This window comes from Streptomyces sp. NPDC048370, from assembly GCF_043200825.1.
Lineage (GTDB): Bacteria > Actinomycetota > Actinomycetes > Streptomycetales > Streptomycetaceae > Streptomyces.
Genome location: NZ_JBICYI010000014.1, coordinates 171,723 through 218,482, shown reverse-complemented (window position 1 = coordinate 218,482; position 46,760 = coordinate 171,723). Strand labels below are relative to the sequence as shown.

The window sequence follows — 46,760 nt, the reverse complement described above, 5'->3', positions numbered from 1 at the left end:
CACGCCCACGTCCTCGCTCCGGTCCGTCACCCCACCAGCCTACGATCCCCGGGGGCGCCGGGCGCCCCCCCCCGCCCCCCCCCCCCCCCCCCCCCCCGCCCCGGGCGGGGGGGGGGGGGGGGGGGGGGGGGCCCCCCCCCCCCCCCCCCCCCCGGCCACCTTCGGTCGAAAGCCCGGCGGGAGCGTGAGGTAGAACAGACGAGTGACCCGCATCAACCCCGCCGGACCCCGGCGCCGCAACAACACCGCCCCTCCCCGCGAGGAGCTGCTCTCCGCCGCCATGGACACCATCGCCGAGCGCGGGCTCGACGGGCTGACCATGGCCGGGCTCGGGCGCGAGGTAGGGATGAGCAGCGGGCACCTGCTCTACTACTTCCGCACCAAGGACGAGCTGCTCCTGCAGACCCTGGAGTGGAGCGAGGGCCGCCTCGGCGCCGAGCGCAGCGCGCTGCTCTCCCGTCCCGGGAGCGCCCGCGAGCGCCTCGACGGCTACATCGACGTCTACGTCCCGGACGGGCCCCGCGACCCCCACTGGACCCTCTGGCTGGAGGTCTGGAACCGGTCCCAGAACGCCGACGACGACGCCCGCGCCCGCCAGGCCGCGATCGAGGGCGCCTGGCACCGAGACCTGGTCGCGCTGATCGCCGAAGGCGTCTCGCGCGGCGAGTTCCGCCCCGTCGACCCCGACCGGTACGCGACCCGGATGCGCGCCCTGCTCGACGGCTTCAGCGTCCATGTGGCGGTCGGCATCCCGGGCACGAGTCGCGAACAAGTCATCGCCCACGTCAGGGAGTTCGTTGCGGACGGCCTGCTGCTGCGACCGTGACGGCCGACTGCTGCGACCGTAACGGCCGGCTGCTCGGCCCGGGGTCGGCGGGGCCGGGGTCACTGCTGCTCGGCCGCCTCCAGCCGCTGCTGGAGCTTCTTCATGACGCCCGCCGCGCGCTCGGCGAGCCGGGCCGGGACGCCGTCCGGTCCCTCGTAGTCGATGACGGCGAGAGTGGTGGCGCCGGAGCGGCCCGTGTACACCACGTACGGGTAGTCCGTCGTCTTCCCGTCGGCGTCGGCGACCTGCTTGCCGTCCTCGGCGACGATCTCGTCGTACCCCGCCACCTCAGGGGCCGTGGCCTGTCGCACCCCGGCCCACCGCGTCTTGTCGCTGTGCTGCTCCGGGCAGCGCCGTGTGCCGTTCTCGATGTCGTCCAGGTAGGACTCGGCCGTCGCCGGGTCCGCGAACACCCGTACCTCCGTACTGCTGATGAGGCCACTCACGGGGTGCGTGACGGCGCGGCTGATCGCGGCCAGGGTGCCCGACCGGCTGCTCTGCGCGACTCCCTCGCAGGTGCTCCTCACCTCCCACTCGGACGCCGGATCGGTCTCGTACGGGTCCGCCCGTTTGTAGCCGGACCCCCAGTCCTCAGGGCGCAAGGCCACCGCGGCCGCGAGCCGGTGCGCCTCGGTGCGGGCGGCATCCTCGTTCACCGTGGCCGACGGGGACGAGGTCGCCCCCGACCCGCCGTCGTCCCCGCCCTGCAACATCGCGACCAGCGCCACCGCGAGGCCGAGGGCGACGACCACGCCTGCTCCGGCGATCACCAGCGTGCGGCGGCGTCGGCTGCCCGGGGGAGGGGGTTCGGGGCCGTCGGGGGGACCCGGCGGGATGCTTCCGCCGCCCGAACCGGGCGGGACGCTGCCGCCGCCCGAACCCGGGGGGATGCTGCCGCGGCCCGAGCCCGGGGGGATGTTTCCGCCGCCCGAACTCGGGCCGAGCGGCCCGGGAGGTGGTCCCGCCGGTGGGCCGGAGGGTGGGCCGGAAGGAGGGTGAGTGCTCATACAGGGACCCGTACCACCCGACCGCCGCCCGCATCCTGAGACCGCGATCCCGTCACCCGTACAGATGTGGCAGACTGCCCGCGTGCTCGCTACCACCATGATTATCGGCAGCAGCGCGCCGGTCCGCAGTGGCCACTGAACCGCGACTCCACCCCCGCGGCAGTGGACACCGTGCCCCAGACCCGCGCGCAGACCTCTCGCACCCGCGAGGGGTTTTTTCGTTTTCCGGCCCCACCATCGCCGGAAACGGACAGCGCGTGAGAATGGGGGCAAGTGGATCCAGACCTTCCGGAGCCACATCCGACAGGAGCCATCAGAGCCATGACCACGGAGACCGACGAGAGCTCGCGCCTCGACGACAGCTTCCATGTCTTCGACACGACGCTGCGCGACGGCGCGCAGCGTGAAGGCATCAACCTCACCGTCGCGGACAAGCTGACCATCGCGCGGCACCTCGACGACTTCGGCGTCGGCTTCATCGAGGGCGGCTGGCCCGGCGCCAACCCGCGTGACACGGAGTTCTTCGCCCGCGCGCAGCAGGAGATCACGTTCAAGAACGCGCAGCTCGTCGCGTTCGGCGCGACCCGTCGGGCCGGCGGCAGCGCCGCCGACGACCCGCAGGTCAAGGCGCTCCTCGACTCCGGTGCCCCCGTGATCACCCTGGTCGCCAAGTCGCACGACCGGCACGTCGAGCTCGCCCTGCGCACCACCCTGGACGAGAACCTGGAGATGGTCCGCGACACCGTCTCCTACCTCAGCTCCCAGGGTCGTCGCGTCTTCGTCGACTGCGAGCACTTCTTCGACGGGTACAAGGCCAACCCGCAGTACGCCAAGGACGTCGTCCGCGCCGCCTCCGAGGCCGGCGCCGACGTCGTGATCCTCTGCGACACCAACGGCGGCATGCTCCCCGCCCAGGTCCAGGCCGTCGTCGCCACCGTCATCGCCGACACCGGCGCCCGCCTCGGCATCCACGCCCAGGACGACACCGGCTGCGCCGTCGCCAACACCCTCGCCGCCGTCGACGCGGGCGCCACGCACGTCCAGTGCACCGCCAACGGCTACGGCGAGCGCGTCGGCAACGCCAACCTCTTCCCGGTGGTCGCCGCCCTGGAGCTCAAGTACGACAAGAGAGTGCTGCCGCAGGGCGCGCTCGCCGAGATGACCCGGATCTCGCACGCCATCGCCGAGGTCGTCAACCTCACGCCCTCCACCCACCAGCCGTACGTGGGTGTCTCGGCCTTCGCCCACAAGGCGGGGCTGCACGCCTCCGCGATCAAGGTCGACCCGGACCTCTACCAGCACATCGACCCCGAGCTCGTCGGCAACACCATGCGGATGCTGGTCTCCGACATGGCCGGCCGCGCCTCGATCGAGCTGAAGGGCAAGGAGCTCGGCGTCGACCTCGGCGGCGACCGCGCGCTGGTCGCGCGCGTCGTCGCGCGCGTCAAGGAGCGCGAGCTCCAGGGCTACACCTACGAGGCCGCCGACGCCTCCTTCGAGCTGCTGCTCCGCGAGGAGGTGGAGGGCAGGGCCCGCCGCTACTTCCGTACGGAGTCCTGGCGCGCGATCGTCGAGGACCGGCCCGACGGCACCCACGCCAACGAGGCGACCGTGAAGCTCTGGGCCAAGGGCGAGCGGATCGTGGCCACCGCCGAGGGCAACGGTCCCGTCAACGCCCTGGACCGGGCCATGCGGGTCGGTCTGGAGCGGATCTACCCGCAGCTCGCCAAGTTCGAGCTGGTGGACTACAAGGTCCGCATCCTGGAGGGCCGCCACGGCACGGAGTCCACGACCCGCGTCCTGATCACCACCAGCGACGGCAACGCCGAGTGGTCCACGGTCGGCGTCGGGGAGAACGTGATCGCCGCGTCCTGGCAGGCGCTGGAGGACGCGTTCACGTACGGGCTGCTGCGGGTGGGGATCGACCCCGCCGAATAGAGGCCGCCGAGGAGAGGCCGCCGAGGAGAGGCCGCCGAGGAGAGGCCGCCCGACGAGAAGCCGGCCGACGGGAAGCCGGGAGAGTCCTCGATGTCTCGTAACCACCCTTTCGGGGTAGTTTCGATGGTATGAGGACCAGGCCGTTCCACCTTCTGTCGGCCCTCGCCGGGCTGGCGCTGCTGCTGCTCCTGGTCCTGGCCCCCTCCGCGGGGGCCGGGACCACCGGGATTCCGGACGCGGGCGCGGCCCTGAAGCAGGGGCCGGTGTACGTCGATCCGGGCGCGCGTGACCAGCTCTCGACGGCCGAGGCGGATGCCCTCGCCCAGAAGATCAAGGACGCGGACAAGCCGCTCTTCATCGCCGTGCTGCCCGCGACCAGCGAGTACCCGCCCGAGAACCTGCTGCGCAATCTACGCACCCAGACCGGCGTGACAGGGCTGTACGGGGTCCGGCTCGGCGACGGGTTCGACGCGGCCGCCGACCGTACGGTGATGTCCGCGGACGCCGTGGACAACCTGATCACCTCGGTGCGCCAGCCCGGGGTCGACGCGGCCACCGAGCTGAACAACTTCGTCGACCAGGCCCTGCCGGGCCTCCGCGGGAACGCCCCGGCCTCCTGGGGTTCGGTCGGCGCGGACGACGGCGTCCCGGTGGGCGGTCTGATCACGCTCGGCGCGGTCGTCGCGGCCGGCGGCGCGGGCGCGTACGCGATCGTCCGCCGCAACCGGCTCCGCAAGGAGGCCGAGGAGCGCGAGGCGCTCGACAAGCTGCGGGTCGTCGTCGACGAGGACATCACGGCCTTCGGCGAGGAGCTCGAACGCCTCGACTTCCACCCCGCCGAGCCCGGCGCCGACGACGCGATGCGCGGGGACTACGAGCGCTCCCTCGACTCGTACGACAAGGCCAAGTCCCTGATGGGCTCGGCCAGGCACCCGCACGACGTCCGGGGCGTGACCGAGGCGCTGGAGGACGGCCGCTACTCGCTCGCCGTCCTTGCCGCGCGCCGCGAGGCCCGGCCGCTGCCCGAGCGCCGTCCGCCCTGCTTCTTCGACCCGCGCCACGGTCCTTCTCTGCAGGACAGGACCTGGACCCCGGCGGGCGGGGCCGCCCGCGAGGTCCCGGTGTGCGCCGCCGACGCCGCCCGCCTCGACGACGGGCAGGAGCCCCTGGCCCGTACGGTCGAGACCTACGACGGCCGCCGCCCGTACTGGGAGGCGGGACCGGCGTACGGCCCCTGGGCCGGCGGCTACTTCGGCGGCGGCCTGCTCCCCGGCCTCCTCGTCGGCACCATGCTCGGCTCGATGCTCGCCACCCCGGCCTACGCCGGTGAGTACGGCGGCGGGGACTTCCAGGGCGGCGACGTCTCCGGCGCGGACTTCAACTCCGGCGACTTCGGGTCGAGCGACTTCGGCGGCGGCGGTGGCGGCGGCTTCGGCGACTTCGGAGGCGGTGGAGGGGACTTCGGAGGCGGAGGGTTCTAGACACCCCGCGCTACGAGAGTCCCCTCACCCTCACGGTGCGATCTCGAACTGGGGTGGCTGGAGACCGGCGAGGCAGCTCGTGTCCGGCGCGTTCGGACGGTCGAAGAACGAGACGGTCATCGTCTGCGCGCACGTCGAGTCGGCGAAGACCACGTGGGCGACGTACGGGACCTCGACGGCGATGGAACGGCTCAGCGTGCGGGCGGCGTAGGGTCCGCTGCTGGGCGCGGTCTGGGAGTCGAACCCTCCGGACAGGACGAACGTCGGGATGTCGCTGCGGGTCACTTCCCGGATCGAGGGCGGTGCCGCGGGAATGTTCCAGGCCCTGCAGTCCGCGTGCATCCAGCTGAGCAGCGGTGCGTTGGCCAGCACCGAGCGGGGGAACGACGGGAACGCGCGCCGTCCGGCCCGGATCACGTCGGCCTCGCTCTCGAACGGTGTCCACTCGCTGCAGAAGACGCCGAAGACGAGTCCGTGAGAGACCCTCCCGATGGCCTGCGGGCTGAGCTTTCCGCCCGCGTACTGCTCGGCGATCCGCCGCGGGTTGCCGTGTGCCAGTTCGTCGATGGAACGGGGCACTCCGGCCGCGAGATGGCTGGCGAAGGTCAGCCAGTTCACCAGGAGACCGCCGTCCAGCGTGACCTTCACCGGCTCCGGGTGACCCGGAACCGTGACGTTGGTGGTGACCGGTCGGGCTTCGAGTTCGACCACGAGGCGCTCGAAGGTGGCCTTGAGGTTCGGATAGCGGGTGTTGCAGGCCAGCTGCTCCGCGCATGTCTCGAAGATGCTGTCGAAGCCTTCTCGTGCGGCCTTCCAGGTCACGGCCCCGCCTGCCAGGGACGGGGGCAGGACGCCGTCGATGCCCACCGACCGGATGCCCTTCGGGTGCAGGCGCATGTACTGGAGCGCCAGGTCGGTGCCGTAGGAGATGCCGAACACGTTCCACTGCCTGATGCCCAGTGCCTTGCGCAGGCCGTCGTAGTCGGCGGAACTCTCGGTGCCGTTGTAGGCGCTGAGGTCGGCCCCGCGCCTCACCAGCTGCTTGCGGCACTTCCGCGTCTCCTCGACGTGCAGGCGTCCGGTGGACGGCGCGCCGAAGACGAGATCGAGGGAGTTCGCGACGAACTTGTCGACGTTCGGGCAGGTGAGCTCCGGGTCGGCCGAGTAGGTCCCGCGCTGGGACATGAAGATCACGTCGCGGTCGCGGTTCAGGCCCCCGGAGACCGCCATCGGGATCTCGGAGACCGCGTCGTCGCCTGGCCCGCCGGCGAGCCACACGATCGGGTCGGGTGCCGGTCTGCTGGTGGCCGCGGGGATGATCGCGACCGCGAGGGTGATCTTCCGTCCCTTGCGGTGGGAGCGCTTCTCGGGGACGGTGAGCGTTCCGCAGCGGGCGCGCTCCAGATCGGGGATCGGATCCGCCGTCCGCGGGCAGGGGCCGGGCTCGAAGCGGGCGTCGCCCGCCGTCCGGGCGACCGTGCCGATCGGCGCTCTGTCGCCGGACTCGGCTCGGGCGGGCATCGCGGCCAGGCCGACGACGAGGGCACCGACCGTGGCTCCGGCCAGCGTGGCCGGGAACCGGCGCGACGCGCGCCGGTGTCGGGGTGGGCTGAGGGACATCATGCTTTCTCCGGTTCAGGGGTGATGGTGAACGGACCCGGTGCGAGTCCCGCCACGCACCCGGTGTCGGGAGAGGTCGGACGCGCGAGGAAGGAAGCCAGGACGCTCTGCGAACACGGCGACTGGGGGACCACGAAGTGGCCGATCCCGGGAATCTGCACGGCGGTCGAGCGGGGGAGCGTGCGGCCGGCGTACGGCCCCCAGCTCGCGCCCGTCTTCGCGTCGAACGTTCCGGAGATGATCAGCGTCGGCACCTTGCTGAAGGTGGTCACCCGCTGGATCGCGGTGCGGTCGGGGACGTTCCAGACGCGGCACAGGTCGTACTGGAAGGGCAGCTGCGGCGCATGGGCAAGGACGGTGTCCGGCCACCCGGGGAAGGCCCGGCGCCCCGCCTCCAGGACGTCGGACTTCGTGAAGCCCGGCGCCCACTCGGCGCACACCACCGAATGCGTCAGACCGTAGGCCTGGGGGACGGCGGGCGTCCCCGCGCCGGCGGCCTGTGCCTGCGCCAGGCGTTCCGGATTGCCTCGGGCGAGTTCGTCGAGCGCCGCGGGGACCACGGCGGCCGGCAGGGCGCCGCCGTTGGCGACCAGCAGGTTCACCAGCGCGCCCCCGTCGAGGACGACCTTCACCGGGCTGCCGCCCCCGGGCGGCTGCACCGTCGGCGTCAGGGGGTTCGCCTCAAGGCGCCGGACCTGCTCCGTGAGCGTGCGGGAGAGGTTCGGGTAGCGGCTCTTGCAGCTCGGCTGGGCCTCGCACGCCGCGAAGATCGTGTTGATCCCCTCCTGGGCACTGTCCCAGGCCCACGGCAGGCTCACGATCTGTGGCGGCACGACCGAGTCGATGGTCACCGTGCGGATCCCGTCGGGGTGCCGGCGCAGGTACGTGAGGGCCAGGTCGGTGCCGTAGGAGTAGCCGTAGACGTTCCACTTCTCGATGCCGAGCGCCTTGCGCAGGTCGGCGAAGTCGGCGGCGTTCTCGGTGGTGTTGTAGCTGCTCAGCCGCACTCCGTCGGCCGTCAGGCGGTCCCGGCACTCCTTCGCCGCTCGTACCAGGAGCCGTCCGGTCGAGGGCGCGTCGTAGGGCAGCCCGACGGCGCTCGCGTTGAACCGGTCGATCTCAGGGCAGGCGAGGTACGGCTCCGAGTAGGGTCCGCCGCGCTGGGTCATGACGATCAGGTCGCGATCCCGGTTCACGCCGGAATCGATCAGGAAGGGGATGGCCCCGATCGCGTCGCCGCCGGGACCCCCCTCCATGAACACCACCGGATCCTCGGCCGGTTTCGTCGACGTGGCCGGAATGATGGCGACGGCCAGCTTGATGATGGTCCGTCCACCGCGGTGTTGCCGGTTCTCGGGCACCTCCAGGACCCCGCACCGCCCGGGGATCTCTTCGGGCGCCTCCGGGCAGGGACCGGGCACGAACCGCGCCGGACCGCTGGGACGGGGTCCGGTGAGGGGTGGTGACTCGGCCGTGCTCGGCGTCGGAGCGACCGCGCCGAGGAATGCCAGACCGGCCGCGACGAGTGCCACTCCGGTGGGCGACCGCCGGGAGCGTCTCCGTGCGTAGGGGCGCCGGGCCCGCATCCGTACCGACCTGCCGCTCCCGCGAGCGAACGGCAGGCAGCCTGTTCTGATGCCCTGTTCGGCCATGTGATCCCGTCTCTCTGACGCCCCCTCCCGTCCCGACCGGGACGACGCCGTGTGGCTCCGCCCGCCGCCGCGTGATCGGGGCGGGCACTGCGTACGACAGCCTGGGCCTGCGCGGAGACGTCCACCACTGGTGGGGCGCCACTTGGGCGTGGGCATCACCAGGGCTCGCAGAGAGCCGGGGTCACACCAGGGGCTTCACCGACATCAGCAGGTGCTGGTGGACCCCGTCCGCGCGGTCCGTGATCAGGGCGCGCTGGCCCGGCCCGAGCAGATGGAAGCGGACCGAGTCGGTGCCGAAGGAGCCGAGCGCGTCCAGCAGATACCCCGGGTTGAACGCGACCGTCATCGCCTCCGTCCCCTCCAGGGCCGCCGGCAGCCGCTGGGACGCCACATCGTCCTCGTACCCGGCCTGAAGGTGGACGGCGTCCCCGGTGAAGGCGAGCTGGACCGGGCTGTCGCCCTCGGCGACTACCGCGACCCGCTTCACGGCCTCGACCAGCGGGGCCCGCCCGGTCACCGCGACGGCGTGCTCGCCGAGCGAGAACAGCTTGTCGTGGCGGGGGAGTCGGCCGTCCAGGAGCCGGGTCGTCGTCCGAGTGCCCTCGCTCTCGAAGCCGATCGAGCCGCCGTCCAGGGCGAGCCGGACCGGCCCTGCAGAGGTCAGCGAGCGCGCGATCTCGGTCAGCCGTCGCGCGGGTACGACGACGTCCGCCCCGTCGTCCGGAGCGCTCCCGTCCCCGCCCTCCGGCTTCCACTCCAGCGTCCGTACCGCGTAGCGGTACCGGTCGGTCGCGGCCAACGTCATCGTCGTGCCGTCCAGGGCGAGCCGTATCCCCGTCAGGACCGGCAGCGAGTCGTCCCGACCGGCCGCCACCGCCACCTGCCCGACCGCCGCCGCGAACGCCTCCGCGTCCACCACGCCGCGGAAGGCGGGCAGCCCCGGCTGCGCCGGATAGTCGTCCAACGGCAGCAGCGAGAGCCCGAACCGGGCGTCCCCGCCCGTCACCGAGAGCCGCGCCCCCTCGATCGCGCACTCCACCGTCCCCTTGGGCAGCACCTTGCAGATGTCGAGCAGCCGCCGTCCCAGCACCAGCGCCCGACCCTCCCGTGCCGTCTCCGCCTCGACCTCGATGCGCGCCGACGCCTCGTAGTCGAGCCCGGAGACCCGCAGCCGCCCGTCTCTCGCCTCCAGGAGCAGCCCACCGAGCACGGGCACGGGGGACCGCGCGGGGAGGACCCGGGCGGCCCAGCCCACGGCGTCGGTCAACTCGCTGCTGTCGATACGGAATTCCATGCCCCCGACGCTAACGTCCACCACTGACAACGCCCCCGGCTCCGCCGGAACGCCGAGCGCCCGCCCTCCGTCGGAACGGAGAGGCGGGCGCGCTCGTGTACGTGGGGGCCCGAGGGGCGCTGGGCGCCAGGGCCGCGGGGGCGGTCACCCCCGAGGGCTCAGGAGGCTCAGGCTCAGGCGGCGGCCTTGATCGCGGAGATGTCGAAGTTCAGCTTCACCTTGTCGCTGACCATCACACCACCGGTCTCCAGCGCCGCGTTCCACGTCAGGCCCCAGTCGGAGCGGAGGATCTCGGCCGAGCCCTCGAAGCCGACGCGCTCGTTGCCGTACGGGTCCGTGGCGGTGCCGTTGAACTCCAGGTCGATGGAGAGCGGCTTCGTCACGTCCTTGATCGTGAGGTCGCCGGTCACGCGGTACTTGTCCCCGCCCAGCTGCTCCGCCTGCGTCGAGCGGAAGGTCATCAGCGGGAACTGCTCGGCGTCGAAGAAGTCGCCGCTGCGCAGGTGGCCGTCACGGTCGCCGATGCCGGTGTCGATCGAGGCGATCTTGACGTCGATCGAGGCGGAGGAGGCGCCCGGGTTCGAGCCGTCCAGGTTCAGCGAGCCCTCGTGCTCGGCGAAGGAGCCGCGCACGTTGGTGACCATCGCGTGACGGACGGTGAAGCCGATGCTGCTGTGCGCCGGGTCGATCGTGTACTGGCCGGTCAGCGCGGCCAGCGCGGGGTCGACGGGGAGGGTGGCGACAGCGGTGGCGGTGTCGGTGTTCTTGCGGCCGAAGATGCCCATGACGTGCTCCTTGGGGGGACGGAGTTCCAGTTCGTTGAACCTTCAACGAGAACGACCATAGCCCTATTCCGTTCAACATTCAACATCTCTGCTCGATGTCCACCCGCTTGGACTAACCGGAGGGGGTTCTTGGACTGCCGGAGCCCCCGGGCCGCGATCTCGTTGACGGTGCCGGTGGAGCAGGCCCAACTAGTGCCCATGCCCCTCCCCAAGTCGCGAAGAATCCGTGCCGCCTGCGCGCTCGCCGCCGCTTCGTCCGCCGTGTTCGCCCTGTCCGGACCTGCCCTCGCGCAGGAGGAGAGTGCGGCGGACGCCACGACCCTCATCCGCTCCGACCGGCTCTCCGTCGCCGTCGCCCAGGACTTCCCGCGCGTCCTCTCGTACACGGACCGCGCCACCGGCGCCCGCCTCCTCGGCAGTACGGCCCCGGTCACCGAGGTCGTCCTGAACGGCACCGCCCACGCCGTCCGCACCACCGGCGCCCCCGTCCTGACCGCCTCCTCCGCCGCGTACACCCTGGCGTTCCCGGACCTGCCCGGCGTCGAGATCGACGCCCGCCTCAGCGTCGGAGGCCGGGCCACCACCTTCCAGGTGACCGCCGTCCGCGACACCGAGGCCTTCCGCGTCGGCACGATCGACATACCCGGCCACGACCTGGTCTCCGTCGGCTCGTCGGACGCCGGCGCCGAGACCGCCTTCACCAAGCTCGACCCCGACTCCACCCGTACCGCCGACGTCTTCGCCGACATCACCGACGCGACCCCTGCGGAGGCGGCGCCCACGGGCGCGAGCTACGCCCTGGTCAACACCGGCTCCCTCGCCGCGGCCGTCGAGTCCAACTCCTCGTACGACAAGCCCTCGGGCCAGAGCGCCCGCGACGGCGCCCGCTTCTGGCACCAGGCCCGCAGGACCGGCACAGAGACCCGCGTCGGCGTCTGGTCGGGACAGTGGACCTACCGGGGCGCGGGCGCCCCCGCCCCCGAGAGTGGCGCGAACCTCCCCTGGGCCAAGGTCGTCGTCACCCCCGACGCCAACGGCGACGGGAAGACGGACTGGCAGGACGGCGCGCTCGCCTTCCCCGCCATCGGGATCAAGGCCCCGGGCAGCGACGGGACCCCGGACCGGGTGATCGCCCACATCCCCTTCAACTTCGCCTCCAACGCCACCCACCCCTTCCTGCGCACCCTCGACGACGTCAAGCGGATCTCCCTCGCCACCGATGGACTGGGCCAGTTCGCCCTGCTCAAGGGGTACGGCTCCGAGGGCCACGACTCCGCGCACCCCGACTACGGCGGCAACTACAACAAGCGCGCCGGCGGCCTCGCCGACCTCAACACCCTCCTCAAGGAGGGCAGGAAGTGGGGCGCGGGCTTCGGCGTCCACGTCAATGCCACCGAGTCGTACCCCGAGGCGAAGAACTTCAGCGAGACGCTCGTCGACAGGACCAAGCCCGGCTGGAACTGGCTCAACCAGAGCTACTACATCGACCAGCGCAGGGACATCAACAGCGGCGACCTCGCCCGCCGCTTCCAACAGCTCCGCGACGAGACCGACCCGAACCTTTCGATGCTCTACATCGACGTCTACTACACGCACGGCTGGATCGCCGACAAGACGATGCAGGCCGTGCGGGCGCAGGGCTGGAACGTCGCCACCGAGTGGTCGGAGAAGTTCGAGCGGGACTCGCTCTGGTCCCACTGGGCCAACGACCTGAACTACGGCGGCGCCACCAACAAGGGCCTCAACTCCCAGATCGTCCGCTTCATCCGCAACGGCGAGAAGGACGTCTGGAACAACCACCCGGTCCTCGGCCAGACCGCCCTGGAGGACTTCGAGGGCTGGACCGGCGAGACCGACTGGAACCACTTCTACGCCAACATCTGGCAGAAGAACCTGCCCGCCAAGTACCTCCAGCAGCAGAGGATCACCCGCTGGAACGGCAACGACCTCACCTTCACCGGAGGCGTGCGCGGCACCGTCGAGGACGGCCGCCGCACGTTCTACGAGGACGGCCGCAAGGTCCTCGACGGCGAGAACTACCTCCTGCCCTGGGACGGCGGGAAGAAGCTGTACCACTACAACAAGGCCGGCGGGAGGACGAGTTGGGCGGTGCCCCGGGGCGCCGGCTCGTACAGCGTGTACAAGCTCACCGACAACGGCCGCGTGAAGACCGGGACGGTACGGCCGAGCGGCGGCAGCGTCACCCTCGACGCCGTCGCAGGACAGCCCTACGTCCTCCACCCCGACCGCGCCCCCGAACCCCGCGACCCGCGCTGGGGCGAGGGCACCCCGGTCGACGACCCCGGCTTCAACGACGCGCGGCTCCGGGCCTGGTCGAAGAGCGGCGCGGTCGCCCGCGACACCGACGACCAGGGCCGTAACAGCGCCGCGCTCACCGGCTCCGCCGCCGCGTCCGTACGGCAGGCCCTCACCGGGCTCACCCCCGGCGCGCGCTACACCGCCTCCGCCCTGATCGAGGTCGAGCCGGGCAGGACCCGACCGACCACGCTCGCCGTCGGCGGGCGCTCGGTCACCGTGGAACGCTCGGCCGTCGAGGACCGGGTCGCCGCATCCGACTGGAACGGCACCCGCTTCCAGCGCGCCAAGGTCACCTTCACCGCGCCCCGCGGCGGCTCCACCACCCTCGGGATCCAGGCCGCGAGCGGCTCCACGGCCACCGTCCGGATCGACGACGTCCGGATCGTCGCGAACGACCCCGCCACCCGGGCCGGCGCGCTCGCGTACGAGGACTTCGAGGCCGTCGACCAGGGCTGGGGCCCCTTCCTCAAGGGCGACTCCGGAGGCACGACCGACCCCCGCACCCACATCGCCCAGCTCCACGCCCCGTACACCCGGTCCGGCTGGAACGGAAAGCTGATCGACGACGTCATCGGCGGCGCCGAGTCGCTGAAGTCCCACGACGAGAACAGCGGCCTGGTCTACCGCACCGCGCCCTGGACCGTCCCCATGAAGGACGGGCACAGCTACCGGATCGCGTACGACCACCAGTCCAGCCACGCGGGCGCCTACGAGTGGGTCACCGGCTACGACCGCACGGACGGGACCTCGGTGGAGACGCGCAGGACGCCCATAGGTCAGCAGCGGACCACCGGGCACTTCTCCGAGACCGTGACGGCGGGCTGCGGCGACACCTGGACCGGACTGCGCAAGCGCGCCGACGCCCCCGAAGGCGCCGACTTCGTCCTCGACGCCTTCACCGTCACCGACCTCGGCCCCGCACCCGAGAAGGCCGCCTGCGGCACGCTCGCGCTCGCCGCGCCCGAGACCCTGGAGCCGGGCCGCCCGCACCAGGTCACGGCCACCTTCGCCAACGACGAGACGAGCGCCGTCGCCGGTGCGTCGGCCGCGCTCGAACTGCCCGAGGGCTGGACCGCCGAGCCGGCCGCCCCCGTCGCGCTCGGTACGGTCGCGGCCGGTGCCAAGGCGACCGCCACCTGGCAGGTGACACCCCCGGTGGACGCCGCCTACCAGCCGTACGCCCTCGGCTCGACGCTCACGTACACCGTCGGGGGAGAGGCCCGGAAGCTGACCGCCACCACCACGGTCCGCACGCTGCCCCCGCCGCCCACCACCGACAGCTGGGCGAGCGACCTGGACTGGACCTCGGCCACCAACGGCTGGGGGCCGGTCGAACGCGACGGCTCCAACGGCGAGACGGGCACGGGCGACGGCTCCCCGCTCAGGATCGGGGGAGTGACGTACGAGAAGGGCCTGGGCACCCACGCCCCGGCCAAGGTCCGCTACTACCTGGGCGGGAAGTGCACCTCCTTCACCGCCGAGGTGGGCGTGGACGACGTCCAGACCTCCCGGGGCACGGTCAGGTTCAGCGTCCTCGCCGACGGTACGGAGAAGGTCGCCTCACCGGTCCTGAAGGCGACGGACCCGGCCTGGTCGCTCACCGCCGACGTCACCGGGGCCTCCTACGTCGAGCTGGTGGCCGGGGACGGCGGCGACGGCAACGGCAACGACCACGCGGACTGGGGGAACGCCCGCTTCCGCTGCGGCGGCTGATCCGCGGCCGCGAATCTCTGGCGAGCCGGTACGGTGGGGCGCCTGACGGCCACCGTACCGGCGAGCCTCGAGCCGCCCCGGGCTCCGGCCGCGGATCACGCCCGGTACCGCGGGAGCCACACATCGCTGCCAGGTGGCTATGTAGGGACCCAACAAAAGCAAGGGGCCTTCGGCTGTCGACTCGGTCCGGTGGGTACCTGGTTCTGTCCTACCCCACCAGGATTCGACGCGGGAGACTGTACGGAGTCAACGGCGGGATTTGCTTGGTCGACTTCGTAGGGTCGGTACATGACCGTTGTGGACCAGATCCCGAGCGAGCCGACCGACGCCCGAGGCCGTGTGGCCGAGCTGCACGCCCTGCGCGAGGAGGCCCGGCGCGGACCGAGCGACCGGGCGACCGAGGCGCAGCACGCCAAGGGCAAGCTCACCGCTCGTGAGCGCATCGAGCTGCTGCTCGACCCTGGTTCCTTCAACGAGGTCGAGCAGCTGCGCCGGCACCGCGCCACCGGCTTCGGCCTGGAGGCCAAGAAGCCGTACACCGACGGTGTCATCACCGGCTGGGGCACGGTCGAGGGCCGTACGGTCTTCGTCTACGCACACGACTTCCGGATCTTCGGCGGCGCCCTGGGCGAGGCCCACGCCACCAAGATCCACAAGATCATGGACATGGCGATCGCGGCCGGTGCGCCGCTGGTCTCCCTCAACGACGGCGCGGGCGCCCGTATCCAGGAGGGCGTCTCCGCGCTCGCCGGCTACGGCGGCATCTTCCAGCGCAACACCCGCGCCTCGGGCGTCATCCCGCAGATCTCGGTGATGCTCGGCCCGTGCGCCGGCGGCGCCGCCTACTCGCCCGCGCTCACGGACTTCGTCTTCATGGTCCGCGAGACCTCGCAGATGTTCATCACCGGACCGGACGTCGTCAAGGCGGTCACCGGCGAGGAGATCACCCAGAACGGCCTCGGCGGCGCGGACGTGCACGCCGAGACCAGCGGCGTCGCGCACTTCGCGTACGACGACGAGGAGACCTGCATCGCCGAGGTGCGCTACCTCCTGTCGATGCTGCCGCAGAACAACCGCGAGAACCCGCCGACCGTGGCCTCCGAGGACCCGGCGGACCGCCGCTCGGACGTCCTGCTCGACCTGGTCCCGGCCGACGGCAACCGTCCGTACGACATGCACAAGGTGATCGAGGAGCTCGTCGACGACGGCGACTACCTGGAGATCCACGAGCGCTGGGCCCGCAACATCATCTGCGCGCTGGCCCGTCTGGACGGTCAGGTCGTCGGCATCGTCGCCAACCAGCCGCAGTCGCTGGCCGGCGTCCTGGACATCGAGGCCTCGGAGAAGGCTGCCCGTTTCGTCCAGATGTGCGATGCTTTCAATATCCCGATCGTCACCCTTCTGGACGTACCCGGCTTCCTGCCGGGCGTCGACCAGGAGCACGGTGGAATCATCCGCCACGGCGCGAAGCTGCTGTACGCGTACTGCAACGCGACCGTGCCCCGGATCAGCCTGATCCTGCGCAAGGCGTACGGCGGCGCGTACATCGTGATGGACTCCCAGTCCATCGGCGCCGACCTCACGTACGCCTGGCCCACCAACGAGATCGCGGTGATGGGCGCCGAAGGTGCCGCCAACGTCATCTTCCGCAAGCAGATCGCGGAGGCCGAGGACTCGGACGCCATGCGGGCGCGCATGGTCAAGGAGTACAAGGCCGAGCTGATGCACCCGTACTACGCCGCGGAGCGCGGTCTGGTCGACGACGTGATCGACCCCGTGGAGACGCGGGAGGTCCTCATCCGCTCCCTCGCCATGCTCCGCACCAAGCACGCCGACCTGCCGTCCCGCAAGCACGGCAACCCGCCTCAGTAAGAGGAGCCCACAGAAGTGACCACGCCTGCCACAGCCAACCTTCTCCGCGTCGAGAAGGGCCACGCCGACCCCGAGGAGCTGGCCGCGATCACCGCCGTCCTCCTCGCCCGCGCCGCCGCCCAGCCCACGGACGACGCCACGTCAGGCCGCTCCACGGCCGGCTGGCGCCGCCTGGAGCGCCAGTCGGGCTTCCGCCCCTCCCACTCCTGGCAGGGCTGACCCCAGCGCCACCGAAGGCCCCCCGCACCCGCAAGGGAACGGGGGGCCTTCGCCATGCACGGGGTCCCGCGGGGCAGGTCCTGCCACGACGAAGGGCCCGCCGCACCGGATCGGTGCGGGCGGGCCCTTTCGTACGGCAGTCCGTCGGAGAGCTACCGCAGGCGTGCCATCAGCGCGTGCTCCACGAGCGTGATCAGCGCGCTCTTGGCGTCCGCGCGGTGGCGGGCGTCGGTGGTGATGATCGGGGTGTCCGGGCCGATCTGGAGGGCCTCGCGGACCTCCTCCGGGTTGTACGGCTGGTGGCCGTCGAACCCGTTGAGCGCGATGACGAACGGCAGGCCGCTGTTCTCGAAGTAGTCGACCGCGGGGAAGCAGTCGGCGAGACGGCGGGTGTCCACGAGCACGACGGCGCCGATCGCGCCGCGGACCAGGTCGTCCCACATGAACCAGAAACGGTCCTGACCGGGCGTACCGAAGAGGTACAGGATCAGGTCCTGGTCCAGGGTGATACGGCCGAAGTCCATCGCGACAGTCGTCGTCGTCTTGTCGCCGGTGTGCGTGAGGTCGTCGATGCCCGCGGACGCAGACGTCATGACGGCCTCGGTACGCAGCGGGTTGATCTCAGAGACGGCGCCGACGAACGTGGTCTTGCCCACGCCGAAGCCACCCGCCACCACGATCTTCGCGCTGGTGGTTGAACGGGCCGCGCCGCCGCTAGAGCTTGCGAAGTCCACTGAGCACCCTTTCGAGCAGTGTCACGGCCGGCTGGCCGCCGGCGGCCTCGTCGCCGCCGGGCTGGTGAATGGCGACAAGTCCGGCCTCGGCCAGGTCGGCGACGAGGATCCGGGCAACGCCGAGGGGGATGGAGAGAAGTGCCGAGATCTCGGCGACCGACTTGATCTCGATGCACAGGCGGCAGATCCGCTGGTGCTCGGGCAACTGCCCCTGCAGCCGGGCCGGATCGGCCGTCGTGCTGACCAGCGCCTCGATGGCGAGCTGGTAACGCGGCCGGGTCCGGCCGCCGGTCATGGCGTAAGGGCGCACGAGCGGGTTGTGGGTCCCGCCCTGACGGCCGCCCGAACCGCCCGAGCCGGCCGCGCCGCCCGGGTTCCGCTGGGCCGCGGGCCCACCCATCGGCGACTGCTGCGCCTGCGGGGGCTGGTAGGGCTGCTGCATGCCCTGTCTGCTCGGGGCAGAGGGGAAGTTGAACCGGTTCTGCGCGGCCTCTCCCTGCGCGTGCGCGTCAAAACCGTTGTACGGGTGTCCGCCCGGGGGTGTCCCCACGTCTCCTCCTCCGACTGCCTCGCGGTCCATGTCCCTGTGGAGCCGCGCCACCGCACCTTACGGTGCGGTGGCGTGAAACGCACTGTCTGTCTGTTAGTTGAGAAGACTTCCCTGCAGTTCCGCCCGGAGGTCAGGCGTCAGGACACTGCCCGCACGATCGACGAGCAGGGCCATCTCGTAACCCACGAGACCGATGTCGGCCTCCGGGTGCGCGAGCACGGCCAGGGAGGAGCCGTCGGAGACGGACATGATGAAGAGGAAGCCGCGCTCCATCTCCACGACCGTCTGGTTGACCGCACCGCCCTCGAAGATCCGGGACGCGCCCGCGGTCAGCGAGGTCAGTCCGGAGGCGACGGCCGCCAGCTGGTCGGCGCGGTCCCGGGGGAACCCCTCGGACATCGCCAGCAGGAGTCCGTCGGCGGAGACCACCACCGTGTGCGACACCCCTGGGGTGTTGTCCACGAAGTTGGTGATCAACCAGTTCAGATTCTGCGCCGCCTGGCTCATGCTCACACTAACGCTCCTGGTTGTAGGTACTGCCCGGGCCGAGGCCCGATCCGTTCGTGTCCGTTCCCGCGCTGCGTCCCTGCTGGACACCGCGGCGCAGGTTGCTCAACCTGCCCCGGACGTCCTCAGGGGCGCGGGAGACCTGGGGGCCGCCCTGCGGGGTCTGCTCCGCCGTGCCCTCGACCAGATTGGCCTTGGGGACCCGCTTCGGAAGACCGGAGGAGGTGACCCCGCCCGCCTTCGGGTCGCGGAGCTTCTCGGCCCGCTGCCAGCGCTCGTCGTTCGTCGAGCGCCATTCGTCGGAACCGTCGGCGTCGTTCTGCTGTACCGGCGCCGGCTGCTGGACCGTCTGCCGCGTGGGCTGCGGACCCTGAGCGGCGGTGCTGCCGCGCCGCGGCAGACCGGCGTCGGTCAGCGCGTGGCCGGCGTCCGGGGTGGGGTTCGGAGTCGAACCCGGACGGTCGAAGCCTACGCGCTCGGGAGCCGGTTCGGGAGCGCTGGGAGCAGATTCCGCTTCCGCTCCGTAGCTCTGCTCGTAGCCACCCTGGTACGCGCTCTGACCGGGCCACTCCGCCTGCTGGCCCTGGGGCTCGTAGGCGTGCTCGTACGAGGCCTGCTCGGCGTCCTGACCCTGATAGGCAGGTTCCGCATAGCCGGTCTCCGAGTACCCGCCGGCGGGCTGGCCGTAGCCGTCGTAGCCCTGCTGGGAGTAGTCGTAACCGTCGTGCTGCTGGGCCTGCTGAGGCTGCCCGCCGAAGTCGCCCGCGTACTCCTGGGCGTACTCCTGCTCCTGCTGCCCGTACTCCTGGCCGTACTCCTGCTGCTGCCCGTACTCCTGCTCCTGCGGCGCGTAGCCCTGGTGCGAGGGGTCGACCTCGTCCCGGAACAGCGGACGCTCGCCGCCCTGCGCCTGCGACTCCAGGGCCGCCCGGCGCTCCTCGCGCATCAGCGAACGGTTCACCGGGTCGAGCTGGCGGTCGTCCGCGGGCTGCTCGTAGCGGGAGTCGTCGAAGCCGAGCTCCGCCGCGGTCCGCATCTGCGGCTGCACCGGCTCGAAGGCGTGCTGGTGCTGCTGCGGGATGATCTGCGAGACCGTGAAGTCGTTCTCGGGCAGCTGCTCGCCACCACCACCGTGGGTGATCGCGTCCGGCAGCATGACGAGCGAGGTCGTACCGGCCTGCTCGCCCGAGGGGCGCAGCTGGACACGGACCCCGTGCCGGTCGGCGAGACGGCCGACCACGAAGAGACCCATGCGCTGCGAGACGGCGGCGTCCACGGTCGGCGGGTTGGCCAGCTTGTGGTTGATGTCCGCGAAGTCCTCGGCGGTGAGGCCGATGCCCTTGTCGTGGATCTCGACCATCACGCGGCCGTCGGGCAGCCGGGTCGCGGTGACGCGGACCTTGGTCTGCGGGGAGGAGAACGTGGTGGCGTTCTCCAGGAGCTCGGCGAGCAGGTGCACGAGGTCGGTCACGGCCTGGCCGTGGATCTCGGCCTCCGGGACACCGGCCAGCTCGATGCGCTCGTACTGCTCCACCTCGGAGGAGGCGGCACGCATCACGTCGACCAGCGGCACCGGCTGGTCCCAGCGGCGGCCCGGCTCCTCGCCGGCGAGGACGAGGAGGTTCTCGCCGTTACGGCGCATACGGGTCGCCAGGTGGTCCAGCTTGAAGAGGTTCTCCAGCTGGTCCGGGTCGGCCTCGTTGTTCTCCAGGTCGGTGATGAGGGTCAGCTGGCCCTCGATCAGCGACTGGTTGCGGCGCGAGAGGTTGGTGAAGATCGCGTTGACGTTGCCCCGCAGCATGGCCTGCTCGGCGGCGAGCCGGACGGCCTCGCGGTGGACCTGGTCGAAGGCGCGGGCGACCTCGCCGATCTCGTCCTGGGTGTCGATCGGGATCGGCTGGACGCGGGTGTCCACCCGGCCCGGCTCGGTCCGGGAGAGCTGGTCGACCAGCATCGGCAGGCGCTGCTCGGCGACGGCGAAGGCGGCGGTGCGCAGCTCGCGCATCGAGCGGCTCATCTGCCGGGCCATCATCCCGGCGATGATGAAGGCGGCGAGGAGCGCGACGACGACGATGCCACCGATGACGTAGGCGTCGGTCTGGGCGCCCGAAGAGATGTCGGCGGCCTCGGCCACGGCCTTGTCGACGAGCTCCTTCTCGACCTCGGTGTAGCCGTCGAACTTGCCGGTGGCCACCGCCATCCAGGTCTCGGGCGTGATGCCCTCCTTGCGGAGGTCCGCGATCGCCTCGGCGTCCTTGGCGGAACCGATCTTCTTGGCCATCCCGGTGAAGACGGAGCCGTCGGCGCCCTTGGGCAGGGTGATGCCGGCCGCCTGCATCTTCTTCTCGCCCTCGGCGGCCTTCGCGGACATGACCTCCCTGAGCCGGTCCACGTCCGCCTGGGTACCACCGGAGTTGTACTCGCCGAGGGCGATCTGCTCCAGGTAGTTGTACGAGTTCAGCGCCACCGACTGCTGGGCGAAGACCGCGTCCTTCTGGCTGGGCCGGACGAGGAGCTGGGTGCCGATCGAGCGCTGGAGCGACGCGGCGCCCTTGGCGAGCTGGACGGCGTAGAGCGTCCGGCCGTAGGCGGTGACGTTGGTGGTGCCGAGACCGAGCTCGTTGGAGAACTCCATCAGGTAGTGCTGGACGGAGGTGTAGCCGAGCTGGGTGTTCACGGGGTCCAGGGCCGCGGTGTAGGCGGCCGCCCGGATCTTCTTGAGCTCGGGCTCCTCGTCCTGGAACAGCTTCAGGCGGCGCTCGAGGCCCTCGCCCTCCGGCATGTCCTTGACGGCCTCGTCGAACTTCAGCTTGGCGGCGTCGGTGGCGGCGTACGCCTTGGTGACCTCGTCGCTCTTGCGGTCCTCGGCGGTCTTGGCCGTCAGCAGGGGAGCGGCGGTCAGGTCGCGCTCGTCGAGCAGTGCCTGGCTGTACTCCGAGGCGGCGCGCACGATCAGCGCCGTCTTCTCGGCGTTCTGGGCCTCCTGCCAGGTGTTGATCGCCCCGTTCACCTGGAAGCCGCCCATGACCAGGCCGACGAGCACGGGTATGAGGAGGATCGCGTTCAGCCTGGTCGCCACCCGCCAGTTGCGGGGGGACAGCTTGCTGGAGCTCCCCTTGCCGCTCGGGGCCTGGGGCGTCGCGGGTACCTCTGCGGGCGCGGGCACCATGCGGGCCGGCGGCGTGAAGTTGCCTCGCGCCTGCTGCTCCGCGGAGCTTTCCTTGCTTCGCCTCACTCGACCAACAACCTCTCGGCGTCGGCACCTACGTTGTGCCGGTGTTTCGTTCAGGGCCGTACTACTCGGGAGTTCATGAATTGCAGCACGTGAAAGGGCTGCCATCCAAACAGCCCTGAGCTTCGGTTTTCACCTACCTGCGGCCCAGATAAAACGGGCATAAAGAACGAGCCCCGCCAAATGACGGGGCTCAGGTGAGCGCAGTGGTACCGATCGGATGCATCGGGTGTCCGTGACGCCGCAATTCTCTGTCGAAACGTTATGAACGCGGAGGCGGACCGTGTCGAACGACACAGACCGCCTCCCGAAGGGCGTACGACAACTTCCGTACGCGTTCTCCTATTTGAGTCGTGCCATCAGCGCGTGCTCCACGAGCGTGATCAGCGCGCTCTTGGCGTCCGCGCGATGGCGGGCGTCCGTGGTGATGATCGGGGTGTCCGGGCCGATCTGGAGGGCCTCGCGGACCTCCTCCGGGTTGTACGGCTGGTGGCCCTCGAACCCGTTCAGCGCGACGACGAACGGCAGGCCGCTGTTCTCGAAGTAGTCGACCGCCGGGAAGCAGTCGGCGAGACGGCGGGTGTCGACCAGGACGATGGCGCCGATCGCGCCGCGCACCAGGTCGTCCCACATGAACCAGAAGCGGTCCTGACCCGGCGTACCGAAGAGGTACAGGATCAGGTCCTGGTCCAGGGTGATGCGGCCGAAGTCCATCGCCACCGTTGTGGTGGTCTTGTCCCCGGTGTGCGTGAGGTCGTCGATACCGGCCGAGGCCGAGGTCATCACGGCCTCGGTACGCAGCGGGTTGATCTCAGAGACGGCGCCGACGAACGTGGTCTTGCCCACGCCGAAGCCACCCGCCACCACGATCTTCGCGCTGGTGGTCGACCGGGCCGCACCGCCGCTAGAGCTTGCGAAGTCCACTGAGCACCCTTTCGAGCAGTGTCACGTCCGGCGTGCCGCCGGCCTCTCCGTTGCCCGGCTGGTGGATCGCCACCATGCCCGCCTCCGCCAGGTCGGCGACGAGGATCCGGGCCACACCGAGCGGCATCGACAGCAGCGCCGACACCTCTGCCACCGACTTGACCTCGCGGCACAGGTGGCAGATCCGCTGGTGCTCCGGGAGCAGGGTGGCGAGATGCGCCGGGTCGGCCGTGGTGCTGACCAAGGCCTCTATGGCGAGTTGGTACCTCGGCCGGGTCCGGCCGCCGGTCATGGCGTAGGGCCGGACCAGCGGCTGGTCGCCCTCATGTCCGTACGACTCGTCGAGGGAGGCGCCGTACGGATCGTGAGAGGCGGGGGGCGGGGTCATGAATCCTCCGGGCGTGACGGCACGTGTTCATGCCGTCTGATGGGGCCGGTGGGGGGCCGGATGGGGCGGCCGGACGGTTTCTGGTGCCCAGGGCGGTACGGAGGGGCGTACCGCCCTGTCGCAACGTGCAACGGTACGGGTCTAGTGCAGCAGGCTGCCCTGGAGCTCGGCGCGGAGATCCGGGGTGAGGACACTGCCGGCCCGGTCGACCAGCAGCGTCATCTCGTAGCCCACGAGGCCGATGTCGCACTCCGGGTGCGCGAGCACGGCCAGCGAGGAACCGTCGGAGACGGACATCAGGAAGAGGAAGCCGCGCTCCATCTCCACGACCGTCTGGGCGACGGGTCCGCCCTCGAAGATCCGGGACGCCCCCGCGGTCAGCGAGGTCAGCCCGGACGCGACCGCCGCCAACTGGTCGGCGCGGTCGCGGGGGAATCCTTCCGACATGGCAAGGAGCAGACCGTCGGCGGAGACCACCACCGTGTGGGACACCCCTGGGGTGTTGTCCACGAAGTTGGTGATCAACCAGTTCAGATTCTGCGCCGCCTGGCTCATCGCGCTCAACTAACGCTCCTGCTGGTGGGTGGGGCCGGTGGGGAAGGTGCCCGTGGTGGAGTTGCCCGCCTGGCGGCCCTGCTGGATGCCGCGGCGCAGATTGGTGAGCCGGCCGCGGACGTCATCGGGTGCACGCGAGACCTGAGGGCCGGCCGTGTGGGCCTGCTCCTGCGCGGTCCCGGGTACGAGGTTGGCGCGAGGAACGCGCTTGGGCAGCCCGGAGGTGGTGATCCCCCCGGCCGCCGGCTTGCGGACCCGCTCGGCCTGGCGCACCAACTCGTCGTTGGGCGAGGTCCGCCAGGAGGCGGGCCCGGCCTGCTGCTGACCGCCGGCGCCTTCGCCCTGCTGCTGCGGGGCGGGGCGGCGCTGGGGAGCCGGCTGCTGCGGTGCGGCCGGAGCCTGCGAGGCCTGGGCCTGAGGCGCCTGCTGACCGTAGCCGTCCTGGCCCTGGTTGGCCGGTCCGCCCTGACCCTGGTTGCCCTGGGTCTGGTTGAACCAGTTGGTCTCCAGCGTGTCGTACAGCGGGGTACGCGCGTCGGCCGAGCTACCGGCCGGCGGAAGCGCCTCGGGCTGACGGGGCTGCTGGAGCTGAGGCTGCTGCGGCTGCTGGGGCAGGTTCCCGGCCGGGCGGGGCGCACCGTAGTCGCCGCCGCCGCGCTGGCGCGGAGCCGGAGCCTGCGGGGCCTGCTGCTGGTACTGAGAAGGCTGCTGCTGCGGGGCCTGCTGCGGCTGGCCGAAGTCCGGGCGCGGGAACTGGGCGGTGGACGCCGGGTCCTGCGGTCCGGGCTGGTACGCCTGCGGGGCCTGCTGGGGCGTCTGCTGCTGGCGGCCGAAGTCCGGGCGCGGGAACTGGCCCGTGGAGCCGGGGCCCTGAGGCGCCGCGGGACGGGCGAACTGGCCCGTGCTCTCCGGCTCCTCGTGACCGCGCGGGGCGTCCAGCGGCGACATCTCCTGCTGCGGGCGGCGGACCGGCTGCGCCTGGTCGTTGCCCCAGCTCGTGGACTGCGGGCGCTGCTGCTGCGGGTTGCCCCCGGGCAGCTCGGCGCGCGGGTAACCGCCCTGCGGAGCCTGGTTGCCCTGGCCCTGCTGAGGCTGCTGCTGACCCTGGTTGCCCTGGCCGGGACCGCCCTGGCCGGGACCGCCCTGGCCGGGACCGCCCTGGCCGGGACCGCCCTGGCCGGGACCGCTCTGGCCCTGGCCCTTCTGGCCGCCGCCCCACACGTCCGTACGCGAGGGGATGGCGCTCTGCGCGCCGCCGAAGCCACCGGCGCCGAGGCCCGGACGCTGCTGCTGCGGGTCCGGGGAGACCTGCGGCATCTGAGCGGTCTGCGGCTGGGGCTGCTGCTGCGGAGCCTGGCCACCCTGCGCCCGGTCCCGGTCCTGCGGACCGTTCTGACGCGGCACGCCGTCGCGACCGGGCAGAGCCGCGCGCGGACCGCTGCCCGCGCCGACCTGACCGCGGGCGGCGCCCGCTCCGGCGGCGAGTCGGCCGGCGGCCGACCCCGTGGGAGCGCTGCCGATGCCCGGACGGCCACCGGTGCCGGGGCCGCCGGCCGAGCCGGGACCACCGGTCAGGCGGCCACCCGGGGCGGAGGGAGCCTGGCCCATCGCGCCCTGGCCACCGGCACCCGGCTTGGGCGCGGGCTTCTTGCCGCCGTGGGCGACGTCGACCGGGAGCATGACGAGCGCGGTGGTGCCGCCGGAGTCCGAGGGGCGCAGCTGGATGCGGATGCCGTGTCGCAGGGACAGACGGCCGACCACGAACAGACCCATGCGGCGGGAGACGGAGACGTCCACGGTGGGCGGCGATGCGAGCCGCTCGTTGATCGCGGCGAGGTCCTCGGGGGAGAGGCCGATGCCGGTGTCGTGGATCTCGACGAGCACACGGCCGTCGGGCAGCGCGTGACCGGTGACCCGGACCTTGGTCTGCGGCGAGGAGAACGACGTGGCGTTCTCGAGCAGCTCGGCGAGGAGGTGCACGAGGTCGTTGACGACGCGGCCGGCGACCTCGGTCGCGGGCACGGCGGCCAGTTCGATGCGCTCGTACTGCTCCACCTCGGAGGCGGCGGCGCGGAGCACGTCGACCAGCGGGACCGGGCGGGTCCACCGGCGGCCCGGCTCCTCACCGGCGAGGACGAGGAGGTTCTCGCCGTTACGGCGCATACGGGTCGCGAGGTGGTCGAGCTTGAAGAGCGAGGAGAGCTGGTCCGGGTCGGCCTCGCGGGACTCCAGTTCGGAGATGAGCGAGAGCTGACGCTGGATGAGGCCCTGGGAGCGGCGCGAGAGGTTGGTGAACATCGCGTTGACGTTGCCCCGGAGGAGGGCCTGCTCGGCGGCGAGGCGGACCGCCTCGCGGTGCACGTCGTCGAAGGCCGCGGCCACCTGGCCGATCTCGTCCCGGGAGTGCACACCGACGGACTCGACGGAGGTGTCGACGTCCTGCGGGTCCGACTCGGAGAGCTGCTTGACGAGCTCGGGCAGACGGTCCTGGGCGACCTTGGTGGCGGTGTCCTGCAGTCGGCGCAGCGAGCGGATCATGGACCGGGCCACGACGAAGGCGCCGACGAGGGAGACGCCGAGGACGAGGAGGATCAGCGCACCGTTGATGATCGCTTCGCGCTGCGACTCGGCGCGCAGCTCACGGGCCTTGGTCTCCATCTTGTCGAGGAGGTCGGCCTCGATGACGTTCATGGCCTGGATCTTGGTGCCGTACTCGTCCGTGAAGTTCAGGTGACCACGGGCGGCGTGACGGGCCATGCCGGTGTCGTGGGACAGCACCCGGTCCGCGTACTTGTCGGCCGCGTCGATCGAGGGGTTGCCGCTGGTCAGCGAGTTGGTCAGCTGGTCGGCGTCGCCACCGGCGGACTCGTAGATGGTCTGGAACTGCTTGAGCTCGACCTTCTCGCCCTGCTGCGCGGCGTAGCCGTAGAGGCGGTCGCCCTGCTGCAGCTTGCCGGGCCGGCTGTCGCTCGACGGGAGCGCGGCGGCGATGATCGCCTGCTGGACGGAGGCGTACTCCTTGGCGGACGAGAAGGCGGCGAGCGCCCGGGTCCGCTTGATCATCTCGGGGTTGCTGGTCGCCTGCGCCATGTCCTGGGAGAGGCTGAGCAGCGAGCGGATCAGTCGGCTGTACGCCTCGACCGTCACCGAGTTCGCGACGCCCGCCTTGTACGCCTCCGTGCGGATGCCGCCGATCTGGACGACCTGGGAGGCGATCTGGCTGACGTTCTGGCGGATGCTCTGCAGCGCCTCGTCGCCCTCGGTGGCCGGGATCTCCGAGGTGGCGTCCATGAACGCCTTCTGGGCCCGGTCGGTGTTCTTGCGCGGGTTGGCGACCTGGTAGTCGTTGGCCGACTTGCCGTTGGCCAGCGGGCCGGCCGACCAGTCGCGCTCGGCCTGGAGGGCCTTGGCGAGGTCGGTGGCCTCTTCGGTCAGCTTGGTGAGCAGCTGCATGTGGTCGAGCTGCTCCATGTCCTGGAGCGACTCGCTGATGCGGATGCCGCCGAGGCTGGTGGCCGCGACCACGGGGAGGGTCAGCAGGGCGACCAGTCGCGTCGAGATGCGCCAGTTGCGCAGGGCTATTCGAGGCCCGACCTCGTTCTCGGCCCGGGGCTTCTTGGCGGCCGGGGCGGTGGACTCGGAGGAGGCGTTCGCGGTGCCGTTGCGCGTGGCACCGTCACCGCCCTCGCCGGCCGGACCCTGGCCCGGGTTCTGGGCGCGGTCGGTCCCGGCGCGAGGCTCCTGCTCGGCAGCAGCGCTGTCCCTCTTGAATCGTCCCTGCACTAGCGTCGCAACCTCTGGACCAGGCGTCCTTCCGCGTGAACGGAGTGGACGGTGTCGGCGTCTCGGGGCGCGATTGCGTCCCAGTGGTGGTCGTCGATGACCGGCGCAGTTCCCCCTTCCCCGCCGCTCACCCGGCGCTGCGTTGCGCCCCCTGCGCGCCGGCTCCAAACCGCGGCGGTGCGTGGAATTCCAGCACAGTGCCGGATCTCCAACAAGGCCCGCGTGTCGGGGCCCGGGTCGCATGACAATTCGTGCACAGCATGTCACCCCATGTAGAAGATGATCACGGAGGAATCGGACTTATTAGCTCCAAAGAGTCATGGAGCGGCGTTGTCCCAGTCGACATGATCAGGAGCGGAATGGAACATTCAGTGGCGCATTGTCCGTTTCTGTGACCTCGCATGACGGTCCGTAATGCCTGGATTGTCACCGCTGTGGTGAGCAAACTCACACCGGCGTCGTTGCCTTCCCCATGCATTCGAAGGGAATGACACGTTTAGCCTGACGCTTTACAAACCATCCGCTCTGTAAAGGCGCCCGATGAAGACGACGATGCTGCTCCGCTCCACGGCCAACCCCCGCCGCACCACCCTCGCCCACCTCGAGGACGCCGAGCTGCTCGGCCGCGGCGCGCAGCCGGAGCACGCGCTCGATCTCCCCACGCAGACGGCCAACCCGCGCCGCACGGTCCTCATGACCGCCCCCGCGGTCGCTCAGCCCGCACAGTAATACGCGGGCGGCCGCCCCTTGCCGCGTTAGCCTGGAGCGTCAGACTCCAGCAAGTACCAAGTGAGGGGCGACAGCACTCGTGCGCATCGCCAGATTCTCCATCGACGGCAATGTCGCCTTCGGCGCCGTCGAGGGCGAGGGAACCGTCGAGTCCGGCGGCCTCGTCCTCGACATCATCAAGGGCATCCCGTACACCGACTTCGAGCTGAGCGGCACCAAGGTCCCGGTCAGCAAGGTACGGCTCCTGCCGCCCGTGCTCCCCAACAAGGTCGTGGCCATCGGCCGCAACTACGCGGAGCACGCCGCCGAACTCGGCAACGAGGTCCCGGACGTCCCCGTCGCCTTCTTCAAGCCGACCACGTCCGTGATCGGCCCCGGCGACGCCATCGAGTACCCCTCCTTCTCGAACGAACTGCACCACGAGGCCGAGCTGGCCGTGGTCATCGGCCGCATGTGCCGCGAGGTTCCGCGGGAGCGGGTCAAGGACGTCATCTTCGGCTACACCTGCGCCAACGACGTCACCGCGCGCGACGCGCAGCAGCGCGAGAAGCAGTGGGCCCGGGCCAAGGGCTTCGACACCAGCTGCCCGCTGGGCCCCTGGGTGGAGACGGACCTCGACCCGAGCGACCTCACCATCCAGGCCACGGTCAACGGCGAACAGCGCCAGCTCGGTCGTACGAGCGACATGGTCCGCTCCATCGAGGACCTGGTCGTCCACATCACCGAGGCCATGACGCTGCTCCCGGGTGACGTCATCCTCACCGGCACCCCCGCCGGGGTCGGCCCCCTCAACGTCGGCGACGAGGTCGCCGTCACCATCGAAGGCATCGGCACTCTCACCAACAAGGTGATCAAGCGTGGCTAACGCGAATATCCGCGTCCGTTTCTGTCCCTCGCCGACCGGCAACCCCCACGTGGGTCTGGTCCGCACCGCCCTGTTCAACTGGGCCTTCGCCCGGCACAACCAGGGCACCATGGTCTTCCGCATCGAGGACACCGACGCGGCGCGCGACTCCGAGGAGTCGTACCAGCAGCTCCTCGACTCGATGCGCTGGCTCGGTCTCGACTGGGACGAGGGCCCGGAGATCGGCGGCCCCCACGAGCCGTACCGCCAGTCGCAGCGGATGGACATCTACAAGGACGTCGCCGAGAAGCTGCTCGCCGCCGGTCACGCCTACCACTGCTTCTGCACCGCCGTGGAGCTCGAGGCCCGCCGTGACGCCGCCCGCCTGGCCGGCAAGCCTTCCGGCTACGACGGCACCTGCCGCAACCTGACCGCCGAGCGCATCGAGCGCTACCGCGCCGAGGGCCGCGAGTCGATCGTCCGCTTCAAGATGCCCGACGAGCCGATCACCTTCACCGACCTGGTCCGCGGCGAGCTCACCTTCACCCCGGACAACGTCCCGGACTACGGCATCGTGCGCGCCAACGGCGCCCCGCTGTACACCCTGGTCAACCCGGTCGACGACGCCCTCATGGAGATCACCCACGTCCTGCGCGGCGAGGACCTGCTCTCCTCCACCCCGCGCCAGATCGCGCTCTACAAGGCGCTGATCGAGCTGGGCGTCGCCAAGGAGATCCCCTCCTTCGGCCACCTGCCGTACGTGATGGGCGAGGGCAACAAGAAGCTCTCCAAGCGCGACCCGCAGGCCTCCCTCAACCTCTACCGGGAGCGCGGCTTCCTCCGCGAGGGCCTCCTGAACTACCTCTCCCTTCTGGGCTGGTCGTTCTCGGCGGACGAGGACATCTTCACCATCGAGCAGATGGTCGAGAAGTTCGACATCGCCGACGTCAACGCGAACCCGGCGCGCTTCGACCTGAAGAAGGCCGAGTCGATCAACGCCGACCACATCCGCATGCTGGACGTGAAGGCCTTCGCCGAGGCCTGCGAGCCCTGGCTCCAGGCCCCGCACGCCAACTGGGCCCCGGAGGACTTCGACCGCGCCGCGTGGGAGGCCATCGCCCCGCACGCCCAGACCCGCGTCACGGTCCTCTCGGACATCACGGCCAACGTGGACTTCCTCTTCCTGCCCGAGCCGGTCTTCGACCAGCCCTCGTGGGACAAGGCCATGAAGGGCGAGCCCGCGGCCCTGCTGACCACCGCCCGCGCCAAGCTGGAGACGGCGGACTGGAACGACCCCGAGTCGCTCAAGAACGCCGTCCTGGCCGCGGGCGAGGAGCACGGCCTGAAGCTCGGCAAGGCCCAGGCCCCGGTCCGCGTCGCCGTCACCGGCCGCACGATCGGCCTGCCGCTCTTCGAGTCCCTGGAGATCCTGGGCAAGGAGAAGACCCTGACCCGCATCGACGCGGCCCTGGCGAAGCTGGCCGCGTAACGGCACCCGCACGACGCCGGAGGGGCGACGACCACACCGGTCGTCGCCCCTCCGGCGTCTCCGCCGCGTCTCCGCGCGCACAACGTGGCCTGGACGGCCTGGGACGGCGAGTACGAGGTCCTGCAGGAGTACAAGACGTCGGGATCGGTGTGTATCCAGGAGCACGGCTGCGGCTTCTCGACCCTGCTCGTCGTCACGGGCCCCCACCGGGGAACGATGTGGTTCGACGCCCGGGCGACGTGCGACCTGATCCTGCCGCTGATGCTGGACGGCCGGCACCTGTCGTTCGCCGACCGGATCGGCCGGAGATCGATGGATCTGGTCGACCGGTGACCCCGCGCGAGTAGATTCGGTCCCATGGCCATCCGCGCGATCCTCTGGGACGTCGACGACACCCTCTTCGACTACTCCCGTGCCGACCTGACCGGCATGCGCGACCATCTCGCGGCCGAGGGCCTGGTGGACGGATTCGACTCCGTCGACCAGGCCCTCCGTCGTTGGCAGGAGCTCACCGTCGTCCACTGGCGCCGCTTCGAGGCGGGCGGGGTGGACTTCCAGGACCAGCGGCGCGAGCGCGTACGGGACTTCCTCGTGGCGCCAGGCCTGACCGACGCCGAGGCCGACGCCTGGTTCGCGCGGTACGTCGCGCACTACGAGGCGGCCTGGGAGCTCTTCCCCGACGCCCTCCCCGTGCTCGACCTGCTCGCGGGTGACTACCGTCACGCCGTCCTGTCGAACTCCTCGATCCACAACCAGGACCGCAAACTGCGCGTGCTGGGCGTACGGGACCGCTTCGAGGCCGTCGTCTGCGCGGCGGAACTCGGGGTGGCCAAGCCGGCCGCGGAGGCCTTCCACGCCGCCTGCGACGCCCTCGGCCTGGCCCCGGGTGAGGTGGCGTACGTCGGGGACCAGCCGGACATCGACGCCACCGGGGCGGAAGGGGCGGGGCTCCGTGGCATCTGGCTGGACCGGGCCGACACCGGCGGCCGACCCGAACTGACCCGGATCACCGACCTCCACCAGCTGCCGGGCCTGCTGCGCGGGACAACCCGTTTTGGAGCGCCGGACACCTTCAGGTAATGTTCTTCCTGCGCCGAGGGGAGCAAGCCGAAAGGCAGAAACCCACCGGAGCACAACCCGAACAAGATCCCCTTCGCGGGGGGTCGCGTTTTGGTGGCCTATGGTGTAATTGGCAGCACGACGGTTTCTGGTTCCGTTAGTCTAGGTTCGAGTCCTGGTAGGCCAGCTCGCAGAGCTCATCTGCACCACGCGGATTCCAGATCCGCAAAGCCCCCGTTGTGTAGCGGCCTAGCACGCTGCCCTCTCAAGGCAGTAGCGCCGGTTCGAATCCGGTCGGGGGTACAGATCCTTCCCGCGGGATCACCTGGGTCGCACCCGGTGAACTCGATGCAGGATCGCTAGGGCCCCCGTTGTGTAGCGGCCTAGCACGCCGCCCTCTCAAGGCGGTAGCGCCGGTTCGAATCCGGTCGGGGGTACTGGTCTAAACCACCATGGCCTATGGTGTAATTGGCAACACTACGGTTTCTGGTACCGTCATTCTAGGTTCGAGTCCTGGTAGGCCAGCTCGCAGAGCCCATCTGCATCGTACGCGGATCTCATCCGCAAGGCCCCCGTTGTGTAGCGGCCTAGCACGCCGCCCTCTCAAGGCGGTAGCGCCGGTTCGAATCCGGTCGGGGGTACAAGAACGAGGAAGCCCTTCCCTTCGGGGGAGGGCTTCTTCGCTGTTCCCTGCGCGACCGCCCCTGGACACAACTCCGGCCCACCGCTGCGGCGTTGAAGCGGTGGGCCGGGACGAACAGGGAAGGGAACCGAACGGTCAGCCGGTGCGGCGGAGCGCCTCGGAGAGGCGGGCGGCCGCGTCGATGACCGCCTGGGCGTGCATACGGCCCGGGTGGCGCGTCAGGCGCTCGATCGGACCGGAGACCGACACGGCGGCCACCACGCGGTTCGACGGGCCGCGTACGGGCGCGGAGACGGACGCGACGCCCGGCTCGCGCTCGCCGATCGACTGGGCCCAGCCGCGGCGCCGTACGCCCGAGAGGGCCGTCGCCGTGAAGCGGGCGCCCTGAAGGCCGCGGTGGAGCCGCTCCGGCTCCTCCCAGGCCATCAGGATCTGCGCCGAGGAGCCGGCCTTCATCGTCAGCGTCGAGCCGACCGGGACGGTGTCCCGAAGGCCGGACAGACGCTCGGCGGCCGCGACACAGATGCGCATGTCGCCCTGGCGCCGGTAGAGCTGCGCGCTCTCGCCGGTGACATCGCGCAGATGCGTCAGTACCGGGCCCGCCGTGGCGAGCAGGCGGTCCTCACCGGCCGCGGCGGCGAGCTCCGCGAGGCGCGGTCCGAGGATGAACCGGCCCTGCATGTCACGCGCCACCATCCGGTGGTGTTCCAGTGCCACGGCGAGGCGATGTGCCGTGGGTCGTGCGAGTCCCGTCGCCGCGACCAGACCTGCGAGGGTGGCCGGACCGGACTCCAGGGCGCTCAGGACAAGGGCTGCCTTGTCGAGAACGCCTACGCCGCTAGAGTTGTCCATGCAACGATATTCACGTCTCACTCTGTGAAACGCAAGTTCAATTTTCCTGGGAACTTGCGACCCTGGTGAGGCGGCCGCACAACGGCTTGCGAAACGGGTCTCTAGTTGTGTCGGCGATCACGTCGGCCGGAGGGAAAGCGATGGGTAGGACACTCGCGGAGAAGGTCTGGGACGACCACGTCGTCCGGCGCGCCGAGGGCGAGCCCGACCTCCTCTTCATCGATCTGCACCTGCTGCACGAGGTGACCAGCCCCCAGGCTTTCGACGGCCTGCGCCAGAACGGCCGGCAGGTGCGGCGCCTCGACCTCACCATCGCCACCGAGGACCACAACACCCCGACCATCGACATCGACAAGCCGATCGCCGACCCGGTCTCCCGCGCACAGTTGGAGACCCTGCGTAAGAACTGTGCCGAGTTCGGCGTACGTCTGCACCCGCTGGGCGACGTCGAGCAGGGCGTCGTCCACGTCGTGGGACCGCAGCTGGGCCTGACCCAGCCCGGCACGACCGTGGTCTGCGGCGACTCCCACACCTCCACGCACGGCGCCTTCGGCGCGCTGGCGTTCGGCATCGGCACCAGCCAGGTCGAGCACGTGCTGGCGACCCAGACGCTGCCGCTGGCCCGCCCCAAGACGATGGCGATCACCGTCGACGGCGAGCTGCCCGAGGACGTCACCGCCAAGGACCTGATCCTGGCGATCATCGCCAAGATCGGCACCGGCGGCGGCCAGGGCTACATCCTGGAGTACCGCGGCTCCGCCATCGAGAAGCTCTCGATGGAGGCCCGGATGACCATCTGCAACATGTCGATCGAGGCCGGCGCCCGCGCGGGCATGATCGCCCCCGACGAGACCACCTTCGCGTACCTGAAGGGCCGCGCCCACGCCCCCGAGGGCGAGGACTGGGACGCCGCCGTCGCGTACTGGACCACCCTGAAGTCCGACGAGGACGCGGTCTTCGACGCCGAGGTCGTCATCGACGCCGCCTCCCTGGCGCCGTTCGTCACCTGGGGTACCAACCCCGGCCAGGGCGCGCCGCTTTCGGCGAACGTCCCCGACCCGGCTTCGTACGAAGACGCTTCGGAGCGCCTGGCAGCCGAAAAGGCCCTGGAGTACATGGGGTTGACCGCCGGACAGCCGCTGCGCGACATCAAGGTCGACACCGTCTTCGTAGGCTCCTGCACCAACGGCCGCATCGAGGACCTGCGCAACGCCGCCGCCCTCCTGGAGGGCCGCAAGGTCGCCGACGGTGTGCGGATGCTGGTCGTTCCCGGCTCGGTCCGGGTCGCCCTGCAGGCCGTCGAGGAGGGCCTGGACAAGGTCTTCAAGGAGTCCGGCGCCGAATGGCGGCACGCGGGCTGCTCGATGTGTCTGGGCATGAACCCCGACCAACTGGCGCCCGGTGAGCGCTCCGCGTCCACCTCCAACCGCAACTTCGAGGGCCGGCAGGGCAAGGGCGGCCGCACCCACCTGGTCTCCCCCCAGGTCGCCGCCGCCACCGCCGTACTGGGCCATCTGGCCTCCCCGGCCGATCTGTCCGACGTCGCTACGCACGCGGGGGTCTGAGGAACCATGGAAGCTTTCACCACGCACACCGGCCGGGCCGTTCCGCTGCGCCGCAGCAACGTCGACACCGACCAGATCATCCCCGCGCACTGGCTGAAGAAGGTCACCCGCGACGGCTTCGAGGACGGACTCTTCGAGGCCTGGCGCAAGGACTCCGAGTTCGTGCTCAACCGCCCCGAGCGGCAGGGTGCCTCGGTCCTGGTCGCCGGTCCCGACTTCGGTACGGGCTCCTCCCGGGAACACGCCGTCTGGGCGCTCCAGAACTACGGCTTCAAGACCGTCATCTCCTCCCGGTTCGCCGACATCTTCCGCGGCAACTCGCTGAAGAACGGTCTGCTGACCGTCGTCCTCGACCAGAAGGTCGTCGACGCCCTCTGGGAGCTGACGGAGGCCGACCCGACGGCCGAAATCACTGTTGACTTGGAGCAGCGGAAGGTACTCGCCGCCGGGATCGACGCCGACTTCGAGCTCGACGAGAACGCCCGCTGGCGGCTCCTGAACGGTCTGGACGACATCAGCCTCACCCTTCAGAACGAAGGCGACATCGCGACCTACGAGGCGGCCAGGCCGGCCTTCAAACCCCGTACAATTACGGTCTGAGCAGCGCTTTTCCACGACTGCGCCCCCCACCCTCCGGTGGGGGGCGCAGTCGCTTGTTGAGACCCCGTCGGGCGACAACTCGCCCTAGATGGCACAATCGGTGCATGGAACGCGACAGCCAACTCGAGCTCTACGAGGCAGTCGCCGCCCGATTGAAGGAAGCGCACACAAGGGTGCGCGAACTGCAAGTCCCGGAGGGCGTAAGGATGGCGCTGTCCCGGAAGCTGCTGGTCGTCACGGCAGCGGCGAAGCACGATCTCGCGGACGCGGCAACGCGTCTGGACCGGTTGATGAAGGACCTCGACGAGGGCCGATTCCCTGAAGACGACTGACACCAGGAACTCCGCAACGGCACTTCCGCGTTGCGGCACTAGGGTGATTAGCCCGTTTCGTGTTTGATTTGCGGTATATACATGCCTAACGTGCGAAAAAGCTTGAACACTTTCGTTCTGGCAATGTCTCCGAAGGGGAAGACGTGAACAAGGCGCAGCTCGTAGAAGCGATTGCCGACAAGGTCGGCGGCCGTCAGCAGGCCGCGGACGCCGTCGACGCGGTTCTGGACGCGATCGTTCGTGCCGTGGTCGGCGGGGACCGGGTTTCGGTCACCGGCTTCGGCTCGTTCGAGAAGGTCGACCGCCCCGCCCGGTACGCCCGCAACCCGCAGACCGGTGAGCGCGTCCGGGTCAAGAAGACCTCGGTGCCGCGCTTCCGCGCGGGTCAGGGCTTCAAGGACCTGGTCAGCGGCTCGAAGAAGCTCCCGAAGGGCGGCGAGGTCGCCGTCAAGAAGGCGCCCAAGGGCAGCCTCACGGGCGGCGCCTCCGCGACCGTGAGGAAGGCCGCGGCCAAGAAGGCCACCACCGCGAAGAAGGCCGCCGCGAAGAAGGCGACTCCCGCGAAGAAGACCGCGGTCAAGAAGACCACGGCCGCGAAGAAGACCACGGTCAAGAAGACCACCGCCGCAGCCAAGAAGACCACGGCGGCGGCCAAGAAGGCGTCCCCGGCGAAGAAGACGACGGCCGCGGCCAAGAAGACCGTCGCCAAGAAGACCGCGCCGGCGAAGAAGGCCACCGCGAAGAAGGCGCCCGCCAAGAAGACGACGGCGCGCAAGACCACCGCCAAGAAGGCCGCCGCGAAGAAGTAGGAGTAAGCGGCACAAGGGCCAAGGGCCACTCACGCGCCGGGCCGGGCTCCCCTCGGGGAGGCCGGCCCGCGGCGCGTCCGCACCCTGTTCGGCGCCCGGTCGGCCCAGTTGGCCCAGTCGGCCCGAAAGAATTCGGTCAGTTCATCGGTTCAGAGGGTCTGCAGCGTCACCAGCGTGATCCGCAGCCCCGCGCCCCCGGCGCCCGGCTCCGTCTCGATCCGCACCCGCTGCCCCGGACGCAGCAGCCGCAGCCCGCCCGCGTCGAAGGCCTCGGCCCCGAACTCCACCGGGGTGCCGTCGTCGAGCAGCACACTGCCGCTGCGGGTCTCGGAGTCGTACGTGTACGCGGTCGCCTGCATGGTCCGCAGCCTATCCGGCCGCACGGTCACCGGCGGTGCCGTCCCAGTGGGCGGCCGTGCGCGGCCCGACCCCCAGCGCCAGCGCCGCCGCCAGATCCTCGCCGGTGTCCACGTCCCTGCGTACCGAATCCACCCCGGCCAGTCGTATTTCCACCGCGCCCGACGACAAATGCCGACAGCGTGAAGCACCCCCGAAAGCAGGTGCCAATTCCACCCCTGGTCCCGCCGAGAGGAATGTCGTACCTATTTCGGCGGCATCCGTGAGAAATGTCCGCGGAAATTCTCCGGCGGCCTCCAGGACCCGCGCCAGCTCGGCGGGGCGCAGCGCGGGAAGGTCCGCGTTGAGCGCCGCCACGCGCGCGTGCGGCCGGGCGTCCCGTACCGTCCGCGCCCCGTGCGCGAGCGCCGCGTTGAGCCCGGCCGCCGGGGAGTCGGGCACGATCCGCGCCCCGAGCGCCGCGAGCGCCGCCGCGGCCGCCGGATCGTCCGTGACGACCACCACATCCCGCACCCGTCCGCACTCCAGCGCCGCGGCCACCGTGTCCTGCGCGAACGCCAGCGCGAGGCGCGGGCGCAGCAGCGCCCCGGCGGCCGCGGCGAGCCTGCTCTTCGCCCGCGCAAGGGGCTTCAGAGGGACGACCAGGGACCAGCCTTCGTCCGGATCGGTGTTCATCGCGGCCCATTGTGACCCGACGGGACGCCCCCGCGTCCGGCGGAACGAAAGGCCCGGCGCCCGACGGGGCCGCCCGGCCGGGGCGTACCGTGTCCTCGACAGACCAGGAGCATGGGGCGACACTTGACCCCCTGCACGCCAGTCCCAGAGGAAGGTGCACGAGTGTCCCGCCGCAGAATCGGCTTCTGGTACCGCTTGGCGGCGGTCATCGCCAAACCCCCACTGGTGGTTCTGTTCAAGCGGGACTGGCGCGGAACGGAACACATTCCGGCCGACGGCGGATTCATCACCGCCGTCAATCACAACTCGTATCTGGACCCGCTGTCCTACGCGCATTTCCAGTACAACACCGGACGTGTCCCGCGCTTTCTCGCCAAGGCCGGCCTCTTCAAGGGCTCGTTCGTCGGCACCATGCTCCGCGGCACCGGCCAGATTCCCGTCTACCGCGAGACGACCAACGCCCTGGACGCCTTCCGGGCCGCCGTCGAGGCCATCGAGCGCGGCGAGTGCGTCGCCTTCTACCCCGAGGGCACCCTCACCCGCGACCCCGACATGTGGCCCATGGCCGGCAAGACCGGTGCCGCCCGCGTCGCGCTGCTCACCAAGGTCCCGGTCATCCCGGTCGCCCAGTGGGGCGCCAACCTCGCGATGCCGCCGTACGCCAAGGAGAACAAGCTCAGCCTGTTCCCCCGCAAGACGCTGATCGTGCAGGCGGGTCCGCCCGTCGACCTCTCGCGCTTCTACGACAAGGAACCCACGCCCGACGTGCTGCGCGAGGCGACCGAGGTCATCATGGCCTCGATCACCGCGCTCCTGGAGGACGTCCGCGGCGAGCAGGCGCCGGCCGAGCCGTACGACCACCGCAAGGCCCGGCTGGAACAGCGGCGCAAGGCCGCCGGGGAGGGCGCGAAGTGACCAAGGCAGCCGTATTCGGAACCGGATCCTGGGGCACCGCCTTCGGCATGGTGCTCGCCGACGCGGGCTGCGACGTGACCCTCTGGGGCCGCCGCGCCGAACTCGTCGAGGCCGTCAACACCACCCGTACCAACCCTGACTACCTCCCGGGGATCGAACTCCCCGCCAACGTCCGGGCCACGACGGACCCCGCGGAGGCCGCCCACGACGCCGACTTCACCGTCCTCGTCGTGCCCTCGCAGACCCTGCGCGCCAACCTCGCCGAGTGGGCCCCCAAACTGGCCCCCGGCACCGTCCTCGTCTCCCTCATGAAGGGCGTCGAACTCGGCACCGCCGAGCGGATGAGCGAGGTCATCATGGAGGTCGCCGACGTGCCCGCGGAGCGCGTCGCCGTCCTCACCGGCCCCAACCTGGCCAAGGAGATCGCCGCCAGGCAGCCCGCCGGCGCCGTCGTCGCCTGCGCCGACGAATCGGTCGCCCAGCGGCTCCAGACCGCCTGCATGACCCCCTACTTCCGCCCGTACACCAGCACCGACGTCGTCGGCTGCGAACTCGGCGGCGCGGTCAAGAACGTCATCGGGCTCGCCGTCGGCATCGCCAACGGCATGGGGCTCGGCGACAACTCCAAGGCCACGCTCATCACCCGCGGCCTCGCCGAGACCACCCGGCTCGGCCTCGCGATGGGCGCCGACCCGCTGACGTTCTCCGGCCTCGCCGGCCTCGGCGACCTGGTGGCCACCTGCTCCTCGCCGCTCTCCCGGAACAACACCTTCGGCACCAACCTGGGCCGCGGGATGACCCTGGAGGAGACCATCGCGGCGACCAAGCAGACCGCGGAGGGCGTCAAGTCCTGCGAGTCCGTGCTCGATCTGGCCCGCCGCCACGGTGTCGACATGCCGATCACCGAGACGGTCGTCTCGATCGTCCACGAGGGCAAGCCGCCGATCGTCGCCCTCAAGGAACTGATGTCGCGCAGCGCCAAGTCCGAGCGCCGCTGAGCCTGCTCCTGAGCCCGCTCCCGAGTCCGTTCCCGAGCCTGCCCCGAGTCCGTTCCTGAGCCTGCCCCGAGCCCGCTCCCGGGCCCGCCGCCGAACCGCGCGCCACGCCGGACGCGCGCGGCGGGCCGGGGCTCTTAAGCGCATCGAACACGCAAGGTACGCTCAACGCGTTATGAGCGAGAACACCCAGAGCCCCCGCAAGCCGCGCGTGGCCGTCGTCTTCGGCGGACGCAGCTCCGAGCACGCCATCTCCGTCGTCACGGCCGGCGCCGTCCTGCGCGCCATCGACCGGACCAAGTACGACGTGCTGCCCATCGGCATCACCACGGACGGGCGCTGGGCGCTGACCGCCGACGCCCCCGAGCGGATGGCCATCGCCGACCGCGCGCTGCCGAACGTCTCCGACCTCGCCGAGTCCGAGCAGGGCGGCGTCGTCCTCTCCGTCGACCCGGCCAACCGCGAGGTCGTCTACGCCGAGCCCGGCTCCGTGCCCAAGGCCCTCGGCGAGGTCGACGTCGTCTTCCCCATGCTGCACGGCCCGTACGGCGAGGACGGCACCCTCCAGGGCCTCCTGGAGCTCTCCGGCGTCCCCTACGTCGGCGCGGGCGTCCTCGCCTCCGCCGTCGGCCAGGACAAGGAGTACATGAAGCGGGTGTTCACCTCCTTCGGGCTGCCCGTCGGCCCGTACGAGGTCATCCGGCCGCGCGAGTGGCAGCAGAACCCGGCGGCCGCACGCAAGAAGATCGTCGAGTTCGCCGCCGAGCACGGCTGGCCGCTCTTCGTGAAGCCGGCCCGCGGCGGTTCCTCCATGGGCATCACCAAGGTCGACGACCTCTCCGGCCTGGACGAGGCCATCGAGGAGGCGAGGCGCCACGACCCCAAGATCCTCGTGGAGTCGCTGCTGCGCGGCCGCGAGATCGAGTGCGGCGTCCTGGAGTTCGAGGACGGCCCGCGCGCCAGCGTGCCGGCCGAGATCCCGCCCGTCACCGACCACGACTTCTACGACTTCGAGGCCAAGTACATCGACTCGGCCTCCGGGATCGTCCCCGCGCCGATCGGCGACGAGGCCACCGCCGAGATCCAGCGCCTCGCGGTCGCCGCGTACGAGGCCGTCTCCTGCGAGGGTCTGGTCCGCGCCGACTTCTTCCTCACGGAGGACGGCGAGTTCGTGATCAACGAGATCAACACCATGCCGGGCTTCACCCCGATCTCGATGTACCCGCGCATGTGGCAGGAGAGCGGCGTCAGCTACCCGGAGCTGGTCGACCGGCTGATCCAGGCCGCGCTGACCCGCTCCACGGGCCTGCGCTGAGGAACGCTCCTACGCGCACTCGGGATCGAGTGCGCACGGAACGGCCTTCTGCACGGGGGCGGCGAGATCGACGAGCGGACCGGCGTCATGGACGTACCGCTCGGCCAGGCTCACCTCGACGTACGTCTCGCGGTACACCGAGGTGAACCGGGGTCCGTCGCCCTCCGGCCGTTCCAGCATCCAGCGCACGCCGCCCACCGACACCCCCTGCGACTGCGGATCGCTCATCTTTTCGGGCCGGGGGACTCCGCAGCGCAGTACGATCGCCCCATCCCCCCACCCGGCGGTCAGGTCGGAGCCCGGCTCCGGATCGTTCCGATCCAGCCCCGCCACGGTGTCGGGAAGCTCCTTCGCCAGAGCCTGGCAGAGGGCGGCTTCCCCGGCCGGCGGGCTGGGAACCGGGACCGAAGCCTTCGCGTCCGTGGAGGAACAGCCCGCGGTGGTCAGCAGCACCAGGACGGATGCGACGGCGGCGGGCAGGCCGAAGGGCCGGTGGGAAGACTTCACCGGCCAAGGGTAGACGGGGGCTACAGATGCACGACCGGGCAGGTGAGGGTCCGCGTGATGCCGTCCACTTGCTGGACCTTGGCGACCACCATGCGGCCCAGTTCGTCGACCGTGTCGGCCTGGGCGCGGACGATGACGTCGTACGGGCCTGTCACGTCTTCCGCCTGGATCACTCCCGGGATCTTGGAGATGGTCTCGGCGACGGTCGACGCCTTGCCCACCTCGGTCTGGATGAGGATGTACGCCTGTACCACGGAACCTCCAGGGCGGCCACGAGGATCTTGTGGGAGAAAGGGACGCCACGGTACCGCGTCGCCGCGGGCCGCGGGGAGACCTGCGCGCCCCGAGGCGTCCACAGTGTGGCGTAGGCAAGACAACAGTTGACGGTCACTCGACGGTCCAATCGACGTTACCGCACGACAACACGAGGTGAGACGCGGTGAAGGGCACAGTAGGAGAGCTGGGCGAGTTCGGGCTCATCAGGGAGCTCACCTCCCGGCTCACCTCCACCCCGGCGGTACGGATCGGACCCGGCGACGACGCCGCGGTCGTCTCCGCGCCCGACCGGCGCGTGGTGGCCAGTACGGACATCCTTCTCGAGGGACGTCACTTCCGCCGCGACTGGTCGACGGCGTACGACGTCGGCCGCAAGGCGGCCGCGCAGAACCTCGCCGACATCGCCGCCATGGGCGCCGTCCCCACCGCGCTCCTCCTAGGTCTGGTCGTCCCGGCCGAGCTCCCGGTCACCTGGCCGACCGAGCTCATGGACGGCCTGCGGGACGAGTGTCAGGTCGCGGGCGCGGCCGTCGTCGGCGGCGACGTCGTGCGCGGCGACACCATCACCGTCGCCATCACCGCCCTCGGCGACCTGCGCAACCACGACCCGGTGACCCGGGGCGGCGCCCAGCCGGGCGACGTCGTCGCGTACACCGGCTGGCTGGGCTGGTCCGCCGCCGGCTACGCGGTGCTCTCCCGCGGCTTCCGCTCCCCGCGCGCCTTCGTCGAGGCCCACCGCCGGCCGGAGCCGCCGTACCACGCGGGCCCCGCGGCCGCCGGGCTCGGCGCGACCGCCATGTGCGACGTCAGCGACGGACTCATCGCGGACCTCGGGCACATCGCGGAGGCCAGCAAGGTCCGGATCGACCTGCGCTCGGGGCTCATCGACATCCCGACCCAGATGAACGACATCGGCCAGGCGGTCGGCGTGGACCCGCTGCAGTGGGTGCTCACCGGGGGAGAGGACCACGCCATCGTCGCCACCTTCCCGCCGGACGTGAAGCTCCCGGCCCGCTGGAAGGTCATCGGCGAGGTCCTCAACCCCTCCGCGCTGCCGCAGGTGACCGTGGACGGGGCGCCCTGGCACACCAAGGGCGGCTGGGACCACTTCGGGGGCCACGAGTGACCCCGCCGCTGCCGCTCGTCCTGACCGTCGCCGGATCCGACTCCGGCGGCGGCGCGGGCATCCAGGCCGACCTGAAGACGATGCTCGCCCTCGGCGTCCACGGCATGAGCGTGATCACCGCCGTGACCGCGCAGAACTCGCAGGGTGTCCGGGGCGCCTGGGAACTCCCCGAGGAGGCGGTACGCGCCCAGTACCGCGCCGTCGTCGACGACATGGGCGTCCAGGCCGTGAAGACCGGCATGCTGGCGTCGGCCGCGCTGGTGGAGACGGTGGCGGAGCTGTTGGCCGGGACGGACGCGCCCGTGGTCGTGGACCCGGTCGGGGTCTCCAAGCACGGCGACCCGCTGCTCGCGGCCTCCGCGCTGGACTCCGTACGGACGAAGCTGCTGCCGGTCGCCACGGTGGCCACACCGAACCTGGACGAAGTGGCGCAGCTCACGGGCGTACGGGTCGGCTCGGAGGCGGATCTGCGGGAGGCGGCCGCGGCGATCCTGTCGTACGGGCCGCGCTGGGCGCTCATCAAGGGCGGCCATCTCGAAGGCGAGGCGGTCGATCTGCTCACCGACGGCACCGAGGAGCTGTGGCTGCGCGCGCCGCGCCTCGACAACCGGCACACGCACGGGACGGGCTGCACGCTCGCCTCGGCGGTGGCCTCGGGCCTCGCGAAGGGTCTTGCCGTGCCGGAGGCGGTGCGGGAGGCGAAGGAGTACGTGACGGGGGCCATCGCGGCCGGGTTCGCGCTCGGCGCGGGGATCGGCCCTGTGGACCACGGCTGGCGGCTGCGCGCCTAGGGCCTGGAGGGTTGCGCCTCCGGGCATGGCCGCCGACATGTTTCCGGGCATGGCGAAGGGCCGGTTCACCGAGGTGAACCGGCCCTTCAAGGCAACCGCAGGGGCTGCGCTACGACGAAACGTCGGCGTTAGCGCGAGACCTTGCCGGCCTTGATGCACGAGGTGCAGACGTTGAGCCGCTTCGGCGTCCGACCGACCACGGCACGCACACGCTGGATGTTCGGGTTCCAGCGACGAGACGTACGGCGGTGCGAGTGCGAAATGTTGTTGCCGAAGCCCGGCCCCTTGCCGCAGACGTCGCAGTTGGCAGCCACGGGTCACTCCAAAGACTTCAGATTTACAGTGAAATCCGGCGCACCGGAATCAGAGTTCTGAAGTGGCTTGCCGGGGGAATGGCCCGACTCTCGCCGGGCAACCGAAGCAGCATACAACGGCTGCTCCCGTGGAACGAAACTACCACGATCGCCGCCGCCCCCGCCCCGGCTCCAGGTCACGAGCGGGTCTACCCTGCGGTGAGCCCACCGCAGACGCCGCCCAGCAGGAGGACCACCCGTTGCCGCAAGCCCCGCAGACCCTCGACGCCGCAGCGGTCCGGTCCTGGTGCGCACGGGCGCTGGAGGCGCTCGGCCGGGAGCGGGAGGAGATCGACGCGATCAACGTCTATCCGATCGCCGACGGGGACACCGGCACCAACCTGTACCTGACCGTCGAGTCCGCCGCCCAGGCGGTCGAGGCGGTCTTCGCGGCGGACGACCCCGACGCGGCGGACGCCGTGCGCGCCATGGCCCACGGCGCCCTGATCGGGGCCCGGGGCAACTCCGGAACCATCCTCTCGCAGCTGCTGCGCGGCATGGCGTCCGTGCTCGCCGACGGGCGTGACGGGGATCACCTGGCCCGATCGCTCGCGGCGGCGGCCCGCGCGGCCCGGGAGGCGGTGGCGCACCCGGTCGAAGGAACGATCCTGAGCGTCGCGAGCGCGGCGGCCGGCGCCTGCGAGGGCGGCGGACACCTGGTGGCGGTGGCCAGAGGGGCGTACGAGGGGGCCAGGACGGCCCTGGAGGCGACCCCCGGGCAACTGGCCGTCCTGGAGCGCGCCGGGGTCGTGGACGCGGGCGGACGGGGCCTGGTGGCCGTCCTCGGCGCGCTGGTGGAGGCCGTGTCGGGCGAGGCGCAGGTACGGCCGTCCGTCGTGTCCGTACCCGTGGTCCCGTTCGACGACTGCGCCCCCGAGGGCGGACCGGCCTTCGAGGTGATCTACCTCCTGGAGGCGGAGGACGCCTCCGTGGAGCGGCTGCGCGCCCGCCTGGACGCCCTCGGCGACTCTCTGGTCGTCGTCGGCGGTGACGGGCTGTGGAACGTGCACGTCCATGTCGACGACGCGGGCGCGGCGGTCGAGGCGGGCGTGGAGGCGGGCCGCCCGCACCGGATCCGCATCACGCACTTCGCGGGCGTCCACGAGGTACGGGAGCGGCTCCAGCGGGCCGTCGTGGCGGTCGTACCGGGGGAGGGGCTCGCGGGCCTCTGCGCGGAGGCCGGCGCGACGACCGTCCTCGCCAGGCCGGGGGAGCCGCCGGCCAGCGGGGAGCTCGTCGACGCGATCCGGCGGGCCCACGCGCGCGAGGTCGTGCTGCTGCCCAACGACACCGACCTGCGGCACACGGCGGGCGCGGCCGCCGAGCAGGCCCGTACGGAGGGCATCCGGGTCGCCCTGATCCCGACCCGGGCCGCGGTCCAGGGCATCGCGGCGCTCGCGGTCCACGAGCCGGACCGGCGCTTCGACGAGGACGTGGTGGCGATGACGGCGGCGGCGGGGGCGACCCGGTACGCCGAACTGGCTGTCGCCGAACGCCAGTCCTTCACCTCGGCGGGCGTCTGCCAGGCCGGGGACGTCCTCGGCCTGATCGAGGGCGACGTCGCGGTCATCGGCCAGGACCTGACGGAGACGGCCCGCACGGTCCTGGACCGGATGCTCTCGGCGGGCGGCGAACTGGTCACCGTGATCGTCTCGGACGAGACCCCACCGACCTTGGCCACCGCCCTGGAACGCCACGTCCGCGAGACGTACCTCGCGGTCGACACGACGACGTACCACGCGGGGCGGGGCGCACCGGCGCTGCTGATCGGCGTGGAGTAGCGGGGTGAGGGGTGGGAGTCCAGTCCCGGGAGTCCCGTCCCGGGAATCCCACCCACCCCACCTGTCACGAAGTGACCCGCTCCAGCACGGCCTCCGCCTCGGCCCGGCGCTCCGCCGCCGCTTCCCCTTCCGGGGAGGGGCCGTACTCCGCGAGCACCCCGCGGGCCAACTCGGCCGCCGCCGGCCCGTCCTCGAGCCGGACATGGAGCCATGCCGCCAGCAGCTCCGCCGCCGTGCGGCGGTCGCGGAACTCCGGACCCGCCGAGGCGAACTCCGCCGCGGCCCGCGTCGCGTACGACAGCGCGACCCCCAGGCCTTCGGCGTCCGCGTCACCGTCCCCGAGCAGCTCCGCCGCCTGGACGTACGTGTCCCCCCGGGCCACCACGTCGGCGCCGCACGCCTCCGCCGCCGCGTCCATGAGGGCGCGCCCGCCGTCGGCGGGGCCGGCGATCCAGGCCCGGACGCGCAGGGTCCTGACGTACGCGGGGGTGTCGCCCACCTCGCGCCACAGCTCGCCCGCCCGCTCGTAGGCCGCCGCGGCCTCCGGCCGCAGCTCCGCCTGGAGGAGGGCCTGCCCGGCCAGGTTCGCGAGCATCGCGTGGTCGCGCTGCTCCGGCCACTCCTTCGCCAGCTCCGCCGCCCGCAGCCACTGCTCCGCCGCCGAGCGGGGCTCGTTCAGCGTCATCAGGCACTCGCCGAGCCACCACAGCGTCTGGACGACCATGCCGTCGCCGTGCTCGTCCACGGACAGGTCGGGCAGCACGGACTCCAGGATCGCCGCGGCCTCCTCGACCCGGGACTCCCGCAGCAGCCAACCGCCCAGCTGGTGCCGGGCGTACGCGCCGATGCCCCGGCTCTCGCCCGCCTCGTCGGCCCAGTGCGCCGCCTCCAGGGCGTGGTCGGCCGCCTCGCCGAACCGGTCCGCCGCGCCGAGGACTTCGGCGAGCTGGAGCCGGAGCCGGGTCTGCCCGGCCGGACCGGCGTGCTGCACACCGTGGTCGAGGGCCGCCCGCGCCGCGCGCTCGGCGGTCTCCAGATCGCCGGTGTGCAGGGCGATCCGGGAGAGCCGGGCCTCGGGCTCGACGGCGTACCAGGGCAGCCCGGCCCGGTGGTACAGCTCCGCGGCGTGCGCGTACTGCCGCGCCGCCCCCTCGGCGTCCCCCGCGTGCGCGGCCAGGTCACCCCGTACGGACTCCGCCTCGGCGGCCCGGTCGGCGACCAGCGGATCGCCCGCGTGCGCGGAGGTGAACGCGACCAGCGCGTCGATGCCGTCCGAGAGCGCTTCGGCAGCCGCGGGGCCCGGATCCTCGCCGTCCGCCCCGTCCTGTTCGTGCAACCGCAGCAGTCC

General features: G+C 71.2%; 41 protein-coding genes and 5 tRNA genes (1 of these 46 only partly in view). 26 read left to right on the top strand and 20 right to left on the bottom strand.

Translation table 11 applies throughout. The features are described 5' to 3' along the window. Positions 1 to 265 precede the first annotated feature (265 nt). The gene (locus tag ACGFYP_RS27630) at positions 266 to 826 is read left to right on the top strand and encodes a TetR/AcrR family transcriptional regulator (protein ID WP_361959288.1); all 561 of its coding nucleotides are present in this window, start codon (positions 266 to 268) and stop codon (positions 824 to 826) included. Between the two features lie 59 nt (positions 827 to 885). Here ACGFYP_RS27630 and ACGFYP_RS27625 read toward each other — a convergent pair whose 3' ends face one another. Next, a complete protein-coding gene (locus ACGFYP_RS27625) occupies positions 886 to 1,578 on the bottom strand; it encodes a hypothetical protein (protein ID WP_393498860.1) in 693 nt (230 codons plus the stop codon). Between the two features lie 576 nt (positions 1,579 to 2,154). Between ACGFYP_RS27625 and cimA the strand changes: the two genes are divergently transcribed. Together cimA and ACGFYP_RS27615 are read left to right on the top strand one after the other, a co-directional pair. Further along, positions 2,155 to 3,771, top strand: coding sequence for a citramalate synthase (gene cimA / locus ACGFYP_RS27620; RefSeq protein ID WP_361959125.1), 1,617 nt, complete (start codon positions 2,155 to 2,157; stop codon positions 3,769 to 3,771). 128 nt (positions 3,772 to 3,899) lie between these two features. After that, positions 3,900 to 5,252, top strand: coding sequence for a hypothetical protein (locus ACGFYP_RS27615; protein WP_393498857.1), 1,353 nt, complete (start codon positions 3,900 to 3,902; stop codon positions 5,250 to 5,252). A gap of 30 nt (positions 5,253 to 5,282) precedes the next feature. Here the strand turns inward: ACGFYP_RS27615 and ACGFYP_RS27610 are convergent, their stop codons facing one another. The 4 genes from ACGFYP_RS27610 to ACGFYP_RS27595 all read right to left on the bottom strand — a co-directional run bounded on the left by ACGFYP_RS27610 (position 5,283) and on the right by ACGFYP_RS27595 (position 10,603). Then, the gene (locus ACGFYP_RS27610; protein WP_393498854.1) at positions 5,283 to 6,875 is read right to left on the bottom strand and encodes an alpha/beta fold hydrolase; all 1,593 of its coding nucleotides are present in this window, start codon (positions 6,873 to 6,875) and stop codon (positions 5,283 to 5,285) included. Continuing rightward, a complete protein-coding gene (locus ACGFYP_RS27605; protein ID WP_393498851.1) occupies positions 6,872 to 8,293 on the bottom strand; it encodes an alpha/beta fold hydrolase in 1,422 nt (473 codons plus the stop codon). Before ACGFYP_RS27605 ends, ACGFYP_RS27610 begins: the two co-directional genes overlap by 4 nt. Before the next feature lie 412 nt (positions 8,294 to 8,705). Next, positions 8,706 to 9,818, bottom strand: coding sequence for a DNA polymerase III subunit beta (dnaN, locus tag ACGFYP_RS27600; protein WP_393498848.1), 1,113 nt, complete (start codon positions 9,816 to 9,818; stop codon positions 8,706 to 8,708). A gap of 173 nt (positions 9,819 to 9,991) precedes the next feature. Beyond that, entirely contained in the window at positions 9,992 to 10,603 is a 612-nt protein-coding gene (locus tag ACGFYP_RS27595) for a YceI family protein (RefSeq protein WP_393498845.1), read from the bottom strand. A 198-nt stretch (positions 10,604 to 10,801) separates the two neighbouring features. On the opposite strand from ACGFYP_RS27595, the gene ACGFYP_RS27590 reads away from it, so the two are divergent. From ACGFYP_RS27590 to ACGFYP_RS27580, 3 genes are all read left to right on the top strand, one after another. Beyond that, complete coding sequence (locus ACGFYP_RS27590; RefSeq protein WP_393498841.1) at positions 10,802 to 14,635, top strand: endo-alpha-N-acetylgalactosaminidase family protein; 3,834 nt, start codon at positions 10,802 to 10,804, stop codon at positions 14,633 to 14,635. Positions 14,636 to 14,923: 288 nt separating this feature from the next. After that, positions 14,924 to 16,507: an acyl-CoA carboxylase subunit beta gene (locus ACGFYP_RS27585; protein ID WP_315895625.1), complete on the top strand. Its 1,584-nt coding sequence runs from the start codon at positions 14,924 to 14,926 to the stop codon at positions 16,505 to 16,507. Positions 16,508 to 16,522: 15 nt separating this feature from the next. Next, entirely contained in the window at positions 16,523 to 16,726 is a 204-nt protein-coding gene (locus ACGFYP_RS27580) for an acyl-CoA carboxylase subunit epsilon (RefSeq protein ID WP_393498837.1), read from the top strand. A 152-nt stretch (positions 16,727 to 16,878) separates the two neighbouring features. On the opposite strand, the gene ACGFYP_RS27575 is transcribed toward ACGFYP_RS27580, so the two are convergent. From ACGFYP_RS27575 to ACGFYP_RS27540, 8 genes are all read right to left on the bottom strand, one after another. Next, positions 16,879 to 17,460, bottom strand: a complete 582-nt coding sequence (locus tag ACGFYP_RS27575; RefSeq protein WP_050791473.1) for an ATP/GTP-binding protein — start codon at positions 17,458 to 17,460, stop codon at positions 16,879 to 16,881. Beyond that, positions 17,441 to 18,010, bottom strand: a complete 570-nt coding sequence (locus tag ACGFYP_RS27570) for a DUF742 domain-containing protein (protein WP_393498834.1) — start codon at positions 18,008 to 18,010, stop codon at positions 17,441 to 17,443. The genes ACGFYP_RS27575 and ACGFYP_RS27570 overlap by 20 nt, the downstream gene beginning before the upstream one ends. 93 nt (positions 18,011 to 18,103) lie before the next feature. Then, positions 18,104 to 18,517, bottom strand: a complete 414-nt coding sequence (locus tag ACGFYP_RS27565) for a roadblock/LC7 domain-containing protein (protein ID WP_053725133.1) — start codon at positions 18,515 to 18,517, stop codon at positions 18,104 to 18,106. A 7-nt stretch (positions 18,518 to 18,524) separates the two neighbouring features. Further along, on the bottom strand, positions 18,525 to 21,752 hold the full coding sequence (locus ACGFYP_RS27560) for a nitrate- and nitrite sensing domain-containing protein (protein WP_393498830.1): 3,228 nt from the start codon (positions 21,750 to 21,752) through the stop codon (positions 18,525 to 18,527). A 339-nt stretch (positions 21,753 to 22,091) separates the two neighbouring features. Then, a complete protein-coding gene (locus tag ACGFYP_RS27555; protein WP_362003483.1) occupies positions 22,092 to 22,673 on the bottom strand; it encodes an ATP/GTP-binding protein in 582 nt (193 codons plus the stop codon). Then, positions 22,654 to 23,061, bottom strand: a complete 408-nt coding sequence (locus ACGFYP_RS27550) for a DUF742 domain-containing protein (protein WP_147979834.1) — start codon at positions 23,059 to 23,061, stop codon at positions 22,654 to 22,656. The genes ACGFYP_RS27555 and ACGFYP_RS27550 overlap by 20 nt, the downstream gene beginning before the upstream one ends. A gap of 141 nt (positions 23,062 to 23,202) precedes the next feature. After that, positions 23,203 to 23,616, bottom strand: coding sequence for a roadblock/LC7 domain-containing protein (locus ACGFYP_RS27545; protein WP_030325548.1), 414 nt, complete (start codon positions 23,614 to 23,616; stop codon positions 23,203 to 23,205). A 9-nt stretch (positions 23,617 to 23,625) separates the two neighbouring features. Continuing rightward, entirely contained in the window at positions 23,626 to 27,399 is a 3,774-nt protein-coding gene (locus ACGFYP_RS27540) for a nitrate- and nitrite sensing domain-containing protein (RefSeq protein ID WP_393498825.1), read from the bottom strand. Positions 27,400 to 27,939: 540 nt separating this feature from the next. Between ACGFYP_RS27540 and ACGFYP_RS27535 the strand changes: the two genes are divergently transcribed. The 10 genes from ACGFYP_RS27535 to ACGFYP_RS27490 all read left to right on the top strand — a co-directional run bounded on the left by ACGFYP_RS27535 (position 27,940) and on the right by ACGFYP_RS27490 (position 32,161). After that, positions 27,940 to 28,128, top strand: a complete 189-nt coding sequence (locus ACGFYP_RS27535; RefSeq protein WP_361959098.1) for a hypothetical protein — start codon at positions 27,940 to 27,942, stop codon at positions 28,126 to 28,128. 79 nt (positions 28,129 to 28,207) lie between these two features. Beyond that, positions 28,208 to 28,993 (top strand): fumarylacetoacetate hydrolase family protein, encoded by a 786-nt coding sequence (locus ACGFYP_RS27530; RefSeq protein WP_361959095.1) that lies wholly within the window; start codon positions 28,208 to 28,210, stop codon positions 28,991 to 28,993. Further along, a complete protein-coding gene (gene gltX, locus ACGFYP_RS27525) occupies positions 28,986 to 30,461 on the top strand; it encodes a glutamate--tRNA ligase (RefSeq protein WP_393498820.1) in 1,476 nt (491 codons plus the stop codon). Before ACGFYP_RS27530 ends, gltX begins: the two co-directional genes overlap by 8 nt. 84 nt (positions 30,462 to 30,545) lie before the next feature. Further along, a complete protein-coding gene (locus ACGFYP_RS27520; protein WP_393498818.1) occupies positions 30,546 to 30,794 on the top strand; it encodes a hypothetical protein in 249 nt (82 codons plus the stop codon). 24 nt (positions 30,795 to 30,818) lie between these two features. Then, positions 30,819 to 31,541, top strand: a complete 723-nt coding sequence (locus ACGFYP_RS27515; RefSeq protein ID WP_393498815.1) for an HAD family hydrolase — start codon at positions 30,819 to 30,821, stop codon at positions 31,539 to 31,541. A gap of 94 nt (positions 31,542 to 31,635) precedes the next feature. Continuing rightward, positions 31,636 to 31,707 (top strand) — tRNA-Gln (locus tag ACGFYP_RS27510). A gap of 43 nt (positions 31,708 to 31,750) precedes the next feature. Beyond that, a tRNA-Glu gene (locus ACGFYP_RS27505) sits at positions 31,751 to 31,823 on the top strand. 61 nt (positions 31,824 to 31,884) lie between these two features. Further along, positions 31,885 to 31,957, top strand: a tRNA-Glu gene (locus tag ACGFYP_RS27500). Between the two features lie 16 nt (positions 31,958 to 31,973). Further along, a tRNA-Gln gene (locus ACGFYP_RS27495) sits at positions 31,974 to 32,045 on the top strand. Between the two features lie 43 nt (positions 32,046 to 32,088). Continuing rightward, positions 32,089 to 32,161: transfer RNA gene (locus ACGFYP_RS27490), tRNA-Glu, on the top strand. Between the two features lie 137 nt (positions 32,162 to 32,298). Here the strand turns inward: ACGFYP_RS27490 and ndgR are convergent. Next, positions 32,299 to 33,015 carry an IclR family transcriptional regulator NdgR gene (ndgR, locus tag ACGFYP_RS27485; RefSeq protein ID WP_015036427.1) on the bottom strand — a complete coding sequence of 239 codons (717 nt, stop codon included), beginning with the start codon at positions 33,013 to 33,015 and terminating at the stop codon, positions 32,299 to 32,301. Positions 33,016 to 33,155: 140 nt separating this feature from the next. Between ndgR and leuC the strand changes: the two genes are divergently transcribed. The 4 genes from leuC (at position 33,156) to ACGFYP_RS27465 (ending at position 36,321) form a co-directional block, all read left to right on the top strand. After that, positions 33,156 to 34,580, top strand: a complete 1,425-nt coding sequence (gene leuC, locus ACGFYP_RS27480) for a 3-isopropylmalate dehydratase large subunit (protein WP_361959080.1) — start codon at positions 33,156 to 33,158, stop codon at positions 34,578 to 34,580. Positions 34,581 to 34,586: 6 nt separating this feature from the next. Continuing rightward, positions 34,587 to 35,180: a 3-isopropylmalate dehydratase small subunit gene (gene leuD / locus ACGFYP_RS27475; RefSeq protein WP_393498810.1), complete on the top strand. Its 594-nt coding sequence runs from the start codon at positions 34,587 to 34,589 to the stop codon at positions 35,178 to 35,180. A gap of 104 nt (positions 35,181 to 35,284) precedes the next feature. Next, entirely contained in the window at positions 35,285 to 35,512 is a 228-nt protein-coding gene (locus ACGFYP_RS27470; RefSeq protein ID WP_260227783.1) for a hypothetical protein, read from the top strand. A 143-nt stretch (positions 35,513 to 35,655) separates the two neighbouring features. Further along, positions 35,656 to 36,321 carry an HU family DNA-binding protein gene (locus ACGFYP_RS27465; RefSeq protein ID WP_393498806.1) on the top strand — a complete coding sequence of 222 codons (666 nt, stop codon included), beginning with the start codon at positions 35,656 to 35,658 and terminating at the stop codon, positions 36,319 to 36,321. Positions 36,322 to 36,470: 149 nt separating this feature from the next. On the opposite strand, the gene ACGFYP_RS27460 is transcribed toward ACGFYP_RS27465, so the two are convergent. Both ACGFYP_RS27460 and cofC read right to left on the bottom strand, forming a co-directional pair. Further along, positions 36,471 to 36,680, bottom strand: coding sequence for a hypothetical protein (locus ACGFYP_RS27460; protein WP_361959071.1), 210 nt, complete (start codon positions 36,678 to 36,680; stop codon positions 36,471 to 36,473). Between the two features lie 10 nt (positions 36,681 to 36,690). Further along, positions 36,691 to 37,353 carry a 2-phospho-L-lactate guanylyltransferase gene (cofC, locus tag ACGFYP_RS27455; RefSeq protein WP_393498802.1) on the bottom strand — a complete coding sequence of 221 codons (663 nt, stop codon included), beginning with the start codon at positions 37,351 to 37,353 and terminating at the stop codon, positions 36,691 to 36,693. A 162-nt stretch (positions 37,354 to 37,515) separates the two neighbouring features. Here cofC and ACGFYP_RS27450 point away from each other — a divergent pair, with 162 nt between their 5' ends. The 3 genes from ACGFYP_RS27450 (at position 37,516) to ACGFYP_RS27440 (ending at position 40,578) form a co-directional block, all read left to right on the top strand. After that, positions 37,516 to 38,268 carry a lysophospholipid acyltransferase family protein gene (locus tag ACGFYP_RS27450; RefSeq protein WP_361959065.1) on the top strand — a complete coding sequence of 251 codons (753 nt, stop codon included), beginning with the start codon at positions 37,516 to 37,518 and terminating at the stop codon, positions 38,266 to 38,268. Then, entirely contained in the window at positions 38,265 to 39,266 is a 1,002-nt protein-coding gene (locus ACGFYP_RS27445; protein ID WP_393498798.1) for an NAD(P)H-dependent glycerol-3-phosphate dehydrogenase, read from the top strand. Before ACGFYP_RS27450 ends, ACGFYP_RS27445 begins: the two co-directional genes overlap by 4 nt. A gap of 172 nt (positions 39,267 to 39,438) precedes the next feature. Beyond that, complete coding sequence (locus ACGFYP_RS27440; protein WP_393498795.1) at positions 39,439 to 40,578, top strand: D-alanine--D-alanine ligase family protein; 1,140 nt, start codon at positions 39,439 to 39,441, stop codon at positions 40,576 to 40,578. A gap of 9 nt (positions 40,579 to 40,587) precedes the next feature. Here the strand turns inward: ACGFYP_RS27440 and ACGFYP_RS27435 are convergent, their stop codons facing one another. Next, complete coding sequence (locus tag ACGFYP_RS27435) at positions 40,588 to 41,085, bottom strand: DUF3515 domain-containing protein (RefSeq protein ID WP_361959056.1); 498 nt, start codon at positions 41,083 to 41,085, stop codon at positions 40,588 to 40,590. 20 nt (positions 41,086 to 41,105) lie between these two features. Then, entirely contained in the window at positions 41,106 to 41,339 is a 234-nt protein-coding gene (locus ACGFYP_RS27430) for an Lrp/AsnC family transcriptional regulator (RefSeq protein ID WP_028802415.1), read from the bottom strand. A gap of 185 nt (positions 41,340 to 41,524) precedes the next feature. On the opposite strand from ACGFYP_RS27430, the gene ACGFYP_RS27425 reads away from it, so the two are divergent. Together ACGFYP_RS27425 and thiD are read left to right on the top strand one after the other, a co-directional pair. Next, positions 41,525 to 42,487 (top strand): thiamine-phosphate kinase, encoded by a 963-nt coding sequence (locus ACGFYP_RS27425; RefSeq protein WP_137993136.1) that lies wholly within the window; start codon positions 41,525 to 41,527, stop codon positions 42,485 to 42,487. Then, positions 42,460 to 43,278 (top strand): bifunctional hydroxymethylpyrimidine kinase/phosphomethylpyrimidine kinase, encoded by an 819-nt coding sequence (gene thiD / locus ACGFYP_RS27420; protein WP_393498892.1) that lies wholly within the window; start codon positions 42,460 to 42,462, stop codon positions 43,276 to 43,278. The genes ACGFYP_RS27425 and thiD overlap by 28 nt, the downstream gene beginning before the upstream one ends. 128 nt (positions 43,279 to 43,406) lie before the next feature. Here the strand turns inward: thiD and rpmB are convergent, their stop codons facing one another. Continuing rightward, positions 43,407 to 43,592 (bottom strand): 50S ribosomal protein L28, encoded by a 186-nt coding sequence (gene rpmB, locus ACGFYP_RS27415; protein ID WP_003957616.1) that lies wholly within the window; start codon positions 43,590 to 43,592, stop codon positions 43,407 to 43,409. 239 nt (positions 43,593 to 43,831) lie between these two features. Between rpmB and ACGFYP_RS27410 the strand changes: the two genes are divergently transcribed. Then, a complete protein-coding gene (locus ACGFYP_RS27410) occupies positions 43,832 to 45,412 on the top strand; it encodes a DAK2 domain-containing protein (RefSeq protein ID WP_393498788.1) in 1,581 nt (526 codons plus the stop codon). 64 nt (positions 45,413 to 45,476) lie between these two features. Here the strand turns inward: ACGFYP_RS27410 and ACGFYP_RS27405 are convergent, their stop codons facing one another. Further along, positions 45,477 to 46,760, bottom strand: the 3' end of a protein-coding gene (locus ACGFYP_RS27405) for a tetratricopeptide repeat protein (protein ID WP_393498785.1). It continues 1,554 nt past the right edge of the window; only the last 1,284 of its 2,838 coding nucleotides appear in the window; its start codon lies off the right edge, out of view — the gene reads right to left on this strand; it ends in the stop codon at positions 45,477 to 45,479.

Coding starts and splice junctions, on each gene's coding strand:
- cimA (WP_361959125.1), top strand. CDS start 2,155: ATGACCACGGAGACCGACGAGAGCTCGCGCCTCGACGACAGCTTCCAT.
- ACGFYP_RS27615 (WP_393498857.1), top strand. CDS start 3,900: ATGAGGACCAGGCCGTTCCACCTTCTGTCGGCCCTCGCCGGGCTGGCG.
- ACGFYP_RS27610 (WP_393498854.1), bottom strand. CDS start 6,875: ATGATGTCCCTCAGCCCACCCCGACACCGGCGCGCGTCGCGCCGGTTC.
- dnaN (WP_393498848.1), bottom strand. CDS start 9,818: ATGGAATTCCGTATCGACAGCAGCGAGTTGACCGACGCCGTGGGCTGG.
- ACGFYP_RS27595 (WP_393498845.1), bottom strand. CDS start 10,603: ATGGGCATCTTCGGCCGCAAGAACACCGACACCGCCACCGCTGTCGCC.
- ACGFYP_RS27590 (WP_393498841.1), top strand. CDS start 10,802: ATGCCCCTCCCCAAGTCGCGAAGAATCCGTGCCGCCTGCGCGCTCGCC.
- ACGFYP_RS27585 (WP_315895625.1), top strand. CDS start 14,924: ATGACCGTTGTGGACCAGATCCCGAGCGAGCCGACCGACGCCCGAGGC.
- ACGFYP_RS27565 (WP_053725133.1), bottom strand. CDS start 18,517: ATGAGCCAGGCGGCGCAGAATCTGAACTGGTTGATCACCAACTTCGTG.
- ACGFYP_RS27550 (WP_147979834.1), bottom strand. CDS start 23,061: ATGACCCCGCCCCCCGCCTCTCACGATCCGTACGGCGCCTCCCTCGAC.
- ACGFYP_RS27545 (WP_030325548.1), bottom strand. CDS start 23,616: ATGAGCCAGGCGGCGCAGAATCTGAACTGGTTGATCACCAACTTCGTG.
- ACGFYP_RS27535 (WP_361959098.1), top strand. CDS start 27,940: ATGAAGACGACGATGCTGCTCCGCTCCACGGCCAACCCCCGCCGCACC.
- ACGFYP_RS27515 (WP_393498815.1), top strand. CDS start 30,819: ATGGCCATCCGCGCGATCCTCTGGGACGTCGACGACACCCTCTTCGAC.
- ndgR (WP_015036427.1), bottom strand. CDS start 33,015: ATGGACAACTCTAGCGGCGTAGGCGTTCTCGACAAGGCAGCCCTTGTC.
- leuC (WP_361959080.1), top strand. CDS start 33,156: ATGGGTAGGACACTCGCGGAGAAGGTCTGGGACGACCACGTCGTCCGG.
- leuD (WP_393498810.1), top strand. CDS start 34,587: ATGGAAGCTTTCACCACGCACACCGGCCGGGCCGTTCCGCTGCGCCGC.
- ACGFYP_RS27470 (WP_260227783.1), top strand. CDS start 35,285: ATGGAACGCGACAGCCAACTCGAGCTCTACGAGGCAGTCGCCGCCCGA.
- ACGFYP_RS27460 (WP_361959071.1), bottom strand. CDS start 36,680: ATGCAGGCGACCGCGTACACGTACGACTCCGAGACCCGCAGCGGCAGT.
- cofC (WP_393498802.1), bottom strand. CDS start 37,353: ATGAACACCGATCCGGACGAAGGCTGGTCCCTGGTCGTCCCTCTGAAG.
- ACGFYP_RS27440 (WP_393498795.1), top strand. CDS start 39,439: ATGAGCGAGAACACCCAGAGCCCCCGCAAGCCGCGCGTGGCCGTCGTC.